Origin of the sequence: Streptomyces sp. NRRL S-1813 (assembly GCF_000719605.1) — a bacterium.
Classification (GTDB): Bacteria; Actinomycetota; Actinomycetes; order Streptomycetales; family Streptomycetaceae; genus Streptomyces; species Streptomyces decoyicus.
This window is the reverse complement of sequence record NZ_JOHB01000001.1, coordinates 853500-911170: the sequence shown is the minus strand read 5'-3', so window position 1 is coordinate 911170 and position 57671 is coordinate 853500. Positions and strand designations below refer to the sequence as shown.

The 57671-nt window shown below is 70.9% G+C and carries 48 protein-coding genes (2 of these 48 cut by a window edge); 8 read left to right on the top strand and 40 right to left on the bottom strand.

Annotated elements, in window-relative coordinates:
* On the top strand, window positions 1–1202 hold the 3' portion of the coding sequence (locus tag IF67_RS0104120; RefSeq protein WP_030982185.1) for a PucR family transcriptional regulator. Its footprint begins 148 nt before the window's first position; only the last 1202 of its 1350 coding nucleotides appear in the window; its start codon lies off the left edge, out of view; it ends in the stop codon at window positions 1200–1202.
* A gap of 61 nt (window positions 1203–1263) precedes the next feature.
* Here the strand turns inward: IF67_RS0104120 and IF67_RS0104115 are convergent, their stop codons facing one another.
* From IF67_RS0104115 to IF67_RS0104080, 8 genes are all read right to left on the bottom strand, one after another.
* Complete coding sequence (locus tag IF67_RS0104115; protein ID WP_030982184.1) at window positions 1264–1863, bottom strand: TetR/AcrR family transcriptional regulator; 600 nt, start codon at window positions 1861–1863, stop codon at window positions 1264–1266.
* A gap of 88 nt (window positions 1864–1951) precedes the next feature.
* Window positions 1952–2404: a PRC-barrel domain-containing protein gene (locus IF67_RS0104110; RefSeq protein ID WP_030982182.1), complete on the bottom strand. Its 453-nt coding sequence runs from the start codon at window positions 2402–2404 to the stop codon at window positions 1952–1954.
* Window positions 2405–2704: 300 nt separating this feature from the next.
* The gene (serA, locus tag IF67_RS0104105; protein ID WP_030982180.1) at window positions 2705–4297 is read right to left on the bottom strand and encodes a phosphoglycerate dehydrogenase; all 1593 of its coding nucleotides are present in this window, start codon (window positions 4295–4297) and stop codon (window positions 2705–2707) included.
* A gap of 270 nt (window positions 4298–4567) precedes the next feature.
* Window positions 4568–5566: a ketol-acid reductoisomerase gene (ilvC, locus tag IF67_RS0104100; protein ID WP_030087743.1), complete on the bottom strand. Its 999-nt coding sequence runs from the start codon at window positions 5564–5566 to the stop codon at window positions 4568–4570.
* 101 nt (window positions 5567–5667) lie between these two features.
* Entirely contained in the window at window positions 5668–6192 is a 525-nt protein-coding gene (ilvN, locus tag IF67_RS0104095) for an acetolactate synthase small subunit (RefSeq protein ID WP_030982178.1), read from the bottom strand.
* A gap of 40 nt (window positions 6193–6232) precedes the next feature.
* On the bottom strand, window positions 6233–8104 hold the full coding sequence (locus tag IF67_RS0104090; RefSeq protein ID WP_030982177.1) for an acetolactate synthase large subunit: 1872 nt from the start codon (window positions 8102–8104) through the stop codon (window positions 6233–6235).
* 206 nt (window positions 8105–8310) lie between these two features.
* Window positions 8311–11229, bottom strand: a complete 2919-nt coding sequence (locus IF67_RS0104085; RefSeq protein WP_030982174.1) for an EAL domain-containing protein — start codon at window positions 11227–11229, stop codon at window positions 8311–8313.
* A gap of 306 nt (window positions 11230–11535) precedes the next feature.
* Window positions 11536–12498 carry a 2-hydroxyacid dehydrogenase gene (locus tag IF67_RS0104080; protein WP_030982172.1) on the bottom strand — a complete coding sequence of 321 codons (963 nt, stop codon included), beginning with the start codon at window positions 12496–12498 and terminating at the stop codon, window positions 11536–11538.
* Window positions 12499–12586: 88 nt separating this feature from the next.
* Here IF67_RS0104080 and IF67_RS0104075 point away from each other — a divergent pair, with 88 nt between their 5' ends.
* The 3 genes from IF67_RS0104075 (at window position 12587) to IF67_RS0104065 (ending at window position 15487) form a co-directional block, all read left to right on the top strand.
* Window positions 12587–13627 carry an aldo/keto reductase gene (locus IF67_RS0104075; protein WP_030982171.1) on the top strand — a complete coding sequence of 347 codons (1041 nt, stop codon included), beginning with the start codon at window positions 12587–12589 and terminating at the stop codon, window positions 13625–13627.
* Window positions 13628–13972: 345 nt separating this feature from the next.
* A complete protein-coding gene (locus IF67_RS0104070; RefSeq protein ID WP_030982169.1) occupies window positions 13973–15148 on the top strand; it encodes a PQQ-dependent sugar dehydrogenase in 1176 nt (391 codons plus the stop codon).
* Between the two features lie 87 nt (window positions 15149–15235).
* Window positions 15236–15487 (top strand): DUF6191 domain-containing protein, encoded by a 252-nt coding sequence (locus IF67_RS0104065; RefSeq protein WP_030982167.1) that lies wholly within the window; start codon window positions 15236–15238, stop codon window positions 15485–15487.
* Here the strand turns inward: IF67_RS0104065 and IF67_RS0104060 are convergent.
* From IF67_RS0104060 to IF67_RS0104040, 5 genes are all read right to left on the bottom strand, one after another.
* Window positions 15484–18582, bottom strand: coding sequence for a helix-turn-helix transcriptional regulator (locus tag IF67_RS0104060; protein WP_030982165.1), 3099 nt, complete (start codon window positions 18580–18582; stop codon window positions 15484–15486). The two genes, IF67_RS0104065 and IF67_RS0104060, sit on opposite strands and share 4 nt — an antisense overlap.
* A gap of 139 nt (window positions 18583–18721) precedes the next feature.
* Complete coding sequence (locus IF67_RS0104055; RefSeq protein WP_030982164.1) at window positions 18722–18919, bottom strand: hypothetical protein; 198 nt, start codon at window positions 18917–18919, stop codon at window positions 18722–18724.
* Window positions 18920–19125: 206 nt separating this feature from the next.
* Window positions 19126–19779, bottom strand: a complete 654-nt coding sequence (locus IF67_RS0104050; RefSeq protein ID WP_030982163.1) for a hypothetical protein — start codon at window positions 19777–19779, stop codon at window positions 19126–19128.
* A 116-nt stretch (window positions 19780–19895) separates the two neighbouring features.
* Window positions 19896–22154, bottom strand: coding sequence for an MMPL family transporter (locus IF67_RS0104045; RefSeq protein ID WP_030982162.1), 2259 nt, complete (start codon window positions 22152–22154; stop codon window positions 19896–19898).
* A 240-nt stretch (window positions 22155–22394) separates the two neighbouring features.
* Window positions 22395–22847: a phospholipase domain-containing protein gene (locus IF67_RS0104040; RefSeq protein ID WP_420708602.1), complete on the bottom strand. Its 453-nt coding sequence runs from the start codon at window positions 22845–22847 to the stop codon at window positions 22395–22397.
* A 206-nt stretch (window positions 22848–23053) separates the two neighbouring features.
* Here IF67_RS0104040 and IF67_RS0104035 point away from each other — a divergent pair, with 206 nt between their 5' ends.
* On the top strand, window positions 23054–24058 hold the full coding sequence (locus IF67_RS0104035; protein ID WP_030982160.1) for an aldo/keto reductase: 1005 nt from the start codon (window positions 23054–23056) through the stop codon (window positions 24056–24058).
* A gap of 61 nt (window positions 24059–24119) precedes the next feature.
* Here IF67_RS0104035 and IF67_RS0104030 read toward each other — a convergent pair whose 3' ends face one another.
* The 16 genes from IF67_RS0104030 to mnmA form a co-directional block, all read right to left on the bottom strand.
* A complete protein-coding gene (locus IF67_RS0104030; protein WP_030982159.1) occupies window positions 24120–25022 on the bottom strand; it encodes an LLM class F420-dependent oxidoreductase in 903 nt (300 codons plus the stop codon).
* A gap of 187 nt (window positions 25023–25209) precedes the next feature.
* On the bottom strand, window positions 25210–26718 hold the full coding sequence (gene gatB, locus IF67_RS0104025; RefSeq protein WP_030982157.1) for an Asp-tRNA(Asn)/Glu-tRNA(Gln) amidotransferase subunit GatB: 1509 nt from the start codon (window positions 26716–26718) through the stop codon (window positions 25210–25212).
* A 16-nt stretch (window positions 26719–26734) separates the two neighbouring features.
* Window positions 26735–26968: a hypothetical protein gene (locus tag IF67_RS0104020; protein ID WP_030087700.1), complete on the bottom strand. Its 234-nt coding sequence runs from the start codon at window positions 26966–26968 to the stop codon at window positions 26735–26737.
* A 5-nt stretch (window positions 26969–26973) separates the two neighbouring features.
* The gene (gene gatA, locus IF67_RS0104015; protein WP_030982154.1) at window positions 26974–28467 is read right to left on the bottom strand and encodes an Asp-tRNA(Asn)/Glu-tRNA(Gln) amidotransferase subunit GatA; all 1494 of its coding nucleotides are present in this window, start codon (window positions 28465–28467) and stop codon (window positions 26974–26976) included.
* Window positions 28468–28472: 5 nt separating this feature from the next.
* Entirely contained in the window at window positions 28473–28769 is a 297-nt protein-coding gene (gene gatC, locus IF67_RS0104010; RefSeq protein ID WP_006602950.1) for an Asp-tRNA(Asn)/Glu-tRNA(Gln) amidotransferase subunit GatC, read from the bottom strand.
* Window positions 28770–29083: 314 nt separating this feature from the next.
* Complete coding sequence (locus IF67_RS43570; protein ID WP_158713031.1) at window positions 29084–29227, bottom strand: hypothetical protein; 144 nt, start codon at window positions 29225–29227, stop codon at window positions 29084–29086.
* A gap of 182 nt (window positions 29228–29409) precedes the next feature.
* Window positions 29410–31518: a putative bifunctional diguanylate cyclase/phosphodiesterase gene (locus tag IF67_RS0104000; protein ID WP_030982151.1), complete on the bottom strand. Its 2109-nt coding sequence runs from the start codon at window positions 31516–31518 to the stop codon at window positions 29410–29412.
* Between the two features lie 156 nt (window positions 31519–31674).
* Window positions 31675–33891 (bottom strand): NAD-dependent DNA ligase LigA, encoded by a 2217-nt coding sequence (gene ligA, locus IF67_RS0103995; protein WP_030982149.1) that lies wholly within the window; start codon window positions 33889–33891, stop codon window positions 31675–31677.
* A gap of 31 nt (window positions 33892–33922) precedes the next feature.
* The gene (locus tag IF67_RS0103990) at window positions 33923–34936 is read right to left on the bottom strand and encodes a methionine synthase (RefSeq protein ID WP_030982147.1); all 1014 of its coding nucleotides are present in this window, start codon (window positions 34934–34936) and stop codon (window positions 33923–33925) included.
* A gap of 300 nt (window positions 34937–35236) precedes the next feature.
* Window positions 35237–36658, bottom strand: coding sequence for an MFS transporter (locus IF67_RS0103985; protein WP_030982145.1), 1422 nt, complete (start codon window positions 36656–36658; stop codon window positions 35237–35239).
* 140 nt (window positions 36659–36798) lie between these two features.
* Window positions 36799–37176 carry a MarR family winged helix-turn-helix transcriptional regulator gene (locus tag IF67_RS0103980; RefSeq protein ID WP_037838770.1) on the bottom strand — a complete coding sequence of 126 codons (378 nt, stop codon included), beginning with the start codon at window positions 37174–37176 and terminating at the stop codon, window positions 36799–36801.
* Between the two features lie 117 nt (window positions 37177–37293).
* Window positions 37294–37983: an SDR family oxidoreductase gene (locus tag IF67_RS0103975; protein WP_030982141.1), complete on the bottom strand. Its 690-nt coding sequence runs from the start codon at window positions 37981–37983 to the stop codon at window positions 37294–37296.
* A gap of 47 nt (window positions 37984–38030) precedes the next feature.
* On the bottom strand, window positions 38031–38573 hold the full coding sequence (locus tag IF67_RS0103970; protein WP_030982139.1) for a TIGR00730 family Rossman fold protein: 543 nt from the start codon (window positions 38571–38573) through the stop codon (window positions 38031–38033).
* A gap of 299 nt (window positions 38574–38872) precedes the next feature.
* Window positions 38873–40249, bottom strand: coding sequence for an NADP-specific glutamate dehydrogenase (gene gdhA, locus IF67_RS0103965; protein WP_030982137.1), 1377 nt, complete (start codon window positions 40247–40249; stop codon window positions 38873–38875).
* A 621-nt stretch (window positions 40250–40870) separates the two neighbouring features.
* Window positions 40871–41578 (bottom strand): VC0807 family protein, encoded by a 708-nt coding sequence (locus tag IF67_RS0103960; RefSeq protein ID WP_037838769.1) that lies wholly within the window; start codon window positions 41576–41578, stop codon window positions 40871–40873.
* Window positions 41579–41935: 357 nt separating this feature from the next.
* A complete protein-coding gene (mnmA, locus tag IF67_RS0103955) occupies window positions 41936–43066 on the bottom strand; it encodes a tRNA 2-thiouridine(34) synthase MnmA (RefSeq protein ID WP_030982132.1) in 1131 nt (376 codons plus the stop codon).
* Between the two features lie 54 nt (window positions 43067–43120).
* Between mnmA and IF67_RS0103950 the strand changes: the two genes are divergently transcribed.
* On the top strand, window positions 43121–43849 hold the full coding sequence (locus IF67_RS0103950) for an N-acetylmuramoyl-L-alanine amidase (RefSeq protein WP_078889269.1): 729 nt from the start codon (window positions 43121–43123) through the stop codon (window positions 43847–43849).
* Between the two features lie 33 nt (window positions 43850–43882).
* Here IF67_RS0103950 and IF67_RS0103945 read toward each other — a convergent pair whose 3' ends face one another.
* Complete coding sequence (locus IF67_RS0103945; protein ID WP_030982129.1) at window positions 43883–45052, bottom strand: cysteine desulfurase family protein; 1170 nt, start codon at window positions 45050–45052, stop codon at window positions 43883–43885.
* A 191-nt stretch (window positions 45053–45243) separates the two neighbouring features.
* Here IF67_RS0103945 and IF67_RS0103940 point away from each other — a divergent pair, with 191 nt between their 5' ends.
* Window positions 45244–46098: an alpha/beta fold hydrolase gene (locus tag IF67_RS0103940; protein WP_030982127.1), complete on the top strand. Its 855-nt coding sequence runs from the start codon at window positions 45244–45246 to the stop codon at window positions 46096–46098.
* Window positions 46099–46132: 34 nt separating this feature from the next.
* On the opposite strand, the gene IF67_RS0103935 is transcribed toward IF67_RS0103940, so the two are convergent.
* Window positions 46133–46981, bottom strand: a complete 849-nt coding sequence (locus IF67_RS0103935; protein ID WP_030982125.1) for a thioesterase family protein — start codon at window positions 46979–46981, stop codon at window positions 46133–46135.
* A gap of 96 nt (window positions 46982–47077) precedes the next feature.
* Here IF67_RS0103935 and IF67_RS0103930 point away from each other — a divergent pair, with 96 nt between their 5' ends.
* On the top strand, window positions 47078–47713 hold the full coding sequence (locus tag IF67_RS0103930) for a trimeric intracellular cation channel family protein (RefSeq protein WP_051817517.1): 636 nt from the start codon (window positions 47078–47080) through the stop codon (window positions 47711–47713).
* 24 nt (window positions 47714–47737) lie between these two features.
* Here IF67_RS0103930 and IF67_RS0103925 read toward each other — a convergent pair whose 3' ends face one another.
* From IF67_RS0103925 to IF67_RS0103885, 9 genes are all read right to left on the bottom strand, one after another.
* Window positions 47738–49147 carry a M1 family metallopeptidase gene (locus tag IF67_RS0103925; protein ID WP_030982122.1) on the bottom strand — a complete coding sequence of 470 codons (1410 nt, stop codon included), beginning with the start codon at window positions 49145–49147 and terminating at the stop codon, window positions 47738–47740.
* A gap of 109 nt (window positions 49148–49256) precedes the next feature.
* The gene (locus IF67_RS0103920) at window positions 49257–50366 is read right to left on the bottom strand and encodes a dipeptide ABC transporter ATP-binding protein (RefSeq protein WP_030982121.1); all 1110 of its coding nucleotides are present in this window, start codon (window positions 50364–50366) and stop codon (window positions 49257–49259) included.
* Window positions 50363–51469 (bottom strand): ABC transporter ATP-binding protein, encoded by a 1107-nt coding sequence (locus tag IF67_RS0103915; RefSeq protein ID WP_030982119.1) that lies wholly within the window; start codon window positions 51467–51469, stop codon window positions 50363–50365. The genes IF67_RS0103920 and IF67_RS0103915 overlap by 4 nt, the downstream gene beginning before the upstream one ends.
* A complete protein-coding gene (locus IF67_RS0103910; protein WP_030082315.1) occupies window positions 51466–52476 on the bottom strand; it encodes an ABC transporter permease in 1011 nt (336 codons plus the stop codon). The genes IF67_RS0103915 and IF67_RS0103910 overlap by 4 nt, the downstream gene beginning before the upstream one ends.
* A gap of 79 nt (window positions 52477–52555) precedes the next feature.
* A complete protein-coding gene (locus tag IF67_RS0103905) occupies window positions 52556–54307 on the bottom strand; it encodes an ABC transporter substrate-binding protein (RefSeq protein WP_030982116.1) in 1752 nt (583 codons plus the stop codon).
* A 117-nt stretch (window positions 54308–54424) separates the two neighbouring features.
* A complete protein-coding gene (locus IF67_RS0103900; RefSeq protein ID WP_030982115.1) occupies window positions 54425–55423 on the bottom strand; it encodes an ABC transporter permease in 999 nt (332 codons plus the stop codon).
* A gap of 422 nt (window positions 55424–55845) precedes the next feature.
* Window positions 55846–56646, bottom strand: coding sequence for an enhanced serine sensitivity protein SseB C-terminal domain-containing protein (locus tag IF67_RS0103895; protein ID WP_030982113.1), 801 nt, complete (start codon window positions 56644–56646; stop codon window positions 55846–55848).
* A gap of 61 nt (window positions 56647–56707) precedes the next feature.
* Complete coding sequence (locus IF67_RS0103890) at window positions 56708–57505, bottom strand: enhanced serine sensitivity protein SseB (RefSeq protein WP_030982111.1); 798 nt, start codon at window positions 57503–57505, stop codon at window positions 56708–56710.
* A 92-nt stretch (window positions 57506–57597) separates the two neighbouring features.
* A protein-coding gene (locus IF67_RS0103885; protein ID WP_037838767.1) for an AAA family ATPase crosses the window boundary here: on the bottom strand, window positions 57598–57671 show its 3' end. It continues 574 nt past the right edge of the window; 74 of the gene's 648 nt are visible here — the last part of the coding sequence; the start codon falls outside the window, past its right edge; its stop codon occupies window positions 57598–57600.

Genomic DNA, 57671 nt, shown 5'->3' with positions numbered 1-57671 from the left:
CGATCCTCCAGCGCCGCTCGTCGGCGGCGGTACGGGCCTGGTTCGAGGCGTTCGGGATCGCCCGCGCCAGGACGGCGCTGCGCATTCCCCCGGACCCGGCGGCGGGGGTCTTCAAGGGCCGCATCTGCCTCCCCGTACGGCACCGGGGCATCGTGCACGGCTATGTCTGGCTGCTGGACGACGGGCATCTGACCGACCTCGAACTGGGCGGCCGCGGCGCGCCGGCCGACCCGCGGATCGCACAGGCGATGGAGACCGCCGCCCGGATCGGCGCGCTGCTCGCCGACGAGGCCCGTGCCGGATCCGAACTCGGCGACCTGCTGCGGGAGTTGCTGGTCTCGCAGCCCGCCGGCCGGGCGGCCAGGGCGGCCGCGCTGCACGAGGCGCTGCGGGACACCCTGCGCTTCACCCCGGGCGTCCCGCTCACCATGGTCGCGGTGCTGCCCTGGGACACCTCGGACACCGACGCGGCGCCGCTGCCCAGCCTGCCTGGCCTGCTGGCGGCGTGCGCACTGCCGGCGGGCTCTCCGGCGCCCCCGGCGGAGGGGGCGGACGAGGCGGACAACGCCCCGCAGCACGGCAACGGACACCAGGGCCGCTCCGGGGCCGGCGGCCGTCCGTCGTCCGCCGCCGTGCCCGCCCTGGCCGCGCTGGTGCGGCTGCGCTCGGCCGGTGCGCTCACCCCGGCCCATGCGGTGGCCGAGCATCTGCTGCGCTCCCCGCGTGCGGGCACCGCACCGGCCGAGGGCCGCTCGTCGCGCGGCGGCCCTGCCGGACACCCGCCGCCGCTCCGGCCGGGCGCCGCCGGAATCGGCGTCGGCACCACGGAGTTGACCGACCTCCCGGCCACCTGGCGAGAAGCGCTGGACGCGGCCCGCGCGGCCCGCGCCGAGCCCCGGCTGGGCCCGATCACCCAGTGGGACGCCCTCGGCCCGTACCGCATGCTGACCGCTCTGCCGGGCACCGCACCCGACCCGGCCGTCGGCCCGCTGCTCTCCCCCGCACACGCCGAACTCGCGCGCACCGCCGAGGTGTTCCTGGACTGCGCGGGCCAGGCGAGCCGCACCGCACAGGCCCTGGGCATCCACCGCCAGACGCTCTACTACCGCCTGGGCCGGGTGGAGAAGCTGACCGGCCTCGACCTCGCCGACGGCGAACACCGGCTGCTGCTGCACATGGCGCTCAAGGCGGCGCGGCTGTAAGGGAGTTGGGCGCACCGCTCCCGGCGGCGGAGTGCCCGGCTCCGCGCGCGGGCACGGCCGGCTACTTCGCGCCCAGCACCTCGCCCGCGGTGACCCGGCGCAGTGCGGTCGCCAGGTCCCGGCCGGAGGGCATGGCGTCCGGCGTGAGCAGCGACTGGACCATCAGGCCGGTGAGCAGGGCCTGGTAGAAGGAGCCGACGATACGCGCCGCCTCCGGGTCGACCTCGGTGTCCGGCACCCCTTCGAAGACCGCGACGAGTCCCTCGCCCCCCTCCGGGAGCACCTCGCCGATCGCCTCGCGCAGTGCCGCGTCGCGCGGCAGCAGCCCCAACACCTCGACCTGCGCGGCGATGAACTCCCGTTCCGTGGCGATCCGCTGGAGGACCGCGTCCCAGACCGCGGCGAACCGCTCCAGCGGATCCGCGTCGCGCGCCTCCGCCCCGCCGCCGACGGCCGGCACCTGGGCCACACTCGCGCCCCACTCCTCGCTGGACGCGATGATCGCCTGGCGCATCAGGGCGTCCTTGGAGCCGTAGTGGTATCCGATGGAGGCGAGGTTGGCGCCGGATGCGGCCACGATGTCGCGAGCGGTGGTGCGCGCATACCCCTTCTCCAGGAGGCAGCGCTTGGCGCCCTCCAGAAGGTCTTCACGGTGTCCCATGGGGGCAGCCTATCTCCGCACATACGCTCGTACCAGACATCCGTATTAAACGGGCGTACACCTTCCGACGCCCCGGACGCCCCTCGCCCTATCCGAGCGGCATCCCGCCGGTGCCGGACGTGCCCCCGGGGTCCGACGTACCTCCGGAACCCGGGTGCGACGGACCCCCGGTGCCGGACTCCCCGCCGGGGTCCGACGCCTCCCCGGGGTGCGGCGCACCCGGCCGGGCCATCCCGTAGTGGCGGTAGAGCTCGGCTTCTTCGGAGGGGTCGAGATGGCCGTCGGCGTCGATCCGCGGCGCCGCCTTGATGGTCTCCTTGTCGTGCGGAACATGCAGTTCGTCGCCGGTCCGACGGACCCCGGCGAGCGGAATGAACGTCTCCTTCATCCCGAACAGCCCGGTGCGCACCGTGATCCACTCGGGGTCGTTGGTGGCATCGTCCCGGTAGACCTGCTGGACCCTGCCCACCTTCGCGCCGTCCGCATCGACCACATGCAGGCCGGTCAGGCTCCGCGGGGGTTCACCCAGGGGTGCATTCATGGCGGCTTCTCCTTCCGCACGCACCGGCGGGGGGCACGCACAGTTCCCATTGCGCGACGCGGGTATCTCCCCAGCGACTCGGGACGACCGGCAGCGGGCGGCTCCGTCGGCCCCACGGCGGTTCCGACGGCCCCCACGGCCTCACCACCCGATACGCCATTCGGGTGAACGGCGGACGCGTGCGACCTCCCCGGACGCGGAGTCGCGGACCGCGACGGCGTGCGTACGATGCGGGCACGCGAACGGGCCCGGACTCCGCCGAAGCGGGGTCCGGGCCCGTTGACCTGCGAATCCTGCGACTCAGTCGCCGAGGTTCACCGCACGCACCGAGGTCGCGCCGATCTCCTCGGCGATCTCGGCGAGCACGTTCGGCGGAATCGTGTCGTCGACGGTCAGCGCAACCAGCGCCTCGCCACCGACATCGGCCCGGGAAACCTGCATCCCGCCGATGTTGATGCCGGCCTCGCCCAGGATCCGGCCGACGGTGCCGACGACACCGGGGCGGTCGCTGTAGCGCATGAAGGCCATGTGGTCCGCGAGCGACAGGTCGATCGAGTGGTCACCGACCGCGACGATCTTCTGGGTGTTCTTGTGGCCCGACAGCGTGCCGGAGATCGACACCTCGTCGCCGCCCGCGAGGGTGCCGCGCACGGTCACCACATTGCGGTGCTCGGGCGACTCGCTGCTGGTCGTCAGCCGCACCTCCACGCCGCGCTCCTGCGCGAACAGCGGGGCGTTGACATAGGACACCGTCTCGTCCACGACGTCCTCGAAAACGCCCTTGAGCGCGGAGAGTTCGAGCACCTTGACGTCGTGCTGGGTGATCTCGCCGTACACCTCGACGTCGAGACGCAGGGCGACCTCGCCGGCCAGCGCGGTGAAGATCCGGCCGAGGCGCTCGGCCAGCGGCAGACCCGGCTTGACGTCCTCGGCGATCACACCGCCCTGGACGTTGACCGCGTCCGGCACCAGCTCGCCGGCCAGCGCCAGCCGCACCGACTTGGCGACCGAGATACCGGCCTTCTCCTGCGCCTCACCCGTCGACGCACCGAGGTGCGGGGTGGCGACGACCTGGTCGTACTCGAAGAGCGGCGAGTCGGTGCAGGGCTCGGTCGCGTAGACGTCGAGGCCCGCGCCGGCCACCCGGCCCTCCTTCAGCGCGGTGGCCAGCGCCGCCTCGTCGACGATCCCGCCACGCGCGGCGTTGACGATCCGGACCGACGGCTTGACCTTGTGCAACGCCTCGTCGCCGATGAGACCGACGGTCTCGGGCGTCTTGGGGAGGTGCACGGTGATGAAGTCCGAGACCTCCAGCAGCTCGTCCAGGGTCAGCAGCTTGACGCCCATCTGCGCAGCACGAGCCGGCTGGACGTAGGGGTCGTAGGCGACGACCTTCATGCCGAAGGCCGACATCCGCTGGGCGACCAGAACGCCGATCCGGCCGAGGCCGACCACACCGAGGGTCTTCTCGCTGAGCTCGACGCCGGTGTACTTGCTGCGCTTCCACTCGCCGTTCTTCAGGGCGGTGTTCGCCTGCGGGATGTTGCGGGCCGTGGCGACCAGCAGACCGCAGGCGAGCTCGGCGGCGGTGACGATGTTGGAGGTCGGGGCGTTGACGACCATCACGCCGGCCTTGGTGGCGGCGGAGACATCGACATTGTCCAGGCCCACGCCCGCACGGGCGACGACCCTCAGCTTCTTGGCGGCGGCGATGGCCTCGGCGTCGATCTTCGTCGCGCTGCGCACGAGGACGGCGTCGACATCGGCGATCGCGGGCAGCAGCTCGGCGCGGTCCGCGCCGTTGCAGTGCCGGATCTCGAAGTCCGGACCGAGGGCGTCGACGGTGGCGGGCGACAGCTCTTCGGCGATCAGTACGACAGGTTTCGGGCTCACGTGGTCTTCAGTCCTCACTAGTCCTTCGCGGACGGCCGTCCCGACGGCCGAAGGCGGTGAAGGGGGAAAGCCGCGTGGAAGACGCACGACGCTGTGAGCCTGACGCGCTTGTGATTGGCAGTGTAGTGGCGGTGGGGGGCGCGTCCTGTGCCAGTGCGGAAGGATCACCCGTGCGTGGTTCTACGCGGTGGACAAGGCGCCCCGGCGGCCGTGGCCGGGGGCATGGACGAGGGGGCCGCGAGTGGCTTCGCGACCCCCTGTCCGTTCGGCTTACGCCTCGTCGTCCACCCAGCTCATCAGCTTGCGCAGCTGCTTGCCGGTGGTCTCCAGCAGGTGGTCCTCGTCGGCCTTCTTGTACTCGTTGTACTTCGGCAGGCCGGCGTTGTACTCCGCCATCCAGTTGTTGGCGAAGGTGCCGTCCTGGATCTCGGCGAGCACCTTCTTCATCTCGGCCTTGGTGTTCTCGTTGATGATCCGCGGGCCGGTGATGTAGTCGCCCCACTCGGCGGTCTCGGAGACCGACCAGCGCATCTTCTCCAGGCCGCCCTCGTACATCAGGTCCACGATCAGCTTCAGCTCGTGGAGGCACTCGAAGTACGCGATCTCGGGCTGGTAGCCCGCCTCGACCAGGGTCTCGAAGCCGGCCTTGACCAGCGCCGAGGCGCCACCGCACAGGACGGCCTGCTCACCGAACAGGTCGGTCTCGGTCTCCTCGGTGAAGGTGGTCTTGATGACGCCGGCGCGGGTGCCGCCGATGCCCTTGGCGTAGGAGAGCGCGAGCGCGAAGGCGTTGCCGGTCGCGTCCTGCTCGACGCCCGCGATGCACGGGACGCCGCGGCCTTCCTCGTACTGGCGGCGGACCAGGTGGCCCGGGCCCTTGGGGGCGACGAGAGCGACGTCCACGCCGGCCGGGGGCTTGATGAAGCCGTAGCGGATGTTCAGGCCGTGGCCGAAGAACAGCGCGTCGCCGTCCTTCAGGTGGTCCTTGATGGACTCCTCGTAGACCTTGGCCTGGATCGGGTCCGGCACCAGGATCATGATGACGTCGGCCTCGGCGGCCGCCTCCGCGGGGGTCACCACGCGCAGGCCCTGCTCCTCGGCCTTGGCCTTGGACTTGGAGCCCTCGTGCAGACCGACGCGCACGTCGACACCCGAGTCGCGCAGGGACAGCGCGTGGGCGTGGCCCTGGCTCCCGTAGCCGATGACCGCGACCTTGCGGTTCTGGATGATGGACAGGTCGGCATCGTCGTCGTAGAACAGCTCGGCCACTTCGGGTATCTCCTTGGATCTAGCGGGGTGCCCACACAGTACGTCGGGCGGGGCGGGAAAAGTCGGGGGGTCTCGCCATGCGGTCCGGATGGAACGCGAGGTCAGGCCGAACGGTCCAGGGCCCGCAGTGAGCGGTCCGTGATGGAGCGGGCGCCGCGGCCTATGGCGATGGTGCCGGACTGGACCAGTTCCTTGATGCCGAACGGCTCCAGCATCTTGAGCATCGCCTCCAGCTTTTCACTGGATCCGGTGGCCTCGATCGTGACGGCCTCGGGCGAGACGTCCACGGTCTTGGCGCGGAAGAGCTGGACGATCTCGACGATCTGCGAGCGCGTCTCGTTGTCGGCGCGGACCTTGGCCAGGATCAGTTCGCGCTGGATCGCGGCGCCCGGTTCCAGCTCGACGATCTTCAGGACGTTGACGAGCTTGTTGAGCTGCTTGGTGACCTGCTCCAGCGGCAGCGACTCCACGCTGACCACGATGGTGATGCGGGAGATGTCGGGGTGCTCGGTGACCCCGACCGCGAGCGAGTCGATGTTGAAGCCGCGGCGGGAGAACAGCGCGGCGATCCGGGCGAGGATGCCGGGGGTGTTCTCCACCAGGACGGAGAGCGTGTGCTTGGACATGGTCTTCTCTCTTCTTCCGTGCGTCCGTGACGTCCTGGGCTCAGTCGTCTTCGTTGTCGCCGAAGTCGGGACGCACGCCCCGGGCGGCCATGACCTCGTCGTTGGAGGTGCCGGCGGCGACCATGGGCCACACCTGGGCGTCCTCGTGGACGATGAAGTCGATCACGACCGGGCGGTCATTGATGGCATTGGCCTTGGCGATGACCGCGTCCAGCTCGGCCGGGTCCTCACAGCGCATCGCGACACAGCCCATGGCCTCGGACAGCTTCACGAAGTCCGGGACGCGGGTGCCGCCGCTGGCCTTGCCCGCCGTCACGAGGCCGTCGGACTCGGGGCCGCTGTGCAGCACGGTGTTGGAGTAGCGCTGGTTGTAGAAGAGGGTCTGCCACTGGCGGACCATGCCCAGCGCGCCGTTGTTGATGATCGCGACCTTGATCGGGATGTTGTTCAGCGCGCAGGTGACCAGCTCCTGATTGGTCATCTGGAAGCAGCCGTCGCCGTCGATCGCCCAGACCGTACGGTCCGGCTGACCGGCCTTGGCGCCCATCGCGGCGGGGACGGCGTACCCCATCGTCCCGGCACCGCCGGAGTTCAGCCAGGTCGAGGGCTGTTCGTAGTCGATGAAGTGGGCGGCCCACATCTGGTGCTGGCCGACGCCCGCGGCGTAGATGGTGTCGGCGGGGGCGAGCCGGCCGATCCGCTCGATGACCTGCTGCGGGGAGAGGCTGCCGTCCTCCGGCAGGTCGTAGCCGAGCGGGTAGGTGTCGCGCCAGCGGTTGAGGTCCTTCCACCAGGCGCTGTAGTCGCCCCGGTGGCCGGCGTCGTACTCGGCCTGGACGGCGACGATCAGGTCGGCGATGACCTCGCGGGCGTCACCGACGATCGGCACGTCCGCGACGCGGTTCTTGCCGATCTCCGCCGGGTCGATGTCCGCGTGCACGACCTTGGCGTACGGCGCGAAGGAGTCCAGCTTGCCGGTGACCCGGTCGTCGAAGCGGGCGCCGAGGGTGATCAGCAGGTCCGACTTCTGGAGCGCGGTGACGGCGGTGACCGCACCGTGCATCCCGGGCATCCCGACATGCTGCGGGTGGCTGTCGGGGAAGGAGCCCAGCGCCATCAGGGTGGTGGTGACGGGGGCGCCGGTCAGCTCGGCGAGCACCTTCAGCTCGGCGGTGGCACCGGCCTTCATCACGCCGCCGCCGACGTAGAGCACCGGGCGCCTGGACTCGACGATCAGCCGGGCGGCCTCGCGGATCTGCTTGGCGTGCGGCTTGGTCACCGGGCGGTAGCCGGGGAGCTCGGTGTGCGGGGGCCAGGCGAAGGTGGTCTGCGCCTGGAGGGCGTCCTTGGCGATGTCGACCAGGACCGGGCCCGGACGGCCGGTGGCCGCGATGTGGAACGCCTCGGCGATCGTCCGGGGGATCTCGGCCGGGTCGGTGACCAGGAAGTTGTGCTTGGTGATCGGCATCGTGATGCCGCAGATGTCCGCCTCCTGGAAGGCGTCCGTGCCGATCGCCTTGGACGCGACCTGGCCGGTGATCGCCACCAGCGGGACGGAGTCCATGTGCGCGTCGGCGATCGGGGTGACGAGGTTGGTGGCACCCGGGCCCGAGGTCGCCATGCACACCCCGACCCGGCCCGTGGCCTGGGCGTAGCCGGTGGCCGCGTGGCCCGCTCCCTGCTCGTGGCGCACCAGGACGTGCCGGACCTTCGAGGAGTCCATCATCGGGTCGTACGCAGGCAGGATCGCACCGCCGGGAATGCCGAACACGGTGTCGGCCCCGACCTCCTCGAGCGAACGGATCAGGGACTGCGCGCCCGTGACGTGCTCGACGGCGGCGGGCTGCTGCGGTCCGCCTGAGTGACGGGACCGCGGCTGCGGATGGTGGGCCCCGGAGGCCTGCTCGGTCATCTGCGTCTCTTCTCGAAGGTGAGGGTTTTGACGGATTTGTGAGGTTGCTGTGCAACAAAAAACCCCCCGTGCCAGGTGGCAAGCGAGGGGAGCGCGTCGGTGCGATGAGCTGGTTTCGTCAGGTACCAGCTTCAGCCGACGCGCTTTCCAAGTACGAGAATTCGGGTGCGCATGGCACTGACCCTCCCCCCGCCGCGCACCGAGTGTCAAGTGGGTGGGACGGAGGTCTCACTATTTGAGCGCAATGGCGGATGCACGAGCGAATCCGGACCCGCCAGTCCGCCGTGCCGGACGGGCGGTCCGCTGCCGGTGAGCACCACCGCACGGCTCTGACCCGGTAGGTCCGGCACCGGATAGTGGGCGTGCGTCAGGGACCGCCGCAGCCGGTGTTCGTCGAGCGGCCCGGAGAAGGCCATGCCCATGCCGTGCGTACAGCCCATGGAGCGCAGCGCGAGGACCTGCTCGGGCAGATCGACACCGTCCGCGACGGACTGCATGCCCAGGTCTCCGGCGATCCGCAGCAGCCCTGCGGTGATCTTGTGCAGCCGGGCGGACTCCACCACTCCGTCCACCAGCCCACGGTCCAGCCGCAGGACGTCGACCGGGAGCCGGCGCAGTGCGCTGATGGCGGCATACCCGCTGCCGAAGCCGTCGAGGGCAATCCGTACGCCGAGGCGGCGCAGCGCCACCAGCCGGCGCTCCAGGTCGTCGAGCGGGATGCGGGAATCACTTTCGGACAGTTCCAGCACGAGCGCGCGCGAGGGCAGGCCGTGCCGGGTGAGCAGCGACTCGACTCCCTTGGGGGAGAGCGCGTGGTCCAGCAGCCGGCGGGCGGAGAGCCGGACCGCGACCGGGACCGCGTAGCCGGCACGGTGGCGCGCCGCGGCCTGCTCGACGGCCTCCTCCAGCTGCCAGCGGTCCAGCTCCGCGGCGCGGTCGCCGTCGTCGGCGAACCGGCCGCGGTCGCCGACCCGCAGGAATTCGGCCGGAGTGAAGAGGATGCCCTCGGCGGAGCGCCAGCGGGCCTGGGCCGCGACCGCGGTGACCCGGCCGCCGGCCAGCTCCACCACCGGTTGGTGCAGCAGCGTGAAGGCACCCTCGTGCAGGGCCGTACGGAGCTTGGTGGCGAGTTCGGCGCGGTGTGCCACCTCGCTCTGCATCTGGGGGGCGTACAGCTCCACCCGGCCCTTGCCGGCCTGCTTGGCGCGGTACATCGCGAGGTCGGCGTTGCGCAGCAGGCCCGCGGGGCTCACCCCGGGGTCGGCGAAGGCGACGCCGATGCTGGCCGCCACCCGTACGTCCCGCCCGTCGATGCGATAGGGCTCGGAGAGCTTGATGCGCAGCCGGTCGGCGATCTCGTGGATGCGGAACTCACGGGCGGCCCGGTCGCGGGTGCCGTCGCCGGTGATCAGCGCGGCGAACTCGTCGCCGCCCAGCCGCGCCGCTATGTCCCCGGAGCGCACCGAGTCACCGAGCCTGCGGGCGGCCTGCACCAGCAGTTCGTCGCCCGCCTGATGGCCGATGGTGTCATTGACCTGCTTGAAGCCGTCGAGGTCGATGTAGAGCACGGCGGTGTCGTGGTCGCTGGCCCGGCGGCCGGTGACGGCCTGGGTGACGCGCTCGGTGAACAGTGCGCGGTTGGGCAGGTCGGTAAGAGCGTCGTGCGAGGCGTTGTGCTGGAGCTGGGCCTGTAGCCGGACGCGTTCGGTGACATCGCGGGAGTTGAAGATCAGGCCGCCGTGGTGGCGGTTGACCGTGGATTCGACGTTCAGCCAGCCGTCGCCGCCGGAGCGCTGTTCACCGGCGCGGAAGCGGCATTCGATGCGGGTGGTCGGTTCGTCCTCGGGGGCGGCGGCGAGGAATCTGCGGACCTCGTGCACCACCCGGCCCAGGTCCTCGGGGTGGATCAGCGAGGCCAGCTCGGAGCCGACCAGTTCCTCGGCGTCGCGGCCGTAGACACCGGCGGCGGCCGGGCTGACGTAGCGGAGCACACCGGTCGGGGCGGCGATCATGATGACGTCGCTGGAGCCCTGCACCAGGGAGCGGAAGTGATTCTCCTTCTGCGCCAGCTCCTGGGTGAGGGTGATGTTGTCGAGCAGCATGATGCCCTGGCGGACGACCAGCGCCAGCACGACCGTGCAGCCGGTGAAGAGCACCACGCGGTCGATGCGCCGCCCGTCCAGGACGTTGGTGAGGATGCCCAGGGTGCAGACGGCGGCGGCGAGATACGGGGTCAGTGCGGCGAGCGAGCCCGCGATGGGGCGGCTGCCGTGCAGCGGGACCCGGCGGGCGGCGGGCTCGGCCTCCTCCTCGGGGGCCTCGTCCCCCGCGCGGCGGGCGACCCAGGGCGCGTACGCGAGCAGCATCGAGCCGGCGAACCATCCGGCGTCCAGGATCTGCCCGGAGCGGTAGTGCTCGCGCAGCAGCGGCGAGCTGAACAGGGCGTCGCACAGGACCGTCAGCGCCAGTGCGGCGACGGCGGTGTTGATGGCCGAGCGGTGCACCGACGAGCGCCGGAAGTGCAGCGCGAGCACCATGCTCACCAGCACGATGTCCAGCAGCGGGTAGGCCAGCGACAGCGCGCTCTGGGCCACGCTGCGGTCCTGGAAGTGGGCGGTGTGGGCGAGCGCGAGGCTCCATGACAGGGTGACCAGCGACCCCGCGATGAGCCAGGAGTCGAGGCCGAGGCAGACCCAACCGGCCCTGGTCACCGGCCGCTTGGCGAGCACCAGCAGACCGACGATGGCCGGCGGCGCGAACAGCAGGAAGCAGAAGTCGGCCAGGCACGGGCTGGGCACCTCGGTCCCCTGGACGACCTCGTACCAGCCCCATACGGCGTTGCCGAGCCCGGCCATCCCGGACGAGGCGGCGAACAGCATCCATGCCGGGCGGAACCGGCTGCGGCGCTTGCGGGCGTACAGACCGCAGGAGAAGGCCGCCAGGAACGCCGCGAAGCTGAGTCCGAAGTCCCCCATGAACGCGGCGACTTCGGGCGATCCCCAGCCGAAGGCGGCACCGACGGCATAGCCGCCGCAGACCACGGCGAGGACGATCTGCGGTACCGCGCCCGGCGGATTGCCGGCCGGCGCCGGCGGCCGGGAGAGCATCGCCCCGGGGGCGCTCACCGGACTCTTCCCCTCACCTGTACCGGGCGTCGTCGGGAGCGGTGCGCCTGGGGGCCTCGCAGTATTCCCGTGGGCGCTCGTGGATCGCGCTTCTCGCGAATCATCCATCGGCTGTACATCGCCCGTCGCCCCCCTCGAGTTCCGGATCGTTCGCTATCACGCCGCGTCCTTCCCGGCGTCGTCCCCGCTCGGGACGATACACCAGTTCCGTCACTCAGGGACATAGTGTCTCTACGGAGCGTGACTGGCAGCGCGGAGTGTGCACTCTTTGCAGTCGTACGGCCTCGTAGCGCTACTCGCAAGCGGTCAATCGGCGGTGGTGACCACGTTCCGCATGGGCTCGCCGGCCGCGAAAAGCGCCAACTGGTCGCGCAGCAGCCGCTTCGCACGGGGCAGGAAGGCAGAGCTGGGGCCACCGACGTGTGGAGTGATGAGTACGCCGGGAGCGTGCCACAGCGGATGCCCCGGGGGCAGGGGTTCCGGATCGGTGACATCGAGTGCGGCGCACAGCCGTCCGGATTCCAGTTCGGCAAGCAGCGCCTTGGTGTCGACGATCGCGCCGCGCGCGATGTTCACGAGCAGTGCGCCGTCCTTCATCCGCGCCAGGAAATCGGTTCCGACCAGGCCACGCGTCGTGTCGGTGAGCGGAGTTGCCAGCACGACCACGTCCGCGTCGGGCAGGAGGGCGGAAAGGTCGGAGAGTGGATGCACAGGACCGCGCACAGTGTCACGCGCGGTGCGCGCGACGCGCGCCACCCGCGCACATTCAAAAGGTGTGAGCCGGTCCTCGATGGCACTGCCGATCGAACCATAGCCCACAATGAGGACCGATTTGTCGGCGAGCGCCGGCCGGAAGCCGTGCCGCCACTCCCCCGCGTCCTGGCCCCGAATGAAGCCCGGGATATCGCGCAGCGCGGCCAGGATCAGGGTGAGCGCCAGCTCCGCGGTGCTGGCGTCGTGCAGCCCACGGGCGTTGCACAGTTGGGCACCGGCCGGCATCCGCTTCAGCCCGGGGAGCATGTGCTCGACACCGGCCGTGAGGGTCTGCACCACCCGTACCCGGCTCATCAGGGACAGCGGGCGCAGGCTGACCTCCGCGCCCTTCATGTAGGGGACGGCGTAGAAGGCACACCGGGCGGGGTCGGCCGGGTAGTCGGGGCCGGCGTCCCAGTGGACGTACTGGAGACCGCCGGGGAGACCGTCGATCTCGTCGGGCGGGATCGGGAGCCATACGTCGTTCGCTTTGGTGCGCTGGTCTGCGGTTGCCATGGCCGCAGGCTATGCGAAGAGACGTTCTGCACAGACGTTAGTTTGGTCAGGCCCTTGACCGGGGGCGAGGGGACGGAGGCACAACCAGGTGGAGCGCAGGACAATCGGTGCGGCGGCTCTCGAAGTGGGCGCCATAGGGCTCGGCTGTATGCCGATGAGCTGGGGGTACACCGAGTCGCAGCGCAGCTTGGACAGCTCGCTGCGGGCCGTGCACACCGCACTGGACCGGGGGTGCAGCCTGCTGGACACCGCCGATATGTACGGCCCTTTCACCAACGAGCTGCTGGTGGGCCGGGTGCTCAAGGAGCGGCGCCCGGACGCGTTCGTGTCGACCAAGTGCGGGCTGCTGGTGGGCGAGCAGCACATCGTCGCCAACGGACGGCCCGGCTACGTCAAGCGTGCCTGCGACGCCTCACTGCGCCGGCTCCAGACCGACCGTATCGATCTCTACCAGCTGCACCGGGCCGATCCCGAGGTGCCGGTCGAGGAGACCTGGGGGGCGATGGCGGAGCTGGTGGCGGCGGGGAAGGTGCGGTCGCTGGGGCTGTGTGCGGTGGGTGCGCGGGCGGTACGGCCGGCCCGCGCGGCCCGTACGGAGCGGCGCCCGGCAGGCGGCAGGGGGCGCCCCCGCTCCCGGATGCACGACGGCACACTGGCCCAACTGGAGCGCATCCAGCAGGTGTTCCCGGTCAGCAGTGTGCAGGCGGAGCTGTCGGTGTGGTCGCCGGAGGCGCTGGAGGCCCTGCTGCCGTGGTGCGAGGCGCGGGGCGTCGGCTTCCTGGCCGCGATGCCGCTGGGAAACGGCTATCTGACCGGCACCCTCACTCCGGGGCAGGGCTTCGAACCGGAGGACACACGGGCCCGTCACCCCCGCTTCACCGCCGAGATGATGGCGGCGAACCAGCCGGTGGTGGCCGGGCTGCGACGGGTCGGCGCCCGGTACGGTGCGACGCCGGGACAGGTGGCGCTGGCGTGGGCGCTCGCGCAGGGCCGGCATGTGGTCCCGGTGCCGGGCACGAAGAAGGAACGCTGGGCCGCACAGAACGCCAAGGCCGCGGAGCTGACGCTCACACGCGAGGACCTGGCCGAGATCGCCGCGCTGCCGCCGGCACGCGGGTCCTGGTACTGAGCTCGTCCTGCTGAGGCCGGCCTGCCGAGGCCGGCCTGCCGAGGCCGGCCTGCCGAGGTGGACGCACCGAGGCCGACGTCGACGTACTGCGGTCGGCCCGGCGTGGTCCTCGGGGAGGGCGGCGCGGCAGGGGTCCCGGCGTACCGGGGTATCCGGCGCGCCAGGGACGCCCGGCGGATTCCCGCGGCGCGGCGGCGGTCCGGCACCCCGTGGTCCCGCTCGCGACACGGCCGCACCGGCCGGATCATGGCTGGTGGGAGTGGTTCCGGAACCGATAAGGCGCGGCGCGGCGGGGCCGCGATGTGGTGTTCTTGTCCACGCCCTGCCGACGAGAGGACCCCTGCCGTGCAACGCCGTTCCCAGACCGCCGTGTTGGCCGCCGCTTCGCTGCTCCTGGCAGCGGGCTGTTCGTCCGGCGGCACGCAGCCCCAGGGCGGGGCGAGTTCCGCACCGTCGAAGAGCCCCGGCGCCGGTGCCTCGGCGGGCGCCACGCCGTCGTCCACCGCGCCGCCCGCCAAGGGCTCGGTGAAGGTGACCGGCACGCTGGCCACCGGCCTGAAGTCGCCGTGGGGCGTGGCGGTGCTGCCGGGCGGGGATCTGCTGGTCGCCTCCCGGGACACCGGGAAGATCGTCCGGGTCGCGGCGCACGGCGGGAAGATCACCGAGCTGGGGTCGGTGCCGGGCGTGGACCCGGGGGGCGAGGGCGGGCTGCTGGGGATCGCGGTGTCCTCGACGTTCGGTGCGGACCACCAGGTCTATGCGTACTTCACCACCGCGTCCGACAACCGCATCGCCCGTATGAACTACGACGAGAAGCGCCCGCAGGGCAATCAGCTGGGCGCGCCCGACACGATCTTCAAGGGCATCCCCAAGGGCCAGATCCACAACGGCGGGCGGATCGCCTTCGGCCCGGACAAGATGCTCTACGCCGGCACGGGGGAGACCGGCGACACCGGGCTGGCCCAGGACAAGCAGTCCCTGGGCGGCAAGATCCTCCGGATGACGCCGGACGGCGAACCGGCGCACGGCAACCCCGAGGCGGATTCGGTGGTGTACGACTACGGCCACCGCAATGTGCAGGGGCTGGCCTGGGACGAGGACAAGCGCCTGTGGGCCTCGGAGTTCGGGCAGGACACCTGGGACGAGCTCAATGTCATCGAGCCGGGCAGGAACTACGGCTGGCCGAAGGCCGAGGGCAAGGCCAAGGGTGGCGCGGCGGGCTCCGGGTTCATGGACCCGGTCGAGGTGTGGAAGACCGCAGACGCCTCGCCCAGCGGCATCGCCTACGCCAAGGGCTCGGTCTGGATGGCTTCGCTGCGCGGCGAACGGCTGTGGCGGATCCCGCTGAACGGGACGAAGCCGGTGGCCGCTCCGCAGGCCTTTCTGAAGGGCACCTACGGGCGGCTGCGGACCGTCGTGGCGGCCGACGACGGTGCGTTGTGGCTGGTCACCAGCAACACGGACGGACGGGGCACCCCGCACAAGGGCGATGACCGGATTCTCCGTCTCCAGGTGAGCTGATCCGGCTGGTCCCCTTTTCGGGTGCGCTGCCTACACTCGGGGGCAGGGGGACGGGTGCGCCTCAACCGAAGAGGGGGGCACGGCACCATGTTCAACATCGCGGAGGAACTGTTCGCGCCGGGGCGCAAGCACACCGACGAGGAGCGGCAGAAGATGTCGCTCGTCGTCGATGACGTGGGTGACGGCGATCCCGGGAAGGGCCCGATCGACCTCTCCTCGGGGACCGTCGTGGTCAGGGCACCCGGGCAGCGGCAGGACCGGGGCCGGGAGCAGGACACGGAACGGTCCCAGGACCCGGAACAGGCCCAGGGGCCGTCCGAGCCGGAGGGCACGCCCTAGCCGGGCGTCGGCTCGCCGAACAGGCGCAGGCGGTGTGCCACGGCGCCCGCCTCGCCGCGGCCGGAGACGCCCAGTTTGGCGAGGATGTTGGAGACATGGACGCTGGCGGTCTTCGGGGAGATGAACAGGGCGTCGGCTATCTGGCGGTTGCTGCGTCCGTCGGCGACCAGGCGCAGCACATCGCGTTCGCGCGGGGTCAGGCCGAGGGATGCGGCGCCGGCGGATGCGGGCTGTCCGGCCGCGCCCCGGCCGGCCGCGACGGCTGCTTCCGTCGCGGCGGCAGGTATCAGGCCGGGCAGGGGGATGCGGGCGCGCTGGGCGAGGAGTTCGAGTTCATCGGCGAGCGGGCGGGCGCCCATCGCCGTGGCAGCGGTGTGTGCCTGGGTGAGCAGGAGGACGGCGGTCTCGCGCGGGGTGCGGCCGTGCAGTCCGAGCGTGGCCCGCTCGCTGCCGTGGAGGAGTGATTCGGCCCAGCGGTAGCAGGCCCTGGCAAGCTCGTGCGGACGCTCCAGGGGCTCGAAGGCGGCGACCACCTCGGCCCAGGAGTCGGGGGTCTCGCGGCCCTCGGCACGGCGGAGTTCGGCGTCGACCGCGAGGCCGTGGGCCGTCCAGACCGGGCAGAGCCGGGGCAGCTTCTTGGCGGTGTCCCGGATGCGGGCGAGCACCGGGCCCCGGCCCGGCTCGGCGGCCGGCAGTCCGCGGGCGTCCGCCTCGGCGGTGGCGGCCGACCAGAGCAGCGGCCAGGCGTAGCGGTGGGTGCCGGGCGGGAAGCCGGCGTCCAGGGCCTGCTGGAGGATGCTGCGGGCGTCGAGGATGCGGCCCTGCCGGGCGGCGATCCGCAGGGCGTGCCGCGCCATGACGATGGCGTTCTGCGGCTGCGGGTCGTGGGTGCCGTAGTACTCCTGGGCGACGGCGAGTTCGCGTTCGGCGCCGGCGAAATCGCCCTCGTTCAGCGCGAGATCGGCGCGGCGGCTGGCGGTCAGCGCGATGGCACGGGGGTTCTGGACGAGGCGGCGGGCGTCCGCGACGGCCCGGCCCGCCTCCTCCCAGCGGCCCAGTGACTGGAGGGATTCGGCGCGGTTGCCCAGCACCCAGCTGGTGCTGTCCTTGAGGCCGTAGCGGGTGGTGAGTTCGACGCCCCGCTCGGTGACCTCGACGGCTTCACGGGAGCGGCCGACGCCTTCCAGGGTGGACGGGAGGTTGATATGGCCGCGGGCGATGACGGCGAAGTAGCCGCGGTCGACGGCGCGGTCGAGGCACGTACGGAAGTCGGCGAGGCCCTCGTCGACCTCGCCGGAGTCGACCCGCAGCCAGGCCAGGGTCAGCCGGGAGTTGAGCTCGGCCTCTTCGTCGCCCACCAACCGGGCGAGTTCCACGGCGCGTTCGGCCGTGGCGAAGGTTTCCGGTCCCGGCTCGTGCAGCACCGCCCAGCTGGCGACGGCGGCCAGCACCTCGGCGTGCACGGAGGAGGGGGGCAGGCCGCGCATCAGCTCCTGTGCGGTGCCCAGGTCCTCCCAGCCGTTGCCGCGGCCGGTGCCCTGGCAGAGCCGGGAGCGCTGCACCAGGAACCATGCCGTGCGCAGCGGGTCGCTCTCGCCGCGCAGCGAGCGCAGGGCGCGCTTGACGATCGTGAAGGCGCGTTCGTTGTCGCCGGAGAGCCGGGCGGCCACCGCGATCTCGGCGAGGAGGTCGAGGAAGCGCAGGGCGTCGCCGTCATGGCAGCCACAGGCCGGGTACGCCTCGGCGTAGTCGACCGGGCGCACTCCTTGGCGGACCTCCGTCGGCGCGTCGTCCCACAGCTCCAGGGCGCGGTCCAGCAGCCGCAGCTGCTCGGCGTAGGCATGGCGGCGGCGGGCCTGGACGGAGGCGGCGAGGACGGCGGGCAGCGCCTTGGCGGCGTCGTGGGACTTGTACCAGTAGCTGGCCAGCCGGGCGGCGCAGACATCGGCGCGGACCAGCGCGGGGTTGGCCTCCAGGGCCTCGGCGTAGCGGCGGTTGACGCGGGTGCGCTCGCCGGGGAGCAGGTCGTCGACGACGGCCTCGCGGACGAGGGCGTGCCGGAAGCGGTAGCCCGTGCCGTCCTGGGTGGGCACGAGGGTGTTGCTGCCGACGGCGGCCCGCAGCGCCTCGATGAGGTCGTCCTCGGGCATCCGGCAGACGGCGGAGAGGAGTTCGTGCTCGACCGTGGAGCCGCCCTCGGCGGCCGTGCGCACCACGCGCTGGGTGTCCTCGGGGAGCGCCTCGACGCGCACCAGCAGCAGGTCGCGCAGCGGGTCGCTGAGGCCGTGCAGAGCGCCGTCGGCGAGGCCGCGGGCCAGTTCCTCGACGAAGAAGGCGTTGCCCTCGGAGCGCTTGAAGACCCGGTCGACGGTGTCCTCCCCGGGATCGCTGCCGTTGATCCCGGCGATCTGGGAGCGCACCTCCTCGCGGGTGAAGCGGGCGAGTTCGACGCGGCGGACCGTGCGCATCCGGTCGATCTCGGCGAGGAAGGGACGCAGGGGGTGGCGGCGGTGGATGTCGTCCGAGCGGTAGGTCGCCACCAGGAGCACGTTGGCGTCGTGCAGGGCCTTCAGGAGGTAGGCGAGCAGCTCGCGGGTGGAGCGGTCGGCCCAGTGGAGGTCCTCGATGACGATGACGAGGGTGCGGTGGGCGGCGAGGCGCTCCAGGAGGCGGGCGGTCAGCTCGAAGAGGCGGGCGCGGCCGATCTCCTCGTCATGCGCCTCGCCGGGGGCCTCTCCCAATTCGGGCAGGATGCGGGAGAGTTCGCCCTCCTGGCCGGCGACGGCGGCGGCCAGCTCGTCGCGCAGATGCCAGTTGAGGGTGTGCAGGATCGCGGAGAAGGGCGCGAAGGGCAGGCCCTCGGAGCCGATCTCGATGCAGCCGCCGAGCGCGACGAGCGCGCCCCGGGCGCGGGCGGCCTCCGTGAACTCCTCGATGAGGCGGGTCTTGCCGACCCCGGCCTCACCGCCGATCAGCAGGGCCTGGGGCTCGCCGGACGCCTCGATGCGGGCGAGCGCGTCCCCCAGCGCGGTGAGTTCGGCCGCGCGGCCGACGAACACGGGACTGACGGACCTGGTCTCCACGCCGGTGAGCATCGCACAGAGGTCTGACAATCCGGCAGTGGTTTCCGGTATGCGAAGCGCCCGGCCCGGTGCGGAGGGCACCTGGGGCCGGGCGGACGGCTGCGGGGCGGGCTGCGGGGCCGCCACCTGGGACGTCATCGGAGTCTCGCGGTCAGGCGGTGGCGCGGCGGATCCGCAACCACCGGCTCCGTGCACTCACCCGCCCTTCGGGTTCGTTCTCCCCGGAGCGGGCGGTGCCACGGCGCCCGGCGTGCCCGGCCCCGGTGGCCTCGCGCACCAGGCGCTGCCGGTCGGCCTCGCGGCGCAGCTCTTCGTAGCGGACCCGCATCTCCAGCTCGGAGCGGTGCATGTGGTTCTCCCCTGACGGCGGTGAGGTGGTGTCCCGACGGCTTGTCGATGTGCTCAAGCCTCGTCGCCAAGGGGGGTCCGCCACATCGGGAGAGTTCCCGATCTTTGGCCCCGGGCGGTGCTCAGAAACCCCGTGATGCCGCTCAGGGGCTCCTTAGGCACCGCCCGCGGCACCCGTACGGTGCTTAGAAAGCGGCCCGGGTGGCCTTACGGAGCCTGGGGGCCGGCGCCCGCGGGGGCCTTGGGCACGGTGGGCATGCTCGCGAAGAGGTCGAGGTACATGCCCGCGGAGATCAAGATCCCCAGCACGCCGAGCGCCAGCCCGCCCCACGCGACGGCCCGCACCCAGGTGGCGCGCGAGCGGGTCAGCACCACCGCGGCGGCGATCACGGCGAGCAGTGCGAAGAAGCCGTTGACGAGGGCGTTGGTGTGCCAGGAGGCGCCGTAGACGGCGGAGATCTGCTCCGCGGCCTGGGCCTTGCCCGACTGAACCTTGATCTGGCCCATCAGGTTCGCCCGCTCGGCCAGTGTCGTGCCGAGCCAGGTGCCGGTGACGGAGGCGAGGCCGAGCCCCGCGGCCACGACGGCACCGGCGCCGGCGGCGATGCCGGCGGCGGGCTGTGCGGTGGCGTACGTGTCGCGGTCGGGACGGTCGGAGCCGTCGTCCGCTTCGCGGTCACTGGCCTCGTCCTGCGCGGCGAGGGCGGCGTTGTCGTCGGCCTCCTCGTCGACCTTGGCGCCGGCCTTGCCGGCAGCCTCCGCCTCGGTGGTCTCCGGGATCGCAGCAGTCTCCTTGGCCCCCTGCGCCGGCACGGTCGTCTCGTCGTCGGTTCGGTTCTCGGTCGTCCTGGTCGTTCCCATGGGCGCGACCGTAGGTGCCGCGTCTGAGATTCGGATGAGAACCGCGGCAGCAGGCGGGCGAGAGCGGGCGACACGCCGTGCGCCGGCCCCTGAACCGGGCCGGGCCGACCCAGGTTCTAGACCCCCACCAGCGGTTTCTCACCGTCCTGCGGTCCGGGCAGCCACGCCGCCGTGCCCGGCTCCGGCGGCGGCTCGATGCTGATCCGTGGCAGCCACCGGTCGAGCCAGGACGGCAGCCACCAGTTGGCGCCGCCCAGCAGGTGCATCAGGGCGGGCACCAGGAGCGTGCGGAGCACGAAGGCGTCCAGGGCGACGGCGGAGGCCAGGCCGATGCCGAACATCGCGATGACCCGGTCGCCGCTGAGAACGAAGGCCCCGAACACCGCGATCATGATGACCGCCGCCGAGTTGATCACCCGGCTGGTCTCGGCGAGCCCGACCCGTACCGCACGGCAGTTGTTGCGCGTCAGCTGCCACTCCTCGTACATCCGGGAGACCAGGAACACCTGGTAGTCCATGGACAGGCCGAAGAGCACCGACACCATGATGACCGGCAGGAACGGCTCGATCGGTCCGGCACTGCCCAGCCCCAGCAGCTCGCTGCCCCAGCCCCACTGGAAGATCGCGACGACGATCCCGAAGGACGAGGCGACCGCGGCGACGTTCATCAGTGCAGCCTTCAGCGGGATGCCGATGCTGCGGAAGGCGAGCAGCAGCAGGACCGAGCCGAGCGCGATGACGACGCCGATGAAGAGCGGCAGCTTGCCGACGATGACGGACGCGAAGTCGTCGTAACTGGCGGTGATGCCGCCGACCTGCACCCGCAGCGTGCTCGCGCCCCCGGCCGCGGGCAGCACGTCCGTACGCAGGTGTCGTACCAGGTCGGAGGTCTGCCGGGACTGCGGCGAGCTGGTGGGTACGACGGTGATCACGCCGATGCTGCGGCTGCCGTTGAAGTCGGGGGCGCTGACCTGGGCGACGCCGGGCGTGTCCCGCAGACGGTGCGGCAGCTTGTCGAAGGCGATCCGGTCCTTGGCGCCGTCCAGGGTGCCGACGAGCGTCAGCGGCCCGTTGAACCCGGGCCCGAAGCCGCTCCCGCGTCCGGTGCCGGGCCCGCCGCCCGCCAGCAGGTCGTACGCCTTGCGGGTGGTCGAGCCGGCCGGGTTGTTGCCCTGGTCGGAAGTGCCGAGGTGCAGTCCGAAGGCGGGCAGCGCCAGGGCGAGCATCAGGGCCGCGGCGACCGTTCCCAGCAGCTTGGGGTGCCGCTCGACGAACCCGGACCAGCGGGCGGCGATACCGGTGGGCCGGTCGGGACGCGGTCCCTGCTCGGCCAGCTGCCGGCGCTCGCGCCGGCTCAGCGCCCGCATCCCGATCAGTCCGAGCAGCGCCGGCAGCAGGGTGACGGCGGCGGCCACGGTCAGCACGACGGTCAGCGACGCGGCGAGGGCGACGCCGTTGAGGAAACTCAGCCGCAGGATCAGCATGCCCAGCAGCGCGATACAGACGGTGGCCCCGGCGAAGACGACCGCCCGCCCGGACACCGCGGCCGCGCGGACGGCGGCCTCGTCGACCGGCAGCCCCGCACGCAGGCCCTTGCGGTGCCGGGTGACGATGAACAGCGCATAGTCGATGCCGACGCCGAGGCCGATCAGCATGCCGAGCATCGGGGCGAAGTCGGCGACGGTCATGGCGTGGCCGAGCAGGGTGATGCCGGCCGAGGCGGTGCCGACGGCGGCCAGCGCGGTGACGATCGGCAGGAAGGTCGCGGCGAGCGACCCGAAGGCGAGGAAGAGCACCACGGCCGCGACACCGAGCCCGATGATCTCCGGGAGCTGGGCGCGCGGCGCCTCGGTCAGCGCGATCCCGGCGCCGCCCAGCTCGACCTGGAGGCCGCCGCCGGACGCGTGCCGCGCGGTGTCGACGACCTTCTGGACCTGGGCCGGGTCCAGCTCGTCGGTGGAGCGGCCGAACAGCACGGAGGCGTAGGCGGTGTGCCCGTCCTTGCTGATCTGCCGCCCGTTCCGCCCGTCGGACGGATGTGCCCCGGGCCCGCCGTAGGGGCTCCGCACCGCGGCGACGCCGGGCAGCTCGGCGATCTTCTCCAGGGTGTCCGTCATCGTTCTGCGGACCGCGGCGGAGCGGACCGTTGCGGAGTCCGTGTGCCACACGATGCTGTCGCTGTCCCCGGACTGCCCGGGGAAGGCCCGGTCCAGCAGGGCCGAGGCCCGCCCGGATTCGGTCCCGGGGACCTCGTAGTCGTTCGAGTACGCGGACCCCGTCACTCCCGCGGCGACGGCGACCCCCGTGAAGGCGGCGAGCCAGAGAACGATCACGACGATGCGGCGCCTGAGGCACCACCGAGCCAGAGCGGTCACGGACCTCGTCTGCTTCCCGGGTTGTGCGTCGATATCTCCCGGGAGCGGGTGGTGCCGAGCGCGGATGTACGGGGGACAGGGCGGCCCGCCGGATGCCCTGGTGGGAGCGGCGGGGTCCCCTCTTCGTGCAGGGTGTCAGCCCGGAGAGATCCTTTGAGGTGTTTGTGGACTTCCCCACAAAGAGTCGGGAATGGGGAGCTCGTCCCCTGCGCCTCCCCGCCCCGTCCCGTCCGCCGCGTCTCAGCCGGTGACCGACTCCTTGCCGTTCTCCACGTGCCCCATCAGCCGACGGCGGAAGGACATGTCCTCGCCGGCCGTGAGACCGAGGTCGTACCAGCCGTGCGCGTCCGCGGCGGAATGGGCGACGGTGCGGATGCTGCCGGCCTTCACCTTCACCGTGCGCGGCGCGCTGTCCGTATACGCCAGTGGCCTGAGGGTGAAGGTGAGGTCGGTGCGACTGTGGTTGGTGACGGTCAGATGGAACTCCCGCCGCCCGGCGTCGATCCGCGTGCCCATCCTGACGGCCGCGGCGGCGCCCTGCCCCGTCCCGGCGAACTCCCGCCGGAAGCCGTTCGGCCCGGTCACCGTGAAGCGGTACGTGCCGTTCCTGACCGGCACCTCCCACTCCCCCTCGCCCCGCACGTCCCGGTGCTGCGGGGCGCCGAATTCCTTCGCGTACGGGTAGAGCACCAGATGCGCGGAGGCCTTCCCGTCGTTGCGTACGGCCAGCCGGAAGACCGAGGCGCCCGGGTGCGAGGGTGCGAGGGTGCGAGGGTGCGACGGGGACGCTAACGGACTGCCGTGACGGGCAACAGGCAGCCGGATGACAACTTCGGGAACGGCCGGCGCAGGCGCTTCTCAGGCCTTCGGGTCGCCAACTGCCGGAGGCCGGAGTCATCATGAAGCAGCGTCAGCTCGGCACACACGGGCCGAACGTCTCCGCGCTCGGCCTCGGCTGCATGGGGATGTCCACCTCGTACGGCGTTCCGGACGACGCCGAGTCGCTCCGTACCCTCGACCGCACCGTCGAGCTCGGCGTCACGCTGCTGGACACCGCGGACGCCTACGGGCGGGGCGCCAACGAGGAGTTCCTCGGCCGCTGGCTGCGCAGCCGTCCCGCCGCGCGGCGGGACGAGCTGGTGCTCTCCACCAAGTTCGGGCTGCGGCACGACGCCGCCACCGGCCGGGTGAACGAGGTGGACACCTCCGCCGCCTGGGTGCGCGAGGCGTGCCGCGCCTCGCTGCGCCGCCTCGGTACGGACCGTATCGACCTCTTCTCCATGCACCGCCGCGACCCGGCCGTCCCCATCGAGGAGACGGTCGGTGCGATGGCCGGCCTCGTCGCCGCCGGCGCCGTACTCCACCTCGGCCTCAGCGAGGTGAGCCCGCAGACGCTGCGCCGGGCACATGCCACGCATCCCATCAGCGCCGTACAGCTGGAGTACTCCCTCTTCACCCGCGACGTCGTGGAGGGCGAGATGCTGGCGACCTGCCGGGAGCTCGGCATCGGCATCGTCGCGTACTCGCCGCTCGGGCGCGGGATGCTGACGGGCGCGCTCGCCTCCCGCGACGACCTCGCCGCCGAGGACGCCCGGCGCCGGTGGCCGCGGTTCGCCGAGGAGAACATCGACCGCAATCTGCGGCTCGTCCAGGCCGTACGGACCACCGCGGACTCCCTCGGCTGCACCCCGGCACAGGCCGTCCTCGCCTGGCTGCTCGCCCAGGGCGAGGACATCGTGCCGATCCCCGGTACGAAGCGCCGTGGCTACCTGGAGGAGAACGCGGCGGCGGCCGGCATCGAGCTCGGCCCTGAGCAGGTGGCCCGGCTCCGGGCAGCCGTACCCGACGGCGCCGTGTCCGGGGAGCGCTATCCGCTCGCCGCCCTGGAGCGGCTGGGCCACTGAGGCAGGCAAGGGGACGGCCTTCGGGCCGCGCCCGGAACCCCCACCACGCCGGCACCTGCCCTCAGTCGTTGATCAACACCGGTGCCAGTTCCCGCAGTTGGCCGATACCCAGCCCGCGGTCCGTCGCCAACGGCTGGATGGCCACATGGTCGGCGCCCGCGTCATGGTGCTCCTGTACGCGTCGCCGGACGGCGTCCACGTCCCCCCAGGCCACGATCGCGTCCACCAGCCGGTCGCTGCCACCGCCCGCGAAGTCCTCGTCCCCGAAGCCGAGGCGGCGCAGATTGCCGGTGTAGTTCGGCAGCTCCAGGTAGAAACGCGTGTGGTGTTCACGGGCCAGCGAGCGGGCCGTCGCGGGATCGGACTCCAGCAGCACGGCCTGCTCGGGGGCGAGCAGCGGACCGGCGCCGAGGATCTCGCGGGCGCGGGCGGTGTGTTCTGGGGTGACGAAGTACGGGTGCGCACCGGCCGCCCGGTCCCTGGCCAGCTCCAGCATCTTCGGGCCGAGTGCCGCCAGCACCCGGGCGGGCGGCGGGTCGGCCGGCGTCCCGTCGTACGGCGCCGCGTCCATCGCGTCGAGATACGCGCGCACGGCCGCGAGCGGCTTGGCGTAGCTGTGACCTCGCGCATCCACCAGTGGGGCGTGGCTCGCCCCCAGACCGAGCACGAAACGCCCGTCGTACGCCTCGGCCAGGGTCTGCGCGGCAGCGTGCGCGGCGGACGCGTCCCTGACCCAGATGTTGGCGATGCCGGTGGCCACCGTGATCCGCTCCGTGGCGGCCAGCAGCAGACCGGCCAGGCTCATCGACTCGGTGGCCGGCGTCTCACCGAACCACAGCGCGCCGTAACCCAGTTGCTCGATCTCGGCCGCGGCCTGGCGCGCGACGGCACCCGGCACCTGGCCGAGCCCACCGTGCCAGACCCCGATCCGGCCGATCCGGGAAGCGAGAGCGTGCTGCGGCATCGTTCCTCCACTGACTGAGCGCTGTGAGCCCGCTTCGTATCCGGGACCCTGGGGGGACTTCTCCTTGATCACAGCACGACGGCGGGGGCCCGGTATTCCCCGGCCGGGGCCGATCGGGTGGGGGACGACGAAGCGGCCGCCCCTCCGAAGAAGGACGGCCGCTCAGCGCTACCGGATCGGCGGTGCGTCAGCCCTCGACGCCCAGCCGCTCCAAGATGAGCTCGCGCACGCGCGCCGCGTCGGCCTGGCCCCGCGTGGCCTTCATGACCGCGCCGACCAGGGCGCCGGCTGCGGCCACCTTGCCACCGCGGATCTTGTCGGCGATGGCGGCGTTGGCCGCGATCGCCTCGTCGACGGCGGTGCCCAGGGCGCCCTCGTCGGAGACGACCTTCAGGCCGCGCTTCTCGACGACGGTGTCCGGGTCGCCCTCGCCGGCCAGCACGCCCTCGATGGTCTGGCGGGCCAGCTTGTCGTTGAGGGAGCCGTCGGCGACCAGCGCGGTGACCCGGGCGACCTGCTCGGGAGTGATCGGCAGGGCGGCCAGGTCCACGCCGTCCTCGTTGGCGCGGCGGGCCAGCTCGCCCATCCACCACTTACGGGCCGAGGCGGAGTCCGCGCCGGCGTCGACGGTGGCGGTGATCAGGTCGACCGCGCCCGCGTTGAGGATCGACTGCATGTCGTGCTCGGAGATGCCCCACTCCTCGCGCAGCCGGTTGCGGCGGATCCGCGGCAGCTCGGGGAGCGTGGCCCGCAGTTCCTCGACCCACTCGCGGGAGGGGGCCACCGGCACCAGGTCCGGCTCGGGGAAGTAGCGGTAGTCCTCGGCGTTGTCCTTGATGCGGCCGGCCGTCGTGGAGCCGTCCTCCTCGTGGAAGTGCCGGGTCTCCTGGATGATCGTGCCGCCGGAGGAGAGCACCGCGGCGTGCCGCTGGATCTCGAACCGGGCCGCACGCTCCACGGAGCGCAGGGAGTTGACGTTCTTGGTCTCCGAACGGGTGCCGAACTTCTCGGTGCCCTGGGGGCGCAGCGACAGGTTCACGTCGCAGCGCATCTGGCCCTGCTCCATGCGGGCCTCGGAGACGCCCAGCGCCTTGATGAGCTCGCGCAGCTCGGCGACGTACGCCTTGGCGACCTCGGGGGCCCGCTCGCCCGCGCCCTCGATGGGCTTGGTGACGATCTCGATGAGCGGGATACCGGCGCGGTTGTAGTCCAGGAGGGAGTGCCGGGCGCCGTGGATACGGCCGGTGGCACCACCGATGTGGGTGGACTTGCCGGTGTCCTCCTCCATGTGGGCGCGCTCGATGTGCACCCGGAAGATCTCCCCGTCCTCCAGCTGTACGTCGAGGTAGCCGTCGAAGGCGATCGGCTCGTCGTACTGGGAGGTCTGGAAGTTCTTGGGCATGTCCGGATAGAAGTAGTTCTTCCGGGCGAAGCGGCACCACTCGGCGATGGAGCAGTTCAGCGCCAGGCCGATCTTGATCGCGGACTCGACGCCGATCGCATTGACGACGGGCAGCGAGCCGGGCAGGCCCAGGCAGGTGGGGCAGGTCTGCGCATTGGCGTCCGCGCCCAGGGTGGTGGAACACCCGCAGAACATCTTGGTCTTGGTGCCGAGCTCGACATGGACCTCCAGGCCCATGACGGGGTCGTACGTCGCGAGGGCGTCCTCGTACGACACCAGGTCAGTGACAGTCACGGTGAAACTTTCCCTCTCAGCCCAGCAGGACGTCGTCGTCGCCCAGGCGCTTCAGTTCGCGGTAGAGGATCGCCAGGCCGGTGACGATCGCCGCGGCCGAAACGGCGGCGTCGATCAGGCGGAGCGTGTCGTTCTCCTGACGGGCCAGCTTGGCCTGCTTCGCGACGCTGAGGGCGCCGAACGCGGTGCTGCCGATCGACAGATACAGGCCGCCCTTGGACTTCTTGAAGTTCTTGGCCTTCTTGGTCATGGCGCTCACAGTGCAGGTGCCTCCTCGAGCAGCGGGTGACCCCACTTGGCGGTGAACGCGGCCTCGACCGCGGCACCGACCTTGTAGAGCCGGTCGTCGGCCATGGCAGGAGCAATGATCTGCAGGCCCACCGGCATCCCGTCCTCGGGGGCCAGGCCGCAGGGCAGCGACATCGCCGCGTTGCCTGCCAGGTTGGTGGGGATCGTGCACAGGTCGGCGAGGTACATCGCCATCGGGTCGTCGGCGCGCTCGCCGATCGGGAAGGCGGTGGTCGGCGTGGTCGGCGAGACGATCACATCGACCTTTTCGAAGGCCTTCTCGAAGTCACGGGTGATCAGCGTCCGCACCTTCTGGGCGGAGCCGTAGTACGCGTCGTAGTAGCCGGAGCTGAGCGCGTACGTGCCGAGGATGATGCGGCGCTTGACCTCGTCGCCGAAGCCGGCCTCACGGGTCAGCGCGGTGACGTCCTCGGCGGACTTGGTGCCGTCGTCGCCGACCCGCAGGCCGTAGCGCATGGCGTCGAAGCGGGCCAGGTTGGAGGAGCACTCCGAGGGCGCGATCAGGTAGTACGCGGACAGCGCCAGGTCGAAGGACGGGCAGTCCAGCTCGACGATCTCGGCGCCCAGCTCCTTCATCAGCGCGACGGACTCGTCGAAGCGCTGGATGACACCGGCCTGGTAGCCCTCGCCGCGGAACTGCTTGACGACGCCGACGCGCATGCCCTCGACGCTGCCGTTGCGGGCCGCCTCGACGACCGCCGGGACCGGCGCGTCGATGGAGGTGGAGTCCAGCGGGTCATGGCCGGCGATGGCCTCGTGGAGCAGCGCCGCGTCCAGGACCGTACGGGCGCAGGGGCCGCCCTGGTCGAGGGAGGACGAGAAGGCCACCATGCCGTAGCGGGAGACGCCGCCGTAGGTGGGCTTGACGCCGACCGTGCCGGTGACGGAGGCGGGCTGGCGGATGGAACCGCCGGTGTCCGTGCCGATGGCGAGCGGGGCCTCGTAGGAGGCCAGCGCGGCGCTGGAGCCGCCGCCGGAGCCGCCGGGGATCTTGGTCAGGTCCCAGGGGTTGCCGGTCGGGCCGTAGGCGCTGTTCTCGGTGGAGGACCCCATGGCGAACTCGTCCATGTTGGTCTTGCCGAGGATGACGACGTCGGCGGCCTTGAGCTTCTTGGTCAGCGTCGCGTCGTACGGCGGGATCCAGCCTTCGAGGATCTTCGAGCCGACGGTGGTGGGAATGCCCTCCGTCGTGAAGATGTCCTTGAGCGCGAGCGGGACGCCGGCCAGCGGGCCGAGCTTCTCGCCGCGGGCGCGCTTCTCGTCCACGGCGCGGGCCTGGGCGAGCGCGCCCTCGCGGTCGACGTGCAGGAAGGCGTGCACCTTCTCGTCGACGGCCTCGATGCGTGCCAGGTGGGCCTCGGTCACCTCGACGGCGGTGACCTCGCCGGACGCGATCTTCGCCGCGATCTCGGCGGCGGTGAGCTTGATCAGGTCTGCCATGTCGGTCACTCCTCCCCCAGGATCTGCGGCACCTTGAAACGCTGCTGCTCCTGGGCCGGGGCGCCGGAGAGCGCCTGCTCGGGGGTCAGCGACGGACGGACCTCGTCCGGCCGCATGACGTTGGTCAGGGGCAGCGGGTGGGAGGTCGGCGGTACGTCTTGGTCGGCGACCTCGGAGACGCGGGCGACCGCGCCGATGATGTCGTCGAGCTGTCCGGCGAAGTGGTCGAGCTCTTCTGCCTTCAGCTCCAGACGTGCCAGCCGGGCGAGGTGGGCGACCTCCTCGCGCGTGATGCCAGGCATGCAGCGATCCTCTGGTGTTCTGGGCGGAGTGTTCCGGGCGGAGAGTCCAGGCGGAGTCTTCTCGTCGAATGCTCCTGTGAACTTTTCCGGCCCAATCCTATGGCGTACGGAAGAGCTGCCGCGAAACCGTTTCGCCGGGGGCGGCCGTGAGCGTCGGGCGCGGGGCGTTTTTGAGGTCCGCGCCGAGCGCTTCCCAGGACCGCACGGGACGGTGACAAGATCCACGCCGACCGGTTCCAAGATCCGCGCGGGGACGGTTCCAAGATCCGCCCGGCGGGTTCCGGGGCCTGTCAGCCGGAGGGTGTCGGGGCCCGTCAGGGGGACTCCGGCCCGGCAGGCTCATCTGCCTCTTCTGCCTCTTCCGTCTCCTCCGCCTCCTCGGGCTGCTCCGCCTCCTCCGTCTCCTCGGGCTGCTCCGCCTCCTCCGTCTCCTCGGATAAGACAGGCTCGCCGGACACGTCGGAGGCTTCGTTCCCGCCGGACGCGTCGGGGGTGGCGTTCTCTCCGGACGCGTCGGATGCGGCGTTCTCTCCGGACGCGTCGCTCTCGTCGGTCGGCCGGTGCTCGGCGGGACGGTCCGCTGTTGAGGGCGTCTGGGCGGGTTCTTCGGAGCGGGGACACGGGACGGCCGGTGGCCGGGTCAGTTCAAGACCTGTCCGGAAGGGCGCTTGGCTGCCTTCTCCGCCGCCAGGGCGGCCGTCTCCGATTCACGCTGCCAGCCGCGCTCGCCGCGGGCTCTGAGCCAGGCCGTGGTCTCGTCCGGTGGCATCGCGGCGGCCACCAGCCAGCCCTGTACGGCGTCGCAGCCGAGGTCGCGCAGCCGCTCCCAGGTCTCGTCGTCCTCGACGCCCTCGGCGACGACCAGCAGGCCGAGGGAGTGCGCGAGGTCGAGGGTGCAGCGGACGATCTCGGCGTCCTCGTTGTCGACGGCCAGCCGGGCCACGAAGGAGCGGTCGATCTTCAGCTCGCTCACCGGGAGCCGCCGCAGATGGACCAGGGAGGAGTAGCCGGTGCCGAAGTCGTCGAGGGACATCTTCACGCCGTGCGCGGTGAGCCCGGCGAGGGTGTCGGCGGCCCGCTGCGGGTCCTCCAGGAGGACGTGCTCGGTTATCTCCAGTTGGAGGGAGCCCGGTGGGACGCGGTGCCGGGCGAGCCGGGCCGCGACCGCTCCGGCGAAGCCCGGGGAGTGCACATCGCGCGGGGAGACATTGACGGCGACCGGTACCTCCAGGCCCATCGCGCGCCAGCGCGCCACCTGGGCGAGCGCGGTCTCGAGGACGTACTCCGTCAGCCGCGGCATCAGCCCGGAGGACTCGGCGATGGCGATGAATTCGTCCGGTGGCACCCGGCCGCGGTCCGGATGCACCCAGCGGACCAGCGCCTCCAGCCCGGCGACATGCCCGTCGAAGCCGACCTTGGGCTGGTAGTGCAGCTCGACGTCGCCGGCGTCCAGGGCGCGGCGCAGATCGCCCAACAGGCCCAGCCGGTCGGGGGTGTTGCCGTCCCGCTTGGCCTCGTAGAGCTCGACGCCGCTGCGGTCCCGCTTGGCCTGGTACATGGCCACATCGGCGCGGCGCAGCAGCCCTTCGGCGTCGAGGGCATGGTCGGGGAAGACGGCGACCCCCGCGCTGGCTTCGAGCACGAGGGTCAGTCCGTCGAGGTCCAGCGGGGAGCCGAGGGCGGCGACGAGATTGCGGGCCACCCGCTGGGAGCTGGTGAGGGAGTCGGTGGTGGGCAGCAGGACGGCGAACTCGTCACCGCCGAGCCGGGCCGCCTCGGCGCCGCGCGGGAGGGCGTGCCGCAGGCGGTCGGCGATCTGTAGCAGCAGGCGGTCGCCGGCGAGGTGGCCGAGGGTGTCGTTGACGGAACGGAAGCGGTCCAGGTCGATGAGGACCAGCGCCGAGCGGGAGCCGACGCGCTCGGCGTCGTCCAGCGCGGTCCAGGTGCGCTCCAGCAGCCACTGGCGGTTGGGCAGGCCGGTGAGCGGGTCGCGGAGCTGTTCCTCGGCGCGGGCGCGGGCGATCCACAGGGTGGAGTCCAGCGCGATGAGCGGGACCGCGAACAGCGGCAGCAGCAGGGGTGCGTGGAGGGCGCAGACGGCGATCAGCGGGGAGATGCCCAGCAGCGCGATGCCGACGAGTGCCTGGCGGAGTACGGCCGTTCGGGGGATGGCGGGCAGCTGGCCGGTGCGCGGGGTGAGGCTGACCCACAAAAGGCCGCGGCTGACGAAGAGGTAGCCGGCGGCGGTGACGACGACTTCGGGGAGGACGGAGAGATTCCAGGCCGGCGGGGCCCAGGGGTGGCGGACGCTGGAGACCACGCCGAACGCGGCGAGGCCGAGCGCCGCGGCGCCGATGCCGAGGATGTCCACGGCACCGTGCACCACGGCCTGCCGCCAGCGGTGCCGGCGGGCGGCACCGACGAGGACGACGACGGAGAGGCTGACGAGGGTGGCGGGCACCCAGCCGTAGAGCAGCAGGACGGCCAGGGCCAGGGCGGCTCCGGAGCCCGTGCCGCCCCACCAGCGGTCCCGGCCGAGGGCGACCAGATGGCCGACGATGATGCCGGTGAGGATCGCCAGCGACCAGCCTATGGATCCGCCGGGGAACAGCGCGTCACCTTCGCCAAGAGTGACGATGACGCCCGTGGCGAGCGCGAGGCCCGCCACGAGGACGATGGTCGCGGGCAGCGCGGGCACGACGAGCCGCCGGAGCCGCGACGCCGGAGCGGCGCTGTCGGTCGGTTTCATTCCGATCCCTCTCACAGCCGGCTGTGCCCGCGCCACGGCAGGCGCACTCCTCAACAGTAGGCCGCAGAAGGCCGCCACGGGGAGCGATCGACGACGGTTGCCCGAATGCGACCCGGCGTCGCAGATCAATCTGGTATGCGCCGATGGGGTGACACCTCACTCCTCCTCAGGCGGAGTGACAGCTACCGCTCGCGCTGCGTCAGGACCCTGCTCCAGCAGCACCGCGAAGCCATCATCGTCCAGCACGGGGACCTTCAACTGCATGGCCTTGTCGTACTTCGAACCGGGGTTGTCGCCCACCACTACGAATCCGGTCTTCTTCGAAACAGAACCGGTCACCTTCGCTCCGAGGTTCTGGAGGGCCTCTTTCGCGCCATCTCTGGTGTGTGACTGAAGTGTGCCCGTTACGACGACGGTGACGCCTTCGAGGGGACGCGGGCCCTCATCACCCGTTTGCTCCTCCTCCATCCGGACGCCGGCGGCCCGCCAGCTCTCGATGATCTGCTGGTGCCAGTCCACGGCGAACCACTGCTTCAACGAGGCCGCGATCGTGGCCCCGACACCGTCGACGGCGGCCAGCTCCGTCTCGTCCGCGTCCCGGATCCGGTCGATCGAGCGGAACTCCCGCGCCAGCGCCTCGGCCGCCACCGGGCCCACATGCCGGATCGACAGGCCCGTGATGATCCGGGCCAGCGGGCGCTCCTTGGCGGCCTGGATGTTCTCCAGCATGGCCAGGGCGTTCTTCTTCGGCTCGCCCTTCTGGTTGGCGAAGAAGGTGACGACCTTCTCCTCGCCGGTCTTCGGGTCGCGCTTGGGCAGACCCGAATCGGGGTCGAGGACATACGACTTGATGGGCAGCAGCTGTTCGATGGAGAGGCCGAAAAGATCGCCCTCGTCCTTCAGCGGCGGCTCCGCGGGCTCCAGCGGCTGGCTGAGCGCCGTCGCCGCGACATAGCCGAAGTTCTCGATGTCCAGGCATTTGCGGCCGGCCAGATAGAACAGCCGCTCACGGATCTGGGCGGGGCAGGCGCGGGCGTTGGGGCACCGCAGGTCGATATCGCCTTCCTTGGCGGGCTGTAGGGCCGTCCCGCACTCGGGGCACTCGGCCGGCATCACGAACTCCCGCTCGCTGCCGTCCCGCAGATCGACGACCGGGCCCAGGATCTCCGGAATGACGTCGCCGGCCTTGCGGATCACGACGGTGTCCCCGATGAACACGCCCTTGGCCTTGACCACGTCCTGGTTGTGCAGGGTGGCGAACTCCACCTCGGACCCGGCCACCGTCACCGGCTCGACCACGGCATACGGGGTGACCCGTCCCGTACGGCCGACGCCGACGCGGATGTCGACGAGCTTGGTGTTGACCTCCTCCGGCGGGTACTTCCAGGCGATCGCCCAGCGCGGCGCCCGCGAGGTCGAGCCCAGCCGGCCCTGGAGGCGGATCTCGTCCAGCTTCACGACCACGCCGTCGATCTCGTGCTCGACGGCCGTACGGCGGGTCTCGGCGTCGCCGTAATGGGCGATGAACGCGCGCACCGCCTCCAGGGAATCGACGACCTTGTTGTGGGTGGCCGTCGGCAGGCCCCACTCCTTGAGGAGGTCGTAGGCCTCCGACTGCCGGTCGATCTCCAGGCCTTCGCGGGCACCGACACCATGGACGACCATGTGCAGCGGGCGGCCGGCCGTGACCTTGGGATCCTTCTGGCGCAGCGAACCGGCCGCGGCGTTGCGGGGGTTGGCGAACGGAGGCTTGCCCTCCGCCACCAGCCGCTCGTTGAGCTCCAGGAACTTCTCCATCGGGAAGTAGACCTCCCCGCGCACCTCGACCAGGTCCGGGACCCGGTCGCCCGTGAGTCGGTGCGGGATCTCGGCGATCGTCCGGACGTTGGGCGTGATGTCCTCGCCCGTCCGGCCGTCGCCGCGGGTGGCGGCGCGGGTCAGCCGGCCCTGTTCGTAGGTGAGGTTGACGGCGAGCCCGTCGACCTTCAGCTCGCACAGGAAGTGGTAGCCGGCGCTCTTGGGGTCGCCGCCCAGCTCGCCGGCGATCCGCTCGGCCCAGGCCGCCAACTCCTCGTTGTCGAAGGCGTTGTCGAGCGAGAGCATCCGTTCGCGGTGCTCCACCTCGGTGAACTCCGTGGCGTACGCTCCGGCGACCTTCTGGGTCGGGGAGTCCGGGGTGCGCAGCTCGGGGTGCTCGTCCTCCAGAGCCTCCAGGGAGCGCAGCAGCTTGTCGAACTCCGCGTCGCTGACGACCGGGGCATCCTTCACGTAATACCGGAAGCGATGCTCCTCGATCTGCTCAGCGAGCTGCGCGTGCTTCTCCCGCGCCGCTGCGGGCACCTTGGATTCCGCTGCGTGCTGTTCGCCAGCCACCGTTTTGTCCTCCCGTGGTCCTTGAGTGCGGTCACTCAGGGTTGTCTGCGAGTGATCTCGCCGCCCGGGCGCAGTGGGCGAGCGCCGAGCGGGCATAAGCGGGCGAAGCGCCCGCAAGTCCGCACGTGGGGGTGAGGACCACGGACTCGCTGAGAGTCCCTGGTGTCAGCCCCAGCCTGCGCCATAGCGTCCTGACACCCATGACGCTACCGGCAGGGTCTGACAATCGGCTGTCCACGCCCGGCACCACGCCTGCGAACAGCGTCGTACCGCCCTCGACGGCCTCCCCGATCACTTCCTCCTCACGCTCGGTGAGCAGCGAGAAATCGAACGAGATGCCCGTGACGCCGACGCGCCGCAGCAGCCCGAACGGCACCTCGGGCGCGCACGAGTGGACGACCACGGGACCGCCCTCCGCCACCGCGACAAGATCCCGCAGCGCGCCCTCGACGACCACCCGGTCCACGGCCCGGTGGGTGCGGTAGCCGCTCGCGGTCTTCACCCGCCCCTGGAGCACCGCCGTCAGCGACGGCTCGTCGAGTTGCAGTACGACCTGGGCGCCCGGCACCCGCCGCTGTACGTCGGCGAGATGGCCGCGCAGCCCCTCCGCCAGGGACGCGGCAAGGTCCCGGCAGGCGCCGGGGTCGCCGAGGGCCGCCTCACCGTTGCGCGTTTCCAGCGCGGTGGCCAGGGTCCACGGACCGACCGCGGAGACCTTCAGCGGCCCCTCGTAGCCCTGGGTGAACTCCTCCAGTGCGTCGAGGTCTTCGCCGAGCCAGGAGTGGGCGCGGCGGGTGTCGCGGCCCGGCCGGTCGCTGATCCGCCAGCCGCTGGGCTCCACATGGCCGTAGACCTCGACGAGCATCCCGAGGGTCCGCCCGATCATGTCGGCGCCGGGCCCCCGGGACGGGAGCTCGGACAGATACGGGAAGGCCTCCACCGATCCCGTGACGGTCTTCGCCGCCTCCCGCGCGTCACCGCCCGGCATCGATCCGACCCCGGTCGCCGCGCCCGCGGCCCACTTCTGCGTGCTGTTCTCGCTCACCCAGGAAGGGTATGCGGCGGTACGGCCGGCGGGGTGCGCCAGGTGTGCGGACGAGCCGGCCGTCGCGATGGGGGGCGGGGTACGTGGTGCGTGGCGGAGCCGGCCGTGGCGGTGGGCGGCGAGGTGCGTCAGGAGGGGAGGCCAGGGCGGCCCGTGACGCTGCCGCCCGCCCCGCCCGAAGACGTACGACGGTCACGCTCGGATGCGTACGGCGGTCAGGGCTTCGGTGCGTACGCCCGGCACACCGCACGAGTACGTCCCCCACGCCGGGCCGGGTGCCCCTCATGCCCGGGAGCCCCCTCATGCCCGGGTGCGTATGCCCAGCCGGCCGGCCAGCGCCGCGACGGCCAGCGCGCCCGCCGTCAGTACGAAGGCGTAGGCGGCGCCCTGGTAGCCATCGCCCGCGCCCGTCAGTACGGCGCCCATGCCGGCGATGCCGACCAGGGAGCCGATCTGGCGGTTGGCGTTGAGGGTCGCGCTGCCGATGTCGGTGTGCTCGCGGCCCGCGGCCGCCATCAGGACGCCGGTCATCGCCGGAGCGCTGACCCCGCTGCCGATATTGGTGAGCGCGAGCACCACCGCGAGCACCCAGTACGGCAGACCGGGCGTGAGGAGCAGGAACAGCAGGACATAGCCCGCGGCGGAGAGCGCCAGCGCCCCGGTGAGCGCGGCCCGGTTGCCGATCCGCGGCGCGATCCGGGCGTAGAGCATGTTGCCGGCCGGGATGACGAGGACGGCCGGCAGCATCTGGAGCCCCGCCGTCACCGGGCTCGCGCCGCGCGCGGTCTGGAGGAAGAGGCCGAGGACGAACAGCGCCCCGTAGAAGGCGAAGTTGAAGAGGAAGCCGACCACATTGGCCGCGGTGAAGCTGCTGTCCGCGAAGAGCGCGACCGGCAGGACCGGGGTGCGGGCGGCCCGCTCACGGAGGAGGAATCCGGTGATCGCGAGTGCCGAGACCGCGAAGGCCCCCAGGACGAACGGTGCGGACCAGCCTTTGTCGGGCCCTTCGATGAGCGCGTAACTCAGCGACCCGAGGGCGAGCAGGCCCAGGACATGGCCGCTGCCGCCGAGCGCCGTGCCCCGGGCCGGAACGGCCGCGACGAACCGCCGGGTGAGCAGCAGCCCCGCGATACCGATGGGCAGGTTGACGAGGAAGATGCTGCGCCAGCCGAGGGTGCCGACCAGGAGGCCGCCGATGGTCGGCGCCAGGCCGACGGAGGTGGAGACGATCGCGGACCAGACGCCGAGGATCTTCGCCCGGCGGGCCGGCTCGGGGAAGGCGTGCATCAGCAGCGACAGCGAGCTGGGCATGAAGAGCGCCGCGCCCACGCCCTGGACGAAGCGGGCGGCCACCAGTCCGACGCCGTTCGGCGCTACGGCGCCCAGCAGGGACGCACCGGTGAACACGGCGAGCCCGACGAGATAGATCCGGCGGGCGCCGAACCGCTTCGCCAGCGACCCGGCGAGCAGCAGCAGCGCGGCGAAGGCGAGGACATAGCCGTCGACGACCCAGGTGAGGCCGGACATGCTCAGTCCGAGCCGGGCCCGCAGGTCGGTGGCGGCGACATTCATGATGCCGGTGTCGAGGCTCGCCATCACGAACCCGAGTGCCAGGACGAGGAGTTGGACGCCGCTGCGGGAGCGCGGCCGAGGGCCCCGGGCGCCGCCAACGGCCCGGTCCGGGCTCGCCGTCACGCCCGCCGCCGCTTTCTCGGTGATCATGAATTTAGTTAAAGCTGTAGCTATCCACTCCCACAATGATTACAGCTATAACTTTACTGAACGGATACGAAAGAGGTCCCGGGACGTCCCGGGACCTCGGTGCAGCAGTACGTACGCCGACAGTACGTACGCCGACGGGGTCAGTCGCCCCGTCCCAGTGCCGTCAGCAGGTGGTCGCGCAACGCGGCCCGCTCCTCGTGCGACAGGTGGTCGAGCGGCGAAGCGGTCCCCATCCGCCGCAGCAGATCCAGCCGCAACTCCCGCCCCGCATCGGTGAGGACGAGCTGCTTGGCCCGCCCGTCCAAGGGGTGCGGACGGCGCACGACCATGCCCTGCTTCTCCAGCTTGGAGATGACATAAGTGACATTCGGCGGCTCGCAGCACAGCACCCCGGCCAGCTCCCGCGCGGTCTTCGGCTCGCCGAGCTCCTCCAGCGCCTTGGCCTGCGTCGGCGTCAGATCGAGCTCGCCGATCCGGCTGCGCTGATGGGCGTCCAGCCGTCGGCCCAGCTCCGTCACGAGCCCCCGGATCTCGCGGAACCCGCACCCCGCCGCCGCGGTCGGCTTCGCATCAGTGGTCACTCATGCAGCGTACGTCGCCGCGGCGGAAAGCTTCCGGGGGCGGCGCCCCGCTTCTCAGCGACCGGGCCGCACCGACACATCGTTCATCTCCGCGTCCCGCGGCAGATCGATGGCCGTGAGGATGGCCGTCGCGACCGACTCCGGGTCGATCCAGCGGGCCGGGTCGTACTCCTTGCCCTCCTGCCGGTGGGTGCTCTCCTGCATCGGCGTGGCCGTACGTCCCGGGTAGACCGAGGTCACCCGGACGCCGTTGTCGTGCTCCTCCGCCCGCAGCGAGTCGGCCAGCGCCTTCAGACCGTGCTTGCTCGCGGCGTACGCGCCCCACTGGGCGTTCGCACGGAGCCCCGCACCGGAATTGACGAAGACGACATGCCCCTGGGCGACCCGTACCAGCGGCAGCAGCAGCCGGGTGATCTCGGCGGGCGCGGCCAGGTTGGCGGTCAGCTGCCGCTGCCAGGCCTTGGCCGGCAGATCGCCGACCGCGCCCAGCTCGATGACGCCCGCGATGTGGTGGAGGGAGTCGATCCGGTCCGGCAGCGGCTGCTGTCCGAACGCCCAGGACAGCTTCTCCGGGGTGGCGAGGTCACCCACGAGCGTGCGGGCGCCCGGGAACTGCGCGGCCAGTTCCTTGGCCCGGACGGCGTTGCGCGCCAGCAGCCACAGGTCCTCCCCGCGCTCCGCGAGCCGCCGTGCGACCGCCGCTCCGATGCCCGACCCTGCGCCCGTGATCAAGTGCGTACCCATGGGGCCGATCCTAACGAGCGGGCGACGGGGACGCGGGGTGCGGGCGCTCAGGCCTGGATGCCCGCTTTCTCCTCCAGGTAGGCCAGCGCGCCGACACCGTCCGCCGCGAAGAAGACCAGGTCGGTGAGCGGAATCGGCAGGAACCCCTCCGACGCCATCCGCTGGAACTGCTCCTTCAACCCGTCGTAGAAACCGGCGGTGTTCAGCAGCACCACCGGCTTGGTGTGCATCCCGTGCTTGCGCAGCTCCAGGATCTCGGTGGCCTCGTCCAGCGTGCCCGTACCGCCGACCATGATGACGATGGCGTCGGCGCGCGCCAACAGCTGCGCCTTCCGTTCGGCGAGATCCTTGGTGACGACCATCTCATCGGCGCCTTCACGCGCCTTGTGCCGCAGGAACTCCACGGACACGCCGATCAGCTTCCCGCCGGCCTCCTGCACCCCGTCGGCCATGACCTTCATCAGGCCGGTGTCCGAACCGCCCCAGACCAGCGCATGCCCGCCCTTGCCGATCAGCTCGGCGAACCGGCGGGCAGGGACGACATACCGCTCGTCGAGGTCGGCGGCGGAGCAGAAGACACAGATATTCATGCGATCACCTTACGAGCCGGGGGCCGCGAAGCCGGCCCCAAGGGACTCGTCGACGCCCGGCCCCAAGAGGCTCGTCGCCACCGGCCCCAAGGGTCTCGTCGACGCGGCCGGGAAGCGGCTTCCCAGGTTCTCGTCGACGCGGGCGCGAGGCTGCCCCAGGGGGGGCGGGGGTGGGGGTGGGTTCGGGGGTGGGGGGAGCTGAGCCCTCGACTGCTGAAGCCGGCAGACGCGACGCCGCCTTCCTCAGGAGACGCGACGCCGCCCCGGCAAACGCCAAGTCGCCCCGTCCCCGCCCCGCCTCAGATCAGTCCCTGGTCCAACATCGCATCGGCCACTCGCTCGAAGCCGGCGATGTTGGCGCCCGCGACATAGTCACCGGGCAGCCCGAAGCGTTCCGCGGTCTCGTAGCAGCGGTGGTGGATCGAGCGCATGATCGTCGCGAGCTCGCCCTCCGTACGCTCGAAGGACCACGCCTCGCGCGAGGAGTTCTGCCGCATCTCCAGCGCGCTGGTCGCCACACCGCCCGCGTTGGCGGCCTTACCGGGGCCGAAGGCCACGCCGGCCCCCTTGAGGAGCGTCACCGCCGCCGGAGTGGTCGGCATGTTGGCGCCCTCGGAGACCGCCTTGACGCCGTTGCGGATCAGGACCCGGGCGGCGTCCGCGTCCAGCTCGTTCTGGGTCGCCGACGGCAGCGCCACCTCGCATGCGACATCCCACACCCGCCCACCGGGGACATACCTGGCCGACAACCCGCGCCGCTCGGCGTACTCACTGATCCGGCCGCGCTCGACCTCCTTGATCTGCCGCAGCAGCGCCAGATCGATGCCCTTCTCGTCGACGACAAAGCCGCCGGAGTCCGAGCAGGTCAGCACGTTGGCGCCGAGCGCCTGCGCCTTCTCGATGGTGTAGATCGCGACATTGCCGGACCCGGAGACCACCACCTGCTGGCCGTCCAGCTCCTCGCCGCGCTGCTTGAGCATCTCCTCGGTGAACAGCACATTGCCGTAACCGGTGGCCTCCGTACGGGCCTTGGAGCCGCCCCAGGCCAGCCCCTTGCCGGTGAGGACACCGGGCTCCCAGCGGTTGGTGATCCGCCGGTACTGGCCGAAGAGATAGCCGATCTCCCGGCCGCCTACGCCGATGTCGCCCGCCGGTACGTCCGTGTGCTCGCCGAGATGACGATGCAGCTCCGTCATGAACGACTGGCAGAAGCGCATCACTTCGGCGTCCGACTTACCGTGCGGATCGAAGTCGCTGCCGCCCTTGCCTCCGCCGATATTGAGCCCGGTCAGGGAATTCTTGAAGATCTGCTCGAAGCCGAGGAACTTCACGATCCCCAGATTCACGGACGCATGGAAACGCAGACCGCCCTTGTACGGGCCGAGCGCGCTGTTGAATTCCACCCGGAAGCCCCGGTTGACGTGAATCGCTCCGGAATCGTCCTGCCAGGGGACACGGAACATGATTTGCCGCTCCGGCTCGCAGATCCGCTCCAGGATCTTCGCGTCGGCGAACTCCGGGCGGGCCTTCAGCGCGGGCGCCAGCGTCTCCAGCACCTCAAGAGCCGCCTGGTGGAACTCGGGCTCCCCGGGATTCCGCCGGACCAGCTCGGCGTACAGGGATGCCGGCCCGGCCGCATGAACGCCGGGCTTGACCTCAGATTGAACAGTCGACATGACTTCCGTTCCCTTCGTGGCCGCGGAAAAGGCCGTCTGTGGTCCGGACCCTGACGAGCCCTCACAAGTGCAACAACTCCTTGCGAGTCCTTATCGTCACCATTCGTCGACCCGGCAACCTTTGACGTCCCGTCGCGTTGCCGACTTTATGGGCGGCACCCCGCCGATCGACTGTGGGATGCGCGACACGGCGTTCCCGTACGCAATTCCGCCAAGCCGCTGACGCCCCCGGCGCGCCCCTCTCCCACCCCATGTCCGCAGGTCAGCGCCCCGACACCGCCCGTCTGGCACCGCTCGCCGCACCGCACACCCCCCTTTCCGGCGGGCGCTGTGCGACACCTCACAGTTGACCGGCGGAGACCTTTTCGCACCTCATGGGCCCCGCGTGCCCCGCCCATCACCCCCTCCGCGCACGCCGACCGGTGGACGGTGCCGTCATTTCCGTCACGAGCTGTCTGCGACGCCGTGGGTGACAGCCGGCGCCAGAGGACCTGCCGAGACCAGCCCACCCCCGTGATGCGGCTGGTCCCGGCCCGCCCGACCCGCCCGGCTCCTCGGATCTGCCGGACAGGACCTACGGGGTGTCTCCCCGGCCCCGGGACTCCTGGGCGCCAGAGCCCCTCAGCTTTCCGTCACGGCCGGCACGGGGGCGCTCCCACCCGCTCCCGCTGCACCCACCCGGTCGCCGGCGTCGCGCTCCGCCTCGGCCTCCGCCTCGGCCCGGACCATCTTCTCCATGGGTTCGGCACAGCTGCCGCCCGCGACGACCATTGCCAGCAGGATGGCGACCACCATCAGCACGGACCCGAGCCAGACCATCGTGTGCACCGGAACGGTGTAGGCGCCGATCACCCGCGCCACGCACTCGACGAGCAGCACGGTCCCCCATATCAGCGAGAACCTCCGCTCGGCCCTGCGGAACGGCGCGGACCCGGCCGCCAGCCGGTCCCAGGCGGCGCTCCTCGCCGCGATCCCCTTCGTCACGAACGGCTTGAGCCCGGCGGTCATCAGGGGCTTCCCCATGAACACGGAGACGATCACCGCGATACCGACGACACTGCTCACCCCGCTGTCCTTGGCGAGCATCAGCCGCGGATCGCCGGTCATCGTGCTCATGGCCAGGCCCACGGCATTGACGACGAGGATCAGCAGCGCAAGGCCGTTGACCCCCGTGCGCCGCACCAGGGCCCAGACCGTACGCAACGCCGGCACCACACTGCTCCAGCCCAGCGCCGCGACCTCGCTCAGCCCGAACCCGTCACTGAGGAGGTAGTACGACGCCAGGGGAATCCCCACGTCCAGGACGAGCGGCAACAGGCTCTGCGCCAGTGGAGGGGAGCCCGTGCCGTTCGCGACGCCCTGGCTCCGCTCAGGGCTCCGGCTCCGGCTCCGATTTTCGCTCCGGCCCCAACTGTCGCTCTCGCTCCGGCTCTCGCTCCGGCTCCGGTTCACGGCGGCTCCCCCAAGGTGCTCTCCGAACAGCGTCTTCCTCGACGCCTTCAGCTTCGGGCACGGCCACGCACGGCAACAGTTCCGACTGTCCTCACTTCCCCATGACATTTGTCAGTTGCGGGCGCCGCGCAGCGCATCGGCCGGGGCATCGGCCAACCGCCGCGAGAGAAAACGGAACGCGCGCTCCGCCCCACACACCTGCTGTGGCGCTCCATACCTGCTGACGAGCGCCTCTTACGCCCCCGCCCGCACCCGCCGCTCCGTGGAGGCGATGGTCGCCGAGCCGACCACTCGGCTGCCGTCGTACAGCACGATCGCCTGGCCGGGGGCCACGCCACGGACCGGCTCCGCGAACGTCACCTGGAGCTCGGCGCCGTCCAGCAGCTCCGCTGTGACCTCGGTCTCGCCGCCGTGGGCGCGGAGCTGGGCCGTGTACGTCGCGGGGCCCGCCGTCGGGGGGCGGCCGCACCAGCGGGGGCGGATGGCGGTCAGCCCCGTGACGTCGAGGGCATCGGCGGGGCCGACCGTGACGGTGTTGTCGACCGGGGAGATGTCGAGGACATAGCGCGGCTTGCCGTCGGAGGCCGGATGGCCGATGCGCAGGCCCTTGCGCTGGCCGATCGTGAAGCCGTACGCGCCCTCGTGGGTGCCCAGGACCACGCCGGACTCGTCGACGATGTCGCCGGGGGCCGTGCCGAGCCGCTTGGCGAGGAAGCCCTGGGTGTCGCCGTCGGCGATGAAGCAGATGTCGTGACTGTCCGGCTTCTTGGCGACGAACAGGCCGCGGCGGGCGGCCTCTTCGCGGATCTCCGGCTTGGTGGTGAGGGTGTCACCGAGCGGGAACATGGCGTGCGCCAGCTGGCGGTCGTCGAGGACGCCGAGGACGTACGACTGGTCCTTGGCCATGTCGGAGGCGCGGTGCAGCTCGCGGGTGCCGTCCTCGCGCAGGACGACCGTGGCGTAGTGGCCCGTGCAGACCGCGTCGAAGCCCAGCGCCAGGGCCTTGTCCAGGAGCGCGGCGAACTTGATCTTCTCGTTGCAGCGCAGGCAGGGGTTCGGGGTGCGCCCGGCCTCGTACTCCGCGATGAAGTCGTCGACGACATCCTCACGGAAGCGTTCGGCGAGATCCCAGACGTAGAAGGGGATGCCGATGACGTCGGCGGCGCGGCGGGCGTCGTGCGAATCCTCGATCGTGCAGCAGCCGCGGGCGCCGGTACGGAACGACTTGGGATTCTCGGAGAGCGCGAGATGCACGCCCGTCACGTCATGGCCGGCCTCGGCGGCGCGGGCCGCGGCAACGGCGGAGTCGACACCACCGGACATGGCGGCGAGTACGCGGAGGCGGCGGGGAGCGTCATCAGTCATAGCCAGTCCAGAGTAGACGGAACCGCCGACAGGGCCGAAAGCGTTATGCAGCGCATGGGGAAAAGGGGCGGGGAACGGGGCAACGGCCAGGGTGCCGCGCCCGGCATCACACGGCGGCGGGCGTTGTGGATCGGGGGCGGCGGGGCGGTGGCCGCCGGGGCCGGGGCGCTCGCCGCGCAGGGCGAGCTGGCGCACTGGTGGTGGCGGATTCCGGGGAACGAGAAGCCTCGTACGGCGGGGGCGGTGGATTTCCGGGGCGCGCAGTGGGTCTCGGCGTCCTCCGAGAACTACCGGCGGGCGGACCGGCCGGCGGATTACGAGATCGACCGGGTGGTCATCCATGTCGTCCAGGGCAGCTATGCGACCGCGCTGGATGTGTTCCGGGACCCGGACCACGAGGCCGCCGCTCATTACGTGGTCCGCAAGGACGGGCACATCGCCCAGATGATCCGCGAGCTGGACGTGGCGTTCCACGCGGGGAACCGCGGCTACAACGAGCGGAGCGTCGGGATCGAGCACGAGGGGTACGTGGACCGCCCGGAGTCGTTCACGGATGCCATGTACGCGTCGTCGGCACGGCTGACGGCATCGATATGCCGGCGGTACGGCTTCCCGGCCGACCGGGAGCACATCGTGGGGCACGTGGAGGTACCGGGGACGGATCACACGGATCCGGGGCGGCACTGGGACTGGGGACGGTATCTGGGGCTCGTACGGGCCGAGCTGCGCAAGCCCGTACCCAAGCCCGTGGAGTCCGCGGACAAGCCCGCGGGCAAGCCCTAGCCCGGGACCGCGCTCCGCCCCCGTACCCGAGCCCTAGCTCAGGCCCGCGCTCCGTGCCCGTTCCACGACCGGGCCGATGGCCTGGGCCAGCGCCGCCACGTCCTCCGTGGTGGAGGTGTGCCCCAGTGAGAACCGCAGGGTGCCGCGGGCGAGCTCCGGGGACATACCGGTGGCCAGCAGGACATGGCTGGGCTGGGCGACGCCGGCGGTGCAGGCGGAGCCCGTGGAGCAGGCGATGCCCTGGGCGTCCAGGAGGAGCAGCAGGGAGTCGCCCTCGCAGCCGGGGAAGGAGAAGTGGGCGTTGGCGGGGAGACGGCCCGCGGGGTCCGGGTCGCCGCCGAGGACGGCGTCGGGGGCCGCGGCGCGTACCGCCTTGATCAGGTCGTCACGCAGGGCGCCGATGTCGCGGGCGAAGTCCTCGCGGTGGGCGGCGGCATGCCGGCCGGCGGCGGCGAAGGCGGCGATGGCGGGGGTGTCGAGGGTGCCGGAGCGTACGTGCCGCTCCTGGCCGCCGCCGTGCAGCACCGGCACCGGGGCGTACTCACGGCCGAGCAGCAGCGCGCCGATGCCGTACGGCCCGCCGATCTTGTGGCCGGAGACCGTCATCGCGGCGAGCCCGGAGGCAGCGAAGTCGACCTCCAGCTGACCGAACGCCTGCACCGCGTCCGCGTGCAGCGGTATGTCGAACTCCCGGGCCACCTCCGCCAGTTCACGGACCGGCTGGATCGTGCCGATCTCGTTGTTCGCCCACATGACCGTGGCGAGCGCGACATCGGCGGGGTTGCGGGCGATGGCCGTGCGCAGCCCCTCGGCGTGCACCCGGCCGTAGGTGTCGACCGGCAGCCACTCGACCCGGGCGCCTTCGTGCTCGGCGAGCCACTCCACGGCGTCGAGGACCGCATGGTGCTCGACGGGGCTGGCGAGGACGCGGGTGCGGGCCGGGTCGGTGGCCCGGCGCCACCAGTACAGGCCCTTGACCGCGAGGTTGTCGGCCTCCGTGCCGCCCGCGGTGAAGACGATCTCGCTCGGACGTGCGCCGAGCGAGACGGCGAGGGACTCGCGCGCCTCCTCGACGGTACGCCGGGCCCGCCGGCCGTCGGCGTGCAGCGAGGACGCATTGCCGGTGACGGTCAGCTGGGCGGTCATCGCCTGCACCGCCTCCGGGAGCATCGGGGTGGTGGCGGCGTGGTCGAGGTAAACCATGGTGCGCACGATTCTACGAGCTGGCGCGACGGGCTCCGGGGGCGCATGCGCAGCGCGCGGGAGCGCCGTGCGCCGGGGAGCCGTCGGCCGCTCGGCCCCGGGCTCCGGCGGATCACGCGCGGGAGGTGACGCTCCCGTTTCCCGCGGCCGCCCCCTCGACACCCCTGTAAGGAGTCACTAGCGTGACACTCATGACGCAGTGGCTCTTGGACCGTACGTTCCGCAGCGCGTCCGGCGACGAGGTGCGGTGGGCGGTACACGGCGAGGGACCGGCGGACGCGCCCGCGGTGGTCCTTCTCCACGGGACGCCGTTCTCGTCGTACGTGTGGCGGGGTGTGGCGCGTGCCCTGGCCGCGCGGCACCGGGTGTTCGTCTGGGACATGCCGGGGTACGGCGCCTCGGAGATGCGGGAAGGGCAGGACGTCTCGCTCGGCGCACAGGCCCGGGTGTTCGGGGAGCTGCTGGCGCACTGGGAGCTGGACGGGGAGACGGACCGGCCGGCCGTGGTCGCGCATGACTTCGGCGGCTGTGTCGCGTTGCGGGCGCATCTGCTGCACGGTGCCCGCTACGAGCGGCTGGCGCTCGTCGACCCGGTGGCGCTGGCCCCCTGGGGCTCGCCGACGTACCGGCTGCTGGGCGCGCATCCCGAGGTGTTCGGGCAGCTGCCGCCGGAGCTGCACCGGGCCCTGGTACGCGAGTACGTGTCCTCCGCGAGCCATCCGGGCCTGCACCCGGCCGTCCTCGACCGCCTGGTCGAGCCCTGGTGCACGCCCGAGGGACAGCCGGCGTTCTACCGGCAGATCGCCCGGAACGACCAGCGGTTCACGGACGAGATCCAGGCGCGCTACGGCGAGATCGGGCTGCCGACGCTGATCTGCTGGGGTGCGCAGGACAGCTGGATCCCGGTCGCGAAGGGGCACGAGCTGGCCTCCCGCATCCCGGGCTCCCGCCTCCACGTGATCGAGGGCGCGGGGCATCTGGTGCAGGAGGACACCCCGGCGGAGCTGACGGCGGCGCTGGCGGAGTTCCTGCGGACGGGACGGTAGGTAGGCCCCTCGGGCCTGTCGTTCGCGTCGGGCCCTAGTCCTGCAACAGCGCCCGCGCCAACTGCCGTGACTGGGCGACCAGTCGGTCCTCGGAGTCCCAGACCTCCGCATCCTCCTCCAGGAAGCCGCCCGCCAGGTTGCGGGTGGTGATGGCGACCCGCAGCGGGCCGGGGGCCGGGCGGCGGCGGATGTGGGCGGTCAGCTCGACGGTGGGCACCCAGCCGGACAGGCCCATCTCGAAGGCGGTGGGCGGCAGCGCGTCGACGGTCAGCAGGAGGGAGAGCGGGTCGGGCTCACGGCCGTCGGCGAGGCCGAACCAGGCGCGCATCTCGCCCTTGCCGGAGGGGGCGCCGACGGCCCAGCCCGCGGTCTCCGGGTCCAGGCGGAGGGCGAGCCGCTCGGCGATGGCCGTACTGCCGGGGATCGCGGGGCGGCCGTCGGGGGCACTGTCCGTGCCCAGGCAGTGCTCGTACGGGGGGATGGCCGGGGGTTTGGCGGTGGTGCGGATGTCGTCGGGCAGCGCACCGAGGTCGCCGTACGCCGCGAGCACCCGCAGCCGCTCGATTTCGCTGCCGTCCTCCGCGAACTGGATGAGGGAGGCGGTGCCGGTCGACATCGTGCGGCCGGTGCGGACCACGTCGGTGCGGATGACGGCGGGGCCGGGGACCGAGGCCGTCAGATAGTGCGCGGTGACGGAGAGCGGGTCGGGGTGCGGGAGGGCGTCGCCCAGGGCGCGGCCCATGAGAGCGAGGAGATAGCCGCCGTTGACCGCCTGGATGATGGTCCAGCCGGCGGAGAGGTGCGCGTCGTACACGCCGGGGGCGCGGCGGGTGACCGCCGTATCGCGGTCGAACTCGCTGTTGCCTTGGGTCACCAGAGCCATGGGTTGCACGCTACACCGGATAGTTACCGACCGGTAGTGTCAAATTTAACGGCCTCCGGCGGAAGCTCTCCTTCCGCGCCTGCGATGATGTGCGCCATGCTTCACGTGCTCTACCTGGTCGGCGTGGCCGCCTTCGCCGCGAGCGGGGTGCTGGCCGCCTATCGCGCCAACATGGACCCGTTCGGCGGCCTGGTGCTCGCCTTCGCCGCCTCCATCTCCGGCGGCACGCTGCGCGATCTCATCCTCAACCGGCAGCCGCTGTACTGGACGCACGACTGGGTGCTGCTGACCGTGATCATCTGTGTCGGCGTCGGCACCATGGCCTATCTGCGGTTCTGGCAGCTGCCGCACAAATCGCTGCTGGTGGTCGACGCGATCGGACTGTCCGTCGTCACGGTGATCGGCGCCCGCGCCGCGATCGATGCGGGCGCCACCCCGCTCGCCGTGATCATCCTGGCGGTGCTGACCGGAGTCGCCGGCGAGGTCATCCGCGATGTGCTGTGCGGGGAGTTCCCGCCGCTGCTGCTGCGCGAGGACGTCTATGCGATCGCCGCGCTGGCCGGCGGCTGCTGCTATCTGCTGTTGCATCACCTCGGCACCGGCGCCACCCCCGCCGCGGCGATCTCGGCGGGGGTGGTGTTCGGCCTGCGGATGGGGGCCGTCTACCTCGGGCTGCATCTGCCGCGGCCGCAGCAGCTGCGCAACCGCGGCGGGCAGCAGGACACCGACTGACGTCCGCGCGACGGCCCCGGGGTCCTACTCGCCCGGCAGCGGCGGCCTGCTGTCCGTGTTCAGCCAGGCGGCGAAGAGATCGTCCAGCTGCTGCCCGGAGATCTTCTCGGCGAGCGCGATGAACTGGGCGGTGTCCGCGTTGCCGTAGCGGTGCGCGGAGGTCCAGGCCGGCAGCAGCTTGAAGAACGCCTTGTCGCCGATCCGCTCGCGCAGTGTCTGGAGCGTCATCGCGCCCCGGGTGTAGACCGCCTGGGCGAACATGGTGTCCCGCTGCGGATCGGCGACCTTCACCTTCCAGAAGGCGTCGCCCGCCGGCCTGGCGTCGTACGCCTTGCGGAAGGCGTCATGGGCGCTCAGGGTGCCCTTGTGCTCGGCCCACAGCCACTGCGCATAGCTGGCGAAGCCCTCGTTGAGCCAGATGTTCTTCCACTGCCTGACCGAGACCGAGTCGCCGAACCACTGGTGGGCCAGCTCGTGGACGATGGTCGTCTCGTTGCGCACGGCCGAGTAGGCGGGCTTGGACTGCACCTCCAGCGAGAAGCCGGCCTGCGGCATGTCGTCGACGATCGCCCCGGTCTCCTCGAAGGGGTACGGCCCGAAGACCTTCGACCAGTAGTCGGTGGCCTCGGCGGTGACGCCGTAGACGTCGACGCTGCCGGTCGGCAGGGTCGGGTCCGTGGCGACATAGACGGGCGTGCCGCCGGGGGTGGTACCCGTACGGACGTCGAACTTGCCGATGGTGGCGGTGGCCAGATATGTCGCCATCGGGCGGCGCTCGCGCCAGTGGGCGTACGAGCGGCCGTGCGCCTCCCCGGAGTTGACCAGCCGGCCGTTGGAGACACCGGTCAGGCCCTTGGGGGCGTCGATGCGGATGTCGTAGGTGGCCTTGTCGCCGGGGTGGTCGCTGGAGGGGAACCAGGTCGAGGCGGCGTTCGGCTCGCAGGCGACGAAGACGCCGTCCTTGGTCTTCATCCAGCCGTAGTCGGAGCCGAAGACGATCGGGCCGCTCAGCGGCTTGGGGACGCCGTGGTAGGCGACGGTGACGGTGAACTTTTTGCCGCGGCGCAACGGGAAGTCGGGCCGTACGGATATCTCGTCGCCGGATCTGGCGAAGTGCGCCCGCCGGCCGTTCACCCGGACCGAGTCGACCGTCAGCTTCTGGAGGTCGAGGTGGAAGGCGGAGAGGTTCTGGGTGGCCCTGGCGGCGAGCGTGGTGCGGCCGTCGAGGCGGCCGCTGCCGGGGTGGTAGCTGACGCCGAGGTCGTAGTGCAGGGCGTCAAAGCCGCCGTTGCCCAGCTCGGGGAAGTACGGATCACCGATGCCCGGGGCGCCGGGGGACGCCCCGGGCGCGGCGGCGATCGTGGCGGCCGAGGCCACCGCGGTGGCCAGCGCGAGCCAGCGGGAGGTGCGACGTGCGGAACGGGAGAGTGCCATGAGTCATCCCTTCGGACACACGGATGAAGTTCGCCTCAAGATCGAACAACCGTGCTGACTCTGCACTCTCCCGCCGCTTTTCACCCAGGACTTTGCCAAGTCCCAAGTGTTACTTGCCGGTTGCCGCCGCGCCGGCCGCCGGAGCCGCACCTTCCGCGTTCTCCGGGTGGTGACAGGCCACCTGGTGTCCCGTCCGCAGCGCGACCAGCGGCGGCTCGGTGGTGGCGCACACCTCGGTCGCCTTCCAGCAGCGGGTACGGAACCGGCAGCCGGAGGGCGGGTTGATCGGCGAGGGCACATCGCCCTTGAGCAGGATCCGGTCGCGCTGGGTGCGCCGCTTGGGGTCGGGCACCGGCACGGCGGACAGCAGCGCCTTGGTGTACGGGTGCATCGGCGACTCGTAGAGCGCCTTGCGGTCGCTCAACTCGACGATCTTGCCGAGGTACATCACCGCGATCCGGTCCGACACATGCCGGATGACGGAGAGGTCGTGGGCGATGATGACGTACGTCAGGCCCAGCTCCTCCTGGAGGTCGTCCATGAGGTTGACGACCTGCGCCTGGATCGACACATCCAGCGCGGAGACCGGCTCGTCGGCGACCACCAGCTTGGGCTTGAGCGCCAGCGCACGGGCGATGCCGATGCGCTGCCGCTGGCCGCCGGAGAACTCGTGCGGATAGCGGTTGTAGTGCTCCGGGCTCAGGCCCACCAGCTCCAGCAGCCGCTGCACCTCCTTCTTCACCCCGCCCTCGGGCTCGACGCCCTGGAGGCGGAAGGGGGTGGAGACGATGCCGCCGATGGTGTGCCGCGGGTTCAGCGAACCGTACGGGTCCTGGAAGATCATCTGGACGTCACGGCGCATCGGCCGCAGCTTGCCCGGGGACAGATGGGTGATGTCCCTGCCCTGGAACTCGATGGAGCCGCCGGTCGGCTCGTCGAGACGGGTGATCAGCCGGCCCATGGTCGACTTGCCGCAGCCGGACTCCCCGACGATGCCGAGGGTTTCGCCCGGCCGTACGTCGAAGTCGATGCCGTCGACCGCCTGCACCGCCCCGACCTGCCGCTTGAGCAGGCCCTTGGTGATCGGGAAGTGCCGGACCAGACCGCGGACCTTCAGCAGCGGCTCGGCGTCGGAGGAGGACTCCGCGGAACGGTCCGCCGGGGCGGCCGTCTTCTGGAGCGGAATCTTCTTGTTCTGGTCGTCAGTCGTCTCGGTCACAGCTTCGGCGCAATCTCTTCGGTCCAGATACGCTCCCGCTCCTCCTGCGACATATGGCAGGCGGAGAAGTGCCCGCCGCCGGCCTGGCGCAGTTCGGGACGGACCGTACGGGTGAGGTTGTCCTTGGGCACATCCGCGTACGGGCAACGGGGGTTGAAGGCGCAGCCGGACGGGACGTTGATCAGGCTGGGCGGGGATCCCTTGACGGGGATCAGCCGGTCCGTCTGGTCACGGTCGATACGCGGCATGGAGCCGAGCAGACCCCAGGTGTAGGGGTGCTGGGGCTCGTAGAAGACCTTGTCGGCCGGGCCGCGCTCGATGCACCGCCCGCCGTACATCACCAGCAGGTCGTCGGCGAGCTCGGCGACCACACCGAGGTCGTGGGTGATGATGATGACCGCCGAGCCGAACTCCTTCTGGAGATCGCGGATCAGGTCCAGGATCTGCGCCTGGACGGTGACGTCCAGTGCGGTGGTCGGCTCGTCCGCGATCAGCAGCTCCGGGTTGTTGACCAGCGCCATCGCGATCATGGCGCGCTGGCGCATGCCGCCGGAGAACTGGTGCGGATGGTCGTCCACCCGCTTGTCGGGCTGCGGGATGCCGACCCGGTCGAGCATCTCGACCGCCCGCTTGCGCGCGGTCTTCTTGTCCACGTCGTTGTGGACGCGGTAGGCCTCCACGATCTGGGCGCCGACCGAGTAGAAGGGGTGCAGGGCGGACAGCGGATCCTGGAAGATCATCGCCATCTCGCGGCCGCGCAGCCGGCGCACCTCGTCCGGTTCGGCGGAGACCAGCTCCTTGCCGTCCAGCCAGATCTCGCCGGACATGTTCACCTTGCTGCGCTGCTGGCGCGAGGCGCGGTGCAGGCCCATCACGGCGAGCGAGGTCACGGACTTGCCGGAGCCGGACTCGCCGACGATGCCGAGCGTCTTGCCCTTCTCCAGGGTGAAGTTCAGTCCGTCGACGGACTTCACGAGCCCGTCGTCGGTGTTGAAGTGCACCTTCAGGTCCCGCACTTCGAGGAAGGCGGAAGAGGGCCGGGAGCCGGCCGCGGTGGGCGCGCCCACGACGGCCTCGGTCTTGTCCTCGGAGGAGTCGTTCACGAGAGCCTCACCCGCGGGTCGACGGCGGCGTACAGCACATCCACCACCAGATTGCATATGACGATGAAGAACGCGGCGAGCAGGGTGACGCCGAGGATGTTCGGGAGGTCGTTGGCGTTGATCGCCTCGACGGCGAAGGCACCGACTCCCTTGAGCGAGAAGACCTGTTCGGTGATCAGCGCGCCGCCGAGCAGCAGGCCCAGGTCCATGCCGAAGACGGTGATGATCGGGGTGAGCGCGGCCCGCAGACCGTGCCGTACGACCACCTTGCGCTCGCGCAGGCCCTTGGCGCGGGCCGTACGGATGTAGTCCTCGCTCAGTGTCTCCAGCATGCCCGCTCTGGTGAGCCGGGCGTAGAGCGCGGAGTAGAGGAAGGCCAGGGTGACCCAGGGCAGGACCAGGGTCCGTGCCCAGCCGAACGGGTCGTCGGTCAGATAGATGTAGTCGCTGCGCTCGAAGATCGGCCACTGGTAGGTGAACAGCGCCAGTGCCAGGGCTCCCGTGAAGAACATCGGGAGGGAGACGCCGGCCAGGGCGACGCCCATGGCCATCCGGTCGAAGAGCGAGCCGGGGCGCAGCGCGGAGAGCACGCCGGTGGCGACACCGGAGACGACCCACAGCACGGCCGCGCCGGCGGCCAGGGAGAGGGTCACCGGAAGCCGGGACTGGATCTCCGGCCAGACCTCGATATGGGTTTTGAAGGAGTAACCGAAGCACGGCACATGGCACTTGGCGACTTCGGGACCGAATTTGTAGTCGACGCCGACGAAAATGCCCTTGAGGAAGTCCCAGTACTGCTCGTACACGGGCTTGTCCAGGCCGAGATTCTTCTTGACCGCGGCGATGTCCGCGGCCGTGGGGGCCTTTCCGATGTACTGCTGGGCAAGCTGGTCGGTGCTCTGCCCGGCCAGCTTCGGCAGCAGGAAGAAGATGCCGAAAGTGACCGCGCTGACGATCAGCAGCAGGATCACTGCGCTGATCAACCTGCGGATGATGTACGAGAACACGGGGATGCGGCGTCGGCGCCGCGAGCCGGTTCATCACCGGCCCGCGGACCCCAATGCCTTCACCTGCCTTCCAGGGCTGCTACTTCTTGACGCCGATGTTGAGGTAGTCGTACTGACCGCTGAAGGCCGAGGTGGACACCAGGTTGGTGGCCTTGGGCGAGCGGTACATCAGGACCTTGAAGTAGGTGAGCGGGACCAGCGCCGCCTGCTCCATCGTCTTCTTGTCGATCTCGGCGTACGCCTTCTCGCGGGCCGCCTTGTCGGTGTTGGCGATGGCGCTCTCGAGCAGCTTGTTGATCTCCGGGTCGTCCAGCTCCGACAGGTTGGTGTTACCGGACTGGCTGATCGCCTTGCCGTTCAGGATCTGCTGGAGGTAGCCGTAGCCGGTCGGGAAGTCCGAGCCCCACTGCATCATGATCATGCCGACGTTGTTCTTCTTGTTGAACTTCGGCACACCGGCGTAGTCCGAGAAGTACTTGCTGGTCGGGTAGGACTGGATCTTGGCGGTGACGCCGATCTTCTTCAGCGAGTCGATGACCGTGGTGGCCGCGTCGACCTCGTCCTGGCGGTCGTTGCGGGCCAGGATCGTGGTCGTGGTCTTGCCGGCGCCGCACTTGGCCCAGTGCTTCTTGGCCTCGGTCAGGTCCAGCTTGTCGCCGTCGTACTTCTGCGGGTACAGGTCGTACTTCTGGTAGCCGTCGATGTCGGTCGGCAGGACCGTGGAGGCCAGCTCGCCGCGGATCGGGCCGCCGAGCGAGGTCTGTACGGCCTTCTTGTCGATGGCGTACTCGACGGCCTTACGGCACTCGATGTTGTCGAACGGCTTCACCTTGGTGTTCAGCGCCGTGTAGACGAGGCGCTGGCCGAGTGTGTTGTCGGTGTTGCCCTTCGCCTTGGAGTCCGTCAGGAGCTGGGCCTGCGTCTGCCCGTCGACACCACGGCCGGCCAGGTCCACCAGGGTGTTGCCCGACTGGAGGTCCTTGTCGATGGTCGACTGGGCGACCTTCAGGTTCAGGACGATCTTTTCCGGCAGCTGCTTGCGCAGCGGGTCCGTCTTCGCGGACCACTGCGGGTTGCGGACCAGGGTGAGCTTCTTGCCCTCCTGGTAGCTCTCGAACTTGTAGGAGCCGGTGGACAGCACGGACTTGGTGTAGTCCGCGCCCTTGTCCTTGGCCTGCGGGACCGGGGCGGTCTGCGGGGCGCTCACCAGGTAGTCGAACTCGGCGAACGGCTTCTTGAGGTGGAAGACGACCGTCTGCTCGTCCGGGGTCTCGATGGACTTCAGACCGGCCTTGCTCTTGTCCTTGTAGGGACCCTTGTAGCCGCCGTCGTTGTCCTTGAGGAACTGCTGGAAGTAGTTCGGGCCCAGCGAGAGGGTGTCACGCGCGAAGTTGCTGCGCTCGACGGCGTACTTGACGTCCTGCGAGGTGACCGTGGAGCCGTCGTCGTACTTGACGCCCTTGCGGATCTTGTACGTCCAGGTCTTGCCGCCGTCGCTGGGCTTGCCCATCGACTCGGCGAGGTCCGGGACCAGCTCGTTGCCCTTGGGGCCGGGGCCCGGCTTGAAGGTGGTGAGCGGGCGGGCGTAGAGCCGGCTGAAGTTGTAGATGAAGGCGTAGTACGTGTTGCCCGGGTCGAATGACTCGGGGGCGTCACTGATCGCGTAGGTGAGCGTGCCGCCCTTCTCGTCCGAGGCGTTGACGATGCCCTTGGTGGCGGCGTTCGCCTCGCCCGAGCCCTCCGAGGAGCCCTTGCCCCCGCTACAGCCGGCCAGCAAAAGGCCCGCACTGGTGATGGCCGCGACAGCCGCGACCGGAACTGACCTTCGCATGATGGTCGGTGTCCCCTTCGTTCGTCGAGAAACGCAGAAACCAGAAACGCAAGCAACGCAAGCAACGCAGTAACTCTGTGACGCGGTAACGCAGTTGGGACGTCTGGGAAGGCGCCGTCAGCGGCTGCGCGGGTCCAGCGCGTCCCGCAGTCCGTCACCGAGCAGGTTGAACGCGAGCACGGTGACGAAGATCGCGAGGCCGGGGACGATCATGTACTGAGGGTCGACCTCGTAGTACTTGACCGCCTGGTTGAGCATGCCGCCCCAGGACGCCTGCGGGGGCTGGATGCCGACGCCCAGGAAGCTCAGCGCGGCCTCGAAGAGGATGTTGGAGGGGATCAGCAGCGTCGAGTAGACGATGATCGGCCCGACCAGGTTGGGCAGCAGCTCCCGGAAGAGGATGAAGGGCCCGCGCGCACCCATGCCGCGAGCGGCGTCCACGAATTCCCGCTCGCGCAGCGACAGTGTCTGCGCACGCACGATGCGGCCCATGTACGGCCAGTTGAAGAAGCCGATCACGAAGATCAGCACCGAGATGTGCAGCGGCAGGCCCTCCAGGCCGAAGGCGCCGCCCTGGAGCGATGCGGAGATCGCGATGGCGAAGAGCAGCAGCGGGAAGGCCAGGAAGACATCCATCATCCGGCTGATGAGGGCGTCCACCCGCCCGCGGTAGAAGCCGGCGACCACACCGAGGACGGTGCCGATGGCGACCGACAGCACGGTCGCGCCGAACGCGACGATCAGCGACACCCAGGAGCCCTCCAGGATCCGGGCGAGCAGATCGCGGCCGAACTTCGGGTCCACGCCCAGGGGATGGTCCCCGCTCATGCCGCCCATGTCGCCCTTGGGGAGCGTGGTGTTGGGATCGATCAGCGACTGGTTGGGGTTGTTCGGGTCCAGCCCCAGCAGGGACTGGATCGGACGGGAGAGCGCGGCGACGACGATGAGCAGGATGACAACGATGGCACCGGCCACCGCAACCTTGTCCCGCCGGAAGCGCAACCATGCGATCTGACCGAGCGAACGCCCCTCGATCTGCTTTCCTTCGACGCCCTTCAGCACCGCTTCCGGCTGCGCCTCAGCAGCCGCCCCGGTGGTCTCGATCGGTGCGGTCACAGTGCCTTTGACCCCTCTCGGCCGACGGTGGCCGGCCCCTGCCCGCCGCGGATAGCGGCCTGGTTCACATCACTGGTGCAAGTCGGTGCAAGTGGTGCAAGTGGTGCAAGTACTGCGGGCATCGCGGAAGTTCACACTAGGGAGATCAGAAGCTCGCGCGACGCCGTACGAGATGACGCTCGTACAAAGGACCGAGGCCCGTTGTTTCCGGAGTCTTCATCCCTTTCGCGATCAGTCACCAGCCCTGACGGGGAAAGGATGCGCAACTGTGATGTGCTCCACGGCATTCCGTTATACGGACAACAGTTCGGGCTGAGCGGGGTGAACACCCACGGGAGAGGGCCTCAACCGCCGGGCATGCAGGGTGAATTCACCACAAGATCGACGCCCGGCCGGCACGGTCGGACGTCGGAGACAAGCTGTCAGTAAGGGCGCGGGTAGCCGTAGCCGTACGACGGCGCGGGCGCCGGCTGACCCGGCCCCTGGGCGTAGCCGTCACGGTCGAAGAAGGGGCGTGCGGAGGCCCGCATCCACATGCCGACCGGGTCGTACTCGTCGTTCATCGCGACGGTGGAGACGGGCAGACCGTCCGGCACCGCGCCGATCGACTGCTGGATCATCAACCGTACCGAATCCACCGCTTGTTGGCCGGTGTCGTACAGATCCAGACCGATCGCCAGATAGGGGGCACCGAGCGCGGGCTGCACCCAGGCCCGGCGCAGCGACCGCACAGCGGGCGTCCGATGGGCGTTCTGGGCCAGCAGCGCATAGAACTGCGGGATGTCGATGACCGGTTCGGAGATCCGCAGCGGACCGGCGGGCAGCCGGTCCAGACCACCGGCGATACGGCGCAGATCCAGCCAGGGGATGCCGACACCGCCGCCGGGGGCATGCGGATTCAGCCACAGGCCCCAGCGGTCGGGGAAGAGCGAGGCGGCGATCTCCGGGCCGGTGACGACTTCGTGGTCACGGTTCCAGCCGGAGGCGGCGAGCTCGGGCGCCGAGGTCACACACGGCGCATAGCCGAGGCCCTCGACCTCCATGTTTCCGTACTGCGCATCGGACATGCCGGCCCGGCCGTGCCAGAGCAGCATCCAGACCTGGCTCGCGGCGAGCGCGTGCAGCAGTGCCTCGTAGGCGTCGTAACGGCCGGGCGCGACCTGCTGGAGCAGCTGCTCCAGCTGTCCGGCCGCCGCCGGCCCTTGATGCGCACCCGCGCTCACGTGGTCCGTCCCTTCTGTCAGCAGGGCACGTGTGGGTGCGCCCGCCCGTCATCCAACCAGCTTACGAGTGGTCCCGAGAGTAGAAGGGCCGCACACGCTCCAGCATCCAGTCGGCGACCGGGTCACCCTGGGCGAGGTCGAGCATGACGAGCTGTACGGGCCAGGGCAGCGGTACTGCGCCGAGCGCACGTCCGAGGGCTGACAGTACCGCCTCGCGGGCCGTGCCGTCGTGCAGTGCCATCACCTCCGCCCCGATCTGCACTCCGACGAACAGTGCGGGCGTGTCGCCCTCGACACTTGCCAGGGCACGCCGGGCAGTCAGGACAATTCCGGCGCCGGAGAACTCCAGTCCGGCGGCGGCCAGGAAGTCCACCGGTTCGTCCTGCCAGTCCGGCTCGAAGAGCCGCACCCGGCCGCCGCTCGGCAGACCGGCCGGCTCATGGCGCCCCTCCCGGCACAGTTCGGCCACCGCGGGCGGCGGCAGCGGGACGCCTATCGTGCCGTCGGGGTTGACCGCGATGCCGATGTGCGGCGGCAGCCCGCGGGCGAACTCCCGGGCCGGGGCGACGGTGAAGGACAGGTGCGAGCCGACCACCCGCAAGAACTCCTGCTCGGAGCTGTAGACCGGGACATAGGCCGCACCGCCGAGCTCGACCGTGGGCAGATCGAGGCCGCGGGTGCCGGGGCCCGCGCTCTTCGGCCCGCCGCCGTTGGGCAGCGGCACCCACACCCGGCTGCGGCCCAGCACCTCGACGATCCGGCCACCGGCGCCCGGGTGCCCGACCGACGCGGCCAGCACCTCTTCGAGCTCGTTCGCCGGCCATGCCAGCTGCGGTATCCCCTGCTCCGGAAATGTCATGTGTATCCACCCGTTCCCAACCACGCCATCTGGCCAAAGACCCTAGACGAGAAGGCGGGAGGTGGAACCCGGGGGGCGGGGTGCCGGTCCGTTCAGTCGAAGCTGACCGTCTCCAGGGCGCTCGCCGCCCGCCGGTCGAGAAGTACCACCGAGCCGAACCCCTTCG

Coding starts and splice junctions, on each gene's coding strand:
- IF67_RS0104060 (WP_030982165.1), bottom strand. CDS start 18,582: ATGCTCACCGGCGTGGAGACCAGGTCCGTCAGTCCCGTGTTCGTCGGC.
- IF67_RS0103975 (WP_030982141.1), bottom strand. CDS start 37,983: ATGGGTACGCACTTGATCACGGGCGCAGGGTCGGGCATCGGAGCGGCG.
- IF67_RS0103945 (WP_030982129.1), bottom strand. CDS start 45,052: ATGGTTTACCTCGACCACGCCGCCACCACCCCGATGCTCCCGGAGGCG.
- IF67_RS0103935 (WP_030982125.1), bottom strand. CDS start 46,981: ATGGCTCTGGTGACCCAAGGCAACAGCGAGTTCGACCGCGATACGGCG.
- IF67_RS0103930 (WP_051817517.1), top strand. CDS start 47,078: ATGCTTCACGTGCTCTACCTGGTCGGCGTGGCCGCCTTCGCCGCGAGC.
- IF67_RS0104055 (WP_030982164.1), bottom strand. CDS start 18,919: ATGCACCGCTCCGAGCTGGAGATGCGGGTCCGCTACGAAGAGCTGCGC.
- mnmA (WP_030982132.1), bottom strand. CDS start 43,066: ATGACTGATGACGCTCCCCGCCGCCTCCGCGTACTCGCCGCCATGTCC.
- IF67_RS0104000 (WP_030982151.1), bottom strand. CDS start 31,518: ATGAAACCGACCGACAGCGCCGCTCCGGCGTCGCGGCTCCGGCGGCTC.
- IF67_RS0103940 (WP_030982127.1), top strand. CDS start 45,244: ATGACGCAGTGGCTCTTGGACCGTACGTTCCGCAGCGCGTCCGGCGAC.
- IF67_RS0104080 (WP_030982172.1), bottom strand. CDS start 12,498: ATGGCAACCGCAGACCAGCGCACCAAAGCGAACGACGTATGGCTCCCG.
- IF67_RS0103890 (WP_030982111.1), bottom strand. CDS start 57,505: ATGACATTTCCGGAGCAGGGGATACCGCAGCTGGCATGGCCGGCGAAC.
- IF67_RS0103950 (WP_078889269.1), top strand. CDS start 43,121: ATGGGGAAAAGGGGCGGGGAACGGGGCAACGGCCAGGGTGCCGCGCCC.
- IF67_RS0104090 (WP_030982177.1), bottom strand. CDS start 8,104: ATGACCGAGCAGGCCTCCGGGGCCCACCATCCGCAGCCGCGGTCCCGT.
- IF67_RS0103925 (WP_030982122.1), bottom strand. CDS start 49,147: ATGGCACTCTCCCGTTCCGCACGTCGCACCTCCCGCTGGCTCGCGCTG.
- IF67_RS0104035 (WP_030982160.1), top strand. CDS start 23,054: ATGAAGCAGCGTCAGCTCGGCACACACGGGCCGAACGTCTCCGCGCTC.
- IF67_RS0104065 (WP_030982167.1), top strand. CDS start 15,236: ATGTTCAACATCGCGGAGGAACTGTTCGCGCCGGGGCGCAAGCACACC.
- IF67_RS0103905 (WP_030982116.1), bottom strand. CDS start 54,307: ATGCGAAGGTCAGTTCCGGTCGCGGCTGTCGCGGCCATCACCAGTGCG.
- IF67_RS0104020 (WP_030087700.1), bottom strand. CDS start 26,968: ATGACCAAGAAGGCCAAGAACTTCAAGAAGTCCAAGGGCGGCCTGTAT.
- IF67_RS0104115 (WP_030982184.1), bottom strand. CDS start 1,863: ATGGGACACCGTGAAGACCTTCTGGAGGGCGCCAAGCGCTGCCTCCTG.
- gatC (WP_006602950.1), bottom strand. CDS start 28,769: ATGCCTGGCATCACGCGCGAGGAGGTCGCCCACCTCGCCCGGCTGGCA.
- IF67_RS0104030 (WP_030982159.1), bottom strand. CDS start 25,022: ATGCCGCAGCACGCTCTCGCTTCCCGGATCGGCCGGATCGGGGTCTGG.
- IF67_RS0103970 (WP_030982139.1), bottom strand. CDS start 38,573: ATGAATATCTGTGTCTTCTGCTCCGCCGCCGACCTCGACGAGCGGTAT.
- IF67_RS0104050 (WP_030982163.1), bottom strand. CDS start 19,779: ATGGGAACGACCAGGACGACCGAGAACCGAACCGACGACGAGACGACC.
- gatA (WP_030982154.1), bottom strand. CDS start 28,467: ATGGCAGACCTGATCAAGCTCACCGCCGCCGAGATCGCGGCGAAGATC.
- ilvN (WP_030982178.1), bottom strand. CDS start 6,192: ATGTCCAAGCACACGCTCTCCGTCCTGGTGGAGAACACCCCCGGCATC.
- IF67_RS0103985 (WP_030982145.1), bottom strand. CDS start 36,658: ATGATCACCGAGAAAGCGGCGGCGGGCGTGACGGCGAGCCCGGACCGG.
- IF67_RS0104110 (WP_030982182.1), bottom strand. CDS start 2,404: ATGAATGCACCCCTGGGTGAACCCCCGCGGAGCCTGACCGGCCTGCAT.
- gdhA (WP_030982137.1), bottom strand. CDS start 40,249: ATGTCGACTGTTCAATCTGAGGTCAAGCCCGGCGTTCATGCGGCCGGG.